49 protein-coding genes (2 of these 49 only partly in view) are annotated in these 56,226 nt (G+C 71.8%); 18 read left to right on the forward strand and 31 right to left on the reverse strand.

The window, feature by feature from the left end:
• The 7 genes from E8M80_RS12895 to E8M80_RS12925 all read right to left on the reverse strand — a co-directional run.
• Positions 1 to 1,661, reverse strand: the 5' portion of a protein-coding gene (locus E8M80_RS12895; protein WP_137126104.1) for a heavy metal translocating P-type ATPase. 691 nt of this gene lie to the left of the window's left edge; 1,661 of the gene's 2,352 nt are visible here — the first part of the coding sequence; the start codon lies at positions 1,659 to 1,661; the stop codon falls past the left edge of the window.
• Positions 1,662 to 1,978: 317 nt separating this feature from the next.
• Complete coding sequence (locus E8M80_RS12900; RefSeq protein WP_240790017.1) at positions 1,979 to 2,473, reverse strand: DUF305 domain-containing protein; 495 nt, start codon at positions 2,471 to 2,473, stop codon at positions 1,979 to 1,981.
• A gap of 296 nt (positions 2,474 to 2,769) precedes the next feature.
• Positions 2,770 to 4,068, reverse strand: a complete 1,299-nt coding sequence (locus E8M80_RS12905) for an ATP-binding protein (protein WP_137126105.1) — start codon at positions 4,066 to 4,068, stop codon at positions 2,770 to 2,772.
• Positions 4,065 to 4,817, reverse strand: coding sequence for a response regulator transcription factor (locus tag E8M80_RS12910; RefSeq protein ID WP_137126106.1), 753 nt, complete (start codon positions 4,815 to 4,817; stop codon positions 4,065 to 4,067). Before E8M80_RS12910 ends, E8M80_RS12905 begins: the two co-directional genes overlap by 4 nt.
• Positions 4,814 to 5,209, reverse strand: a complete 396-nt coding sequence (locus E8M80_RS12915; RefSeq protein WP_137126107.1) for a hypothetical protein — start codon at positions 5,207 to 5,209, stop codon at positions 4,814 to 4,816. The genes E8M80_RS12910 and E8M80_RS12915 overlap by 4 nt, the downstream gene beginning before the upstream one ends.
• Before the next feature lie 15 nt (positions 5,210 to 5,224).
• A complete protein-coding gene (locus E8M80_RS12920) occupies positions 5,225 to 8,368 on the reverse strand; it encodes an efflux RND transporter permease subunit (RefSeq protein WP_370287410.1) in 3,144 nt (1,047 codons plus the stop codon).
• Between the two features lie 17 nt (positions 8,369 to 8,385).
• Positions 8,386 to 10,083, reverse strand: coding sequence for an efflux RND transporter periplasmic adaptor subunit (locus E8M80_RS12925; protein WP_137126108.1), 1,698 nt, complete (start codon positions 10,081 to 10,083; stop codon positions 8,386 to 8,388).
• A 335-nt stretch (positions 10,084 to 10,418) separates the two neighbouring features.
• Between E8M80_RS12925 and E8M80_RS12930 the strand changes: the two genes are divergently transcribed.
• From E8M80_RS12930 to E8M80_RS12940, 3 genes are read left to right on the forward strand one after another with little or no spacing between them, the layout of a single operon-like run.
• Entirely contained in the window at positions 10,419 to 11,792 is a 1,374-nt protein-coding gene (locus tag E8M80_RS12930; protein WP_137126109.1) for an LLM class flavin-dependent oxidoreductase, read from the forward strand.
• 20 nt (positions 11,793 to 11,812) lie between these two features.
• On the forward strand, positions 11,813 to 13,399 hold the full coding sequence (locus tag E8M80_RS12935; protein WP_170979375.1) for an ABC transporter substrate-binding protein: 1,587 nt from the start codon (positions 11,813 to 11,815) through the stop codon (positions 13,397 to 13,399).
• An 11-nt stretch (positions 13,400 to 13,410) separates the two neighbouring features.
• On the forward strand, positions 13,411 to 14,778 hold the full coding sequence (locus E8M80_RS12940; protein WP_137126111.1) for an LLM class flavin-dependent oxidoreductase: 1,368 nt from the start codon (positions 13,411 to 13,413) through the stop codon (positions 14,776 to 14,778).
• 190 nt (positions 14,779 to 14,968) lie between these two features.
• On the opposite strand, the gene E8M80_RS12945 is transcribed toward E8M80_RS12940, so the two are convergent.
• A complete protein-coding gene (locus E8M80_RS12945; protein WP_137126112.1) occupies positions 14,969 to 16,672 on the reverse strand; it encodes a M28 family peptidase in 1,704 nt (567 codons plus the stop codon).
• 121 nt (positions 16,673 to 16,793) lie between these two features.
• Here E8M80_RS12945 and E8M80_RS12950 point away from each other — a divergent pair, with 121 nt between their 5' ends.
• Positions 16,794 to 18,182, forward strand: coding sequence for an MmgE/PrpD family protein (locus E8M80_RS12950; protein ID WP_170979376.1), 1,389 nt, complete (start codon positions 16,794 to 16,796; stop codon positions 18,180 to 18,182).
• 31 nt (positions 18,183 to 18,213) lie between these two features.
• On the opposite strand, the gene E8M80_RS12955 is transcribed toward E8M80_RS12950, so the two are convergent.
• The 9 genes from E8M80_RS12955 to E8M80_RS12995 form a co-directional block, all read right to left on the reverse strand.
• Positions 18,214 to 19,563, reverse strand: coding sequence for an LLM class flavin-dependent oxidoreductase (locus tag E8M80_RS12955; protein ID WP_137126113.1), 1,350 nt, complete (start codon positions 19,561 to 19,563; stop codon positions 18,214 to 18,216).
• Positions 19,560 to 21,146 carry an ABC transporter substrate-binding protein gene (locus E8M80_RS12960; protein WP_170979377.1) on the reverse strand — a complete coding sequence of 529 codons (1,587 nt, stop codon included), beginning with the start codon at positions 21,144 to 21,146 and terminating at the stop codon, positions 19,560 to 19,562. Before E8M80_RS12960 ends, E8M80_RS12955 begins: the two co-directional genes overlap by 4 nt.
• A gap of 207 nt (positions 21,147 to 21,353) precedes the next feature.
• Positions 21,354 to 22,316 carry a tripartite tricarboxylate transporter substrate binding protein gene (locus E8M80_RS12965; RefSeq protein WP_170979378.1) on the reverse strand — a complete coding sequence of 321 codons (963 nt, stop codon included), beginning with the start codon at positions 22,314 to 22,316 and terminating at the stop codon, positions 21,354 to 21,356.
• 101 nt (positions 22,317 to 22,417) lie between these two features.
• The gene (locus E8M80_RS12970; RefSeq protein WP_137126116.1) at positions 22,418 to 23,191 is read right to left on the reverse strand and encodes an MBL fold metallo-hydrolase; all 774 of its coding nucleotides are present in this window, start codon (positions 23,189 to 23,191) and stop codon (positions 22,418 to 22,420) included.
• Between the two features lie 71 nt (positions 23,192 to 23,262).
• Positions 23,263 to 24,249 (reverse strand): tripartite tricarboxylate transporter substrate binding protein, encoded by a 987-nt coding sequence (locus E8M80_RS12975; protein ID WP_137126117.1) that lies wholly within the window; start codon positions 24,247 to 24,249, stop codon positions 23,263 to 23,265.
• Positions 24,250 to 24,310: 61 nt separating this feature from the next.
• Positions 24,311 to 25,105 carry an N-acyl homoserine lactonase family protein gene (locus tag E8M80_RS12980; RefSeq protein ID WP_137126118.1) on the reverse strand — a complete coding sequence of 265 codons (795 nt, stop codon included), beginning with the start codon at positions 25,103 to 25,105 and terminating at the stop codon, positions 24,311 to 24,313.
• Complete coding sequence (locus E8M80_RS12985) at positions 25,102 to 27,084, reverse strand: NAD(P)/FAD-dependent oxidoreductase (protein WP_137126119.1); 1,983 nt, start codon at positions 27,082 to 27,084, stop codon at positions 25,102 to 25,104. The genes E8M80_RS12980 and E8M80_RS12985 overlap by 4 nt, the downstream gene beginning before the upstream one ends.
• Positions 27,085 to 27,089: 5 nt before the next feature.
• Positions 27,090 to 28,025 (reverse strand): NAD(P)-dependent oxidoreductase, encoded by a 936-nt coding sequence (locus E8M80_RS12990; RefSeq protein WP_137126120.1) that lies wholly within the window; start codon positions 28,023 to 28,025, stop codon positions 27,090 to 27,092.
• Between the two features lie 4 nt (positions 28,026 to 28,029).
• Positions 28,030 to 28,365 carry a carboxymuconolactone decarboxylase family protein gene (locus E8M80_RS12995; RefSeq protein WP_137126121.1) on the reverse strand — a complete coding sequence of 112 codons (336 nt, stop codon included), beginning with the start codon at positions 28,363 to 28,365 and terminating at the stop codon, positions 28,030 to 28,032.
• A 239-nt stretch (positions 28,366 to 28,604) separates the two neighbouring features.
• On the opposite strand from E8M80_RS12995, the gene E8M80_RS13000 reads away from it, so the two are divergent.
• Positions 28,605 to 29,498: a LysR family transcriptional regulator gene (locus E8M80_RS13000; RefSeq protein ID WP_137126122.1), complete on the forward strand. Its 894-nt coding sequence runs from the start codon at positions 28,605 to 28,607 to the stop codon at positions 29,496 to 29,498.
• A gap of 16 nt (positions 29,499 to 29,514) precedes the next feature.
• Here the strand turns inward: E8M80_RS13000 and E8M80_RS13005 are convergent, their stop codons facing one another.
• The 4 genes from E8M80_RS13005 to E8M80_RS13020 all read right to left on the reverse strand — a co-directional run bounded on the left by E8M80_RS13005 (position 29,515) and on the right by E8M80_RS13020 (position 33,282).
• Positions 29,515 to 30,720, reverse strand: a complete 1,206-nt coding sequence (locus E8M80_RS13005; protein WP_137126123.1) for an MFS transporter — start codon at positions 30,718 to 30,720, stop codon at positions 29,515 to 29,517.
• A 121-nt stretch (positions 30,721 to 30,841) separates the two neighbouring features.
• Entirely contained in the window at positions 30,842 to 31,192 is a 351-nt protein-coding gene (locus E8M80_RS13010; protein WP_137126124.1) for an ABC transporter substrate-binding protein, read from the reverse strand.
• A 94-nt stretch (positions 31,193 to 31,286) separates the two neighbouring features.
• Entirely contained in the window at positions 31,287 to 31,703 is a 417-nt protein-coding gene (locus E8M80_RS13015; protein WP_170979379.1) for a hydantoinase B/oxoprolinase family protein, read from the reverse strand.
• Between the two features lie 406 nt (positions 31,704 to 32,109).
• Positions 32,110 to 33,282, reverse strand: coding sequence for a cobalamin-independent methionine synthase II family protein (locus tag E8M80_RS13020; RefSeq protein WP_137126126.1), 1,173 nt, complete (start codon positions 33,280 to 33,282; stop codon positions 32,110 to 32,112).
• 457 nt (positions 33,283 to 33,739) lie between these two features.
• On the opposite strand from E8M80_RS13020, the gene E8M80_RS13025 reads away from it, so the two are divergent.
• The 3 genes from E8M80_RS13025 to E8M80_RS13035 are packed head-to-tail and all read left to right on the forward strand — an operon-like array spanning position 33,740 to position 36,653.
• A complete protein-coding gene (locus tag E8M80_RS13025) occupies positions 33,740 to 34,804 on the forward strand; it encodes a type III polyketide synthase (RefSeq protein WP_137126127.1) in 1,065 nt (354 codons plus the stop codon).
• Complete coding sequence (locus E8M80_RS13030; RefSeq protein ID WP_170979380.1) at positions 34,804 to 35,505, forward strand: methyltransferase domain-containing protein; 702 nt, start codon at positions 34,804 to 34,806, stop codon at positions 35,503 to 35,505. Before E8M80_RS13025 ends, E8M80_RS13030 begins: the two co-directional genes overlap by 1 nt.
• Complete coding sequence (locus E8M80_RS13035; RefSeq protein WP_137126129.1) at positions 35,502 to 36,653, forward strand: NAD(P)/FAD-dependent oxidoreductase; 1,152 nt, start codon at positions 35,502 to 35,504, stop codon at positions 36,651 to 36,653. The genes E8M80_RS13030 and E8M80_RS13035 overlap by 4 nt, the downstream gene beginning before the upstream one ends.
• 37 nt (positions 36,654 to 36,690) lie before the next feature.
• Here E8M80_RS13035 and E8M80_RS13040 read toward each other — a convergent pair whose 3' ends face one another.
• The 3 genes from E8M80_RS13040 to E8M80_RS13050 are packed head-to-tail and all read right to left on the reverse strand — an operon-like array spanning position 36,691 to position 39,082.
• Positions 36,691 to 37,809, reverse strand: a complete 1,119-nt coding sequence (locus E8M80_RS13040) for an ABC transporter permease (RefSeq protein WP_137126130.1) — start codon at positions 37,807 to 37,809, stop codon at positions 36,691 to 36,693.
• On the reverse strand, positions 37,806 to 38,507 hold the full coding sequence (locus E8M80_RS13045) for an ABC transporter ATP-binding protein (protein ID WP_137126131.1): 702 nt from the start codon (positions 38,505 to 38,507) through the stop codon (positions 37,806 to 37,808). Before E8M80_RS13045 ends, E8M80_RS13040 begins: the two co-directional genes overlap by 4 nt.
• Complete coding sequence (locus E8M80_RS13050) at positions 38,504 to 39,082, reverse strand: ABC transporter substrate-binding protein (RefSeq protein WP_170979381.1); 579 nt, start codon at positions 39,080 to 39,082, stop codon at positions 38,504 to 38,506. Before E8M80_RS13050 ends, E8M80_RS13045 begins: the two co-directional genes overlap by 4 nt.
• Before the next feature lie 640 nt (positions 39,083 to 39,722).
• Here E8M80_RS13050 and E8M80_RS25955 point away from each other — a divergent pair.
• The 8 genes from E8M80_RS25955 to E8M80_RS13080 all read left to right on the forward strand — a co-directional run bounded on the left by E8M80_RS25955 (position 39,723) and on the right by E8M80_RS13080 (position 44,878).
• Positions 39,723 to 39,887, forward strand: coding sequence for a hypothetical protein (locus E8M80_RS25955; protein ID WP_170979382.1), 165 nt, complete (start codon positions 39,723 to 39,725; stop codon positions 39,885 to 39,887).
• 562 nt (positions 39,888 to 40,449) lie between these two features.
• Positions 40,450 to 40,719, forward strand: coding sequence for a hypothetical protein (locus E8M80_RS13055; protein WP_137126133.1), 270 nt, complete (start codon positions 40,450 to 40,452; stop codon positions 40,717 to 40,719).
• A 194-nt stretch (positions 40,720 to 40,913) separates the two neighbouring features.
• Positions 40,914 to 41,294 (forward strand): Rap1a/Tai family immunity protein, encoded by a 381-nt coding sequence (locus tag E8M80_RS13060; RefSeq protein WP_137126134.1) that lies wholly within the window; start codon positions 40,914 to 40,916, stop codon positions 41,292 to 41,294.
• 16 nt (positions 41,295 to 41,310) lie between these two features.
• Positions 41,311 to 41,550, forward strand: coding sequence for a YMGG-like glycine zipper-containing protein (locus E8M80_RS13065; protein WP_240790018.1), 240 nt, complete (start codon positions 41,311 to 41,313; stop codon positions 41,548 to 41,550).
• A 123-nt stretch (positions 41,551 to 41,673) separates the two neighbouring features.
• Positions 41,674 to 41,838: a DUF3309 family protein gene (locus tag E8M80_RS13070; protein WP_137126136.1), complete on the forward strand. Its 165-nt coding sequence runs from the start codon at positions 41,674 to 41,676 to the stop codon at positions 41,836 to 41,838.
• Between the two features lie 211 nt (positions 41,839 to 42,049).
• Positions 42,050 to 42,193, forward strand: a complete 144-nt coding sequence (locus tag E8M80_RS25960; protein WP_170979383.1) for a hypothetical protein — start codon at positions 42,050 to 42,052, stop codon at positions 42,191 to 42,193.
• 51 nt (positions 42,194 to 42,244) lie between these two features.
• Positions 42,245 to 42,946, forward strand: coding sequence for a VIT family protein (locus E8M80_RS13075; RefSeq protein WP_137126137.1), 702 nt, complete (start codon positions 42,245 to 42,247; stop codon positions 42,944 to 42,946).
• A 114-nt stretch (positions 42,947 to 43,060) separates the two neighbouring features.
• Positions 43,061 to 44,878: an ABC transporter ATP-binding protein/permease gene (locus E8M80_RS13080; protein ID WP_170979384.1), complete on the forward strand. Its 1,818-nt coding sequence runs from the start codon at positions 43,061 to 43,063 to the stop codon at positions 44,876 to 44,878.
• Positions 44,879 to 45,166: 288 nt separating this feature from the next.
• On the opposite strand, the gene E8M80_RS13085 is transcribed toward E8M80_RS13080, so the two are convergent.
• From E8M80_RS13085 to E8M80_RS13115, 7 genes are all read right to left on the reverse strand, one after another.
• On the reverse strand, positions 45,167 to 47,563 hold the full coding sequence (locus tag E8M80_RS13085) for a family 16 glycosylhydrolase (RefSeq protein WP_137126139.1): 2,397 nt from the start codon (positions 47,561 to 47,563) through the stop codon (positions 45,167 to 45,169).
• Positions 47,564 to 48,134: 571 nt separating this feature from the next.
• Positions 48,135 to 48,956: a family 16 glycosylhydrolase gene (locus E8M80_RS13090; protein ID WP_170979385.1), complete on the reverse strand. Its 822-nt coding sequence runs from the start codon at positions 48,954 to 48,956 to the stop codon at positions 48,135 to 48,137.
• 13 nt (positions 48,957 to 48,969) lie between these two features.
• Positions 48,970 to 50,007: an FkbM family methyltransferase gene (locus E8M80_RS13095; RefSeq protein WP_137126141.1), complete on the reverse strand. Its 1,038-nt coding sequence runs from the start codon at positions 50,005 to 50,007 to the stop codon at positions 48,970 to 48,972.
• Positions 50,004 to 51,296 (reverse strand): polysaccharide biosynthesis/export family protein, encoded by a 1,293-nt coding sequence (locus E8M80_RS13100; protein WP_137126142.1) that lies wholly within the window; start codon positions 51,294 to 51,296, stop codon positions 50,004 to 50,006. The genes E8M80_RS13095 and E8M80_RS13100 overlap by 4 nt, the downstream gene beginning before the upstream one ends.
• 245 nt (positions 51,297 to 51,541) lie before the next feature.
• Entirely contained in the window at positions 51,542 to 51,805 is a 264-nt protein-coding gene (locus tag E8M80_RS13105; RefSeq protein WP_137126143.1) for a hypothetical protein, read from the reverse strand.
• On the reverse strand, positions 51,802 to 53,556 hold the full coding sequence (locus E8M80_RS13110) for a hypothetical protein (protein WP_137126144.1): 1,755 nt from the start codon (positions 53,554 to 53,556) through the stop codon (positions 51,802 to 51,804). The genes E8M80_RS13105 and E8M80_RS13110 overlap by 4 nt, the downstream gene beginning before the upstream one ends.
• Positions 53,557 to 54,056: 500 nt before the next feature.
• The gene (locus E8M80_RS13115) at positions 54,057 to 54,467 is read right to left on the reverse strand and encodes a hypothetical protein (protein WP_137126145.1); all 411 of its coding nucleotides are present in this window, start codon (positions 54,465 to 54,467) and stop codon (positions 54,057 to 54,059) included.
• Positions 54,468 to 54,666: 199 nt separating this feature from the next.
• Between E8M80_RS13115 and E8M80_RS13120 the strand changes: the two genes are divergently transcribed.
• Both E8M80_RS13120 and E8M80_RS13125 read left to right on the forward strand, forming a co-directional pair.
• A complete protein-coding gene (locus E8M80_RS13120; RefSeq protein ID WP_170979386.1) occupies positions 54,667 to 56,160 on the forward strand; it encodes an oligosaccharide flippase family protein in 1,494 nt (497 codons plus the stop codon).
• A protein-coding gene (locus E8M80_RS13125; protein ID WP_137126147.1) for a glycosyl transferase family 1 crosses the window boundary here: on the forward strand, positions 56,148 to 56,226 show its 5' end (the start). It continues 1,130 nt past the right edge of the window; only the first 79 of its 1,209 coding nucleotides appear in the window; it begins with the start codon at positions 56,148 to 56,150; its stop codon lies beyond the right edge, outside the window. The genes E8M80_RS13120 and E8M80_RS13125 overlap by 13 nt, the downstream gene beginning before the upstream one ends.

Genomic DNA, 56,226 nt, shown 5'->3' on the forward strand with positions numbered 1-56,226 from the left:
TTGCCGATCGCGGCGCGGCGCCCTTCCACGCGTCCGGTCACGCCGCGGCCGGCGGGGGCGTCGAAATCCTCGACCGGCGGCGGGACGAGGCCACGCTCCTGCGCCGCGCGCACCACCGCCTCGGCGAGCGGGTGCTGGCTCGGCACCTCCAGCCCGGCGGCGAGGCGCAGCAGATCCTCCTCGCCCAGACCCCCGGCGGGCACCAGCGCGACGACCTGCGGCCGCCCTTCCGTCAGCGTCCCCGTCTTGTCGACGACGAGCGTGTCCATCCGCTCCATGCGCTCCAGCGCCTCGGCGTTCTTGATCAGCACGCCGGCCTGCGCGCCGCGCCCGACACCGACCATGATGCTCATTGGCGTCGCGAGGCCGAGCGCGCAGGGACAGGCGATGATCAGAACCGTCACCGCCGCGATCATCGCATGGGCGAGCCGCGGCTCGGGACCCCAGACGGACCAGGCGACGAAGGCGAGGCCGGCGACGACGACGACCAGCGGCACGAACCAGGCGCTCACCTGGTCCGCCACGCGCTGGATCGGGGCGCGGGACCGTTGCGCGCCGGCGACCATCCGCACGATCTGCGCCAGCACCGTGTCCTCGCCCACCCGCCCGGCGCGCATCACGAAGCTGCCCTGGCCGTTCAGGGTGCCGCCGATCACCGGGTCGCCCGCGGCCTTCGCGACCGGCACGGATTCGCCGGTCACCAGGCTCTCGTCCACGTTGGAGGCGCCCTCGACCACGTCGCCGTCGAGGGGGACCTTGTCGCCCGGACGCACGCGCAGCCGGTCGCCCACCGCGACGGCGGCGAGCGGCACCTCCTCCTCGCCGCCATCCTCGCGCAGGCGCCGCGCCCGGGCGGGGGCGAGGTCGAGCAGGGCGCGTATCGCGCCGCCCGTCCTCTCGCGCGCCCGCAATTCGAGAACCTGGCCGAGCAGCACCAGCACCACGATCACCGCCGCGGCCTCGAAGTAGACGGCGACCGAGCCGTCCGCCGCGCGGAAGGCCGCGGGGAAGGCCTGCGGCGCCGCCGTCGCCACCACGCTGAACAGCCACGCGACGCCGGTGCCGAGCGCGATCAGCGTGAACATGTTGAGGCTGCGGGTCACGAGGCTCCGCCAGCCGCGCACGAAGAACGGCCAGCCGGCCCACAGCACGACCGGCGTCGCGAAGGCGAACTGCAACCAGTTGGCCACCCGCGGCCCGCCCACGAGGTGCAGCATCCCGGTCATGTGCCCGCCCATCTCCAGCAGGAAGACGGGCAGGGTGAGAACGAGGCCGATCCGGAAGCGCCGCGTGAAATCCACCAGTTCGGGGTTCGGGCCGGTCGCCGCCGTCGGCGTCTCGGGTTCCAGCGCCATGCCGCAGATCGGGCAGTTGCCGGGACGGTCCTGCCGGACCTGCGGATGCATCGGGCAGGTCCAGATCGTGCCCGGTGCCACCGCATCTGCCCGAAGGGCCGGCTTCGCGGCCGTGAACCTGCCCGGGTCGGCGATGAATGTCGCGCGGCAGCCCGCGGAGCAGAAATGGTGCGTGGCCCCGCCATGTTCGGCGCGGTGCGGGCTGCGGGACGGATCGACGGCCATGCCGCAGACGGGATCCTTGACCGTGGCCCCCTCGGTCGCGGGTGCTGCGCGTGGGCCGTGGGCGGGGTGGTGACCGGTCATTGCGGTCCTCCTCGGATGGCGCGCCGGGTGGCCGGCGGCTCCGCCGGCGCCCGGGTCAGTCCGGCCTGGCGTCGGTGAAGCGCATGCGGGCGCCGTGCGACGCGGTTGCACGCAGGTCCATCACGTCAGGAACCTAGGCCGCATGCCCAGGCATTGCCACATCCGCGGGGCTGATCAGCATTGACGGCAGGACAGGGCCCGCAGGTCCCGCCGTGCTCTGCGCGACGGCGGGGCGATCGTGCAGATCCACCCCGCCCGCCGCGGCAGCGTCGGCGACGTCCCGGCCGGCGCGCAGGCCGTCCGGGACGTCGCGCGCATCACCGTGCCGGCATCCGCGCGACGATCGCGCGCATCTGCGCGATTTCGCGTTCCTGGTCGCGGATGATGTTCTCGGCCAGGGCGCGGACCTCGGGGTCGCGCCCGTGCTCCATGATGATCCGCGCCATGTCGATCGCGCCCTGGTGGTGCGGGATCATCGCCGCGGCAAAGTCGCGGTCGGCATTGCCCGACCACGCGATCTCCATGTCGCGGTGCATCCGTGCGTTGGCTTCGACGAAGGCCCGTGTCGCCGCCGACGCGCCGGCCGGCAACTGCGTCGCGCCGTGCCCGGCGGCGCCATGGCCGGGCATCATGGGCATGCCCTGGCCCGGCGCCATCTGGCCAGGCATCATGGGCATGGCATGGCCCGGTGCCGTCTGGCCCGGCATGGCCGGCATGCCGTGGCCGTGCTGCGACTGGGCGCGGGCCAGCATGAACGCGCCGCCGCCCACCAGGGCGACAGCGGCGGTGGCGGCGATGAGCATGCGGCGCATGGGAAGGACTCCGTTGTTTCGTCCCGCCGAGAATGGCGCCCGGGGCCCGTCGGAGCGTCTCGGCCGCATGACAAAACATGTCGCTGGTGGGCCACATGCCCGGCGGACGAAATTCAGACCTGCGGCCCGAAGGGCCGAGCGCCCGAACGGGCGCCGCGGCCTGTGCCGCGAAGCCAGGCCGCGCGGATCCGCGGCACGTCGCGCCGAAGGCGTGCCTTCGGCGTGACGCGTCTGAAGGCGTGCCTTCGGCACGACGCGTCTGGGAGGGCGAGGGTGAAACCTTCGTCCGCTCGGTATCAGCCGCCCTCCCGGGGCAGCCGCAGCCGTGCCAGCAGCCCGCCCTCGGGCGCCGTCCGCAATTCGAGGCGGCCCTCGCTCGCCTCGGCGAAGCGCTGCGCGATGGCGAGGCCGAGCCCCGCCCCCGCGCCGCCCCGCGCCGCGTCCAGCTGCATGAAGGGCGCCACGGCGCGGGCCCGGTCGGCCTCGGCGATGCCGTCGCCCGCATCGGCCACCTCGACCGCGACTGCCGGCCCCTCGGCGCGGATGCGCAGCCGCACCGGGGGGCGGCCATGGCGGAGCGCGTTCTCGACCAGGTTCGACACTGCCCGCTTCGCCGCCAGGGGCCGCAGCGGCAGCACCGCGCGCCCCGGTCCCTCATAGGCGACATCGTGTCCCTGGTCGGCGGCGTCGGAGGCCAGGGTCTGCAGGATCGCCGCGAGGTCGGTCGGGCGGATCGGCTCGGCGTCGCGGCCCTCGCGGATGTAGTCGAGGGTGCGGGCGATCATCTGCTCCATCTCGGCGATGTCCGCTTCGAGCCGCGCACGCTCCTCGCCCTCCGGCAGGAAGCCGACGCGCAGCTGCAAGCGCGACAGCGGCGTGCGCAGGTCGTGGCTCATGCCCGCGAGCGCCTCAGTGCGGTCCTCCAGCAGGCGCGCGATGCGGTGCTGCATGGCGTTGAAGGCGGCGGCCGCATGGCGCACCTCCTCCGGCCCCTCGGTGGGCACCGGGCGCGGCGTGGGGTCGCGGCCGATCCTGTCGGCCGCCGCCGAGAGCCGCCGCAGCGGCCCGGTGATCCAGCGCACCACCAGGATCGACACCAGCGCGATGCCGACCGCCATGGCGACCATCGAGGCGACGGCGCCATGGTCGAGCGCCCCGCCGCCGGCGCCGAGCCAGGGCGCCGAGAAGACGATCCAGCCGCCGCCCTCGGCCGGCAGCGCGCCGATCAGCCGGTGGCCCGGCTCGGCCTTCGGGTCCCAGCCGATCCGCGCGCCGGGGCCGAGCCGCGCGGCAGCCTGCGCCAGCGCGTCGGGCGGCGGCGCGGCGGCGAGGGGGGGCACGCGGTCCCAGTGGATCTCGAGGCCGGGGCGCGACACCGCATGCGCCGCCGCGTCGCGCGAATCCTCGGGCAGCGCGGCGACGGCCACGCGGGCGGCCGCCAGCCGGTCGGCCAGCCGCTCCAGCCGCGCGCCCTGCTCGGTGTCGCGCAGCGCCCGCTCATGCACCCACATGCTGCCGACATGCAGCAGCATCAGCCCGCCCAGCAGCAGCAGCGTGATGCGGCCGGCCAGGCTCGCGGGCCAGGCGGACCTCACGCGCGCGCCACGTCCGCGACCAGCACGTAGCCGACGCCGCGCACGGTCTTGATGAGCGAAGGGCTGTCGTCCTCGGGCTCGATCTTGCGGCGCAGGCGGCTGACCTGCACGTCGACCGTGCGGTCGAAGGGATCGCCGCTGACCCGGCGCCGCGCGACCTCCAGCAGCTGCTCGCGCGACAGCACGCGCTGCGGATGCTCGAGGAAAGCCATCAGCAGGTCGTACTCAGCGCCCGACAGGTCGACCGCGACGCCCTCGGGCGAGGTGAGGTCGCGCCGCGCCGTGTCCAGGACCCATCCGGCGAAGGCGAGCCGGCGCGACCGCGGGTCGGGCTGCGCCTCGGCGGGCGCGGCGCGCCGCAGCAGCGCGCGGACGCGGGCCACCAGCTCGCGCGGGGCGAAGGGCTTCGAGACATAGTCGTCGGCGCCGAGCTCGAGGCCGAGTACGCGGTCCATCTCCTCGCCGCGCGCGGTCAGCATCAGCACCGGCACGCGGGAGCGCTCCCGCAGGCGGCGCAGCAGGTCGAGGCCCGAGGGCCCCGGCAGCATCACGTCCAGCAGGATCAGCTCCGGCGGGCCGGCGGGGCTGTCCAGCAGGTCCCACATCTCGCGCCCGTCCCGCGCCGCCGAGACGCGGAAGCCCGATTCCCGCAGCAGACGCGCGACGAGGTTGCGCATCTCGCCGTCATCCTCGACGACGAGGACATGCGCCTCGGGGTCGAGCAGCCGGCGTTCCGCGCCCTCGCTCATCTGGCCGGTTCGACCGGCGCGTAGCGCGCCTGGATGCGGGGCTGGCCGGCCGCGGGGACGAGCTGCACGACCACGCGCAGGCCCGGATCGGCCCGGAAATCCCCGCTGGCGACCAGCGCCGTGCCGTCGGGACGCGGCGCGAAGGTCACGGTCTGCTGGCGCCCCCCGGCGAGCACGATGGCCGTGGCGGTCGCGCCGGTCGCCGGGAGCGGGCGGTCGCTCGAGTCGAACAGGAAGAAGGTGAGGCGCCCGTCCTGTGCGAGCAGCTCGCCGTGGTAGCTGCCGATGTCCTGCATCTGGCCGCCATTCGGCCCGCGCGCGGGGCCATGCGCCAGCGCGAGGGACGGCAGGCCCAGCAGTGCGGCGGCGATCATGGTGCGCTTGGTCGGCATCGGGGTCTCCTGGGATCAGAATGTCTCGGGGGCGAGCGCCCCGCCAGCACGCCGTTCCGCGGCCTCGGCGCGCAGGCGTTCCAGCGCCGGGCGGCCGAAGCGGTGGAACAGGATGGGCGTGACCAGCGTATCCAGCAGCGTGGCGCTGACGAGGCCGCCCAGGATGGTGATGGCGACCGGGTGCAGGATCTCCTTGCCGGGCGCGTCGGCGCCGATCGCGAGCGGGATCAGCGCGAGGCCGGCGGACAGCGCGGTCATCAGCACCGGCGTCAGGCGTTCCGCCGAACCGCGCAGCACGAGCGCCAGGCCCCAGCGCTCGCCCTCGTGCAGCGCCAGGTTGAGGTAGTGGCTCACCTTCAGGATGCCGTTGCGCGTCGTGATGCCGGTCAGCGTCACGAAGCCCACCAGCGTCGCGACCGAGAGCGGCTGGTCCGCGATCCAGATGGCCGCGACGGCGCCGATCAGCGCGAGCGGCACGTTGCCCATGATGATGGCCGCCAGCATGGCCGAGCGGTAGCGCGAATAGAGCACCACGAAGATCAGCGACAGCGACACCAGCGCCAGCAGGGCGATGGTCCGCATCGCTTCCTCCTGCGCCTGGAAGGTGCCCTCCAGCGCCGTCGTGTAGCCCGTGGGCATCGGGACGCGGGCGAGTTCGCCGCGGATGCCCGCGATCACCTGCGCCATGTCCGACCCCGGCGCCGTGTTCGCCAGCACCACGATGCGCCGCCGCGCGCCCTCGCGCAGGATCTGGTTCGGGCCGTCGCCCTCCTCGACCCGCGCGAGCAGCCCGAGCGGGATGCGGCCATGCGGCGTCGGCACCAGCGCCTCGGCGAGCCGGGCCGTGGTGCGGTCCTCGTCGGCCAGGCGCAGCACCACGTCGAAGCGCCGCGCACCGTCCAGGATCTGGCTGACGACGATGCCGCCCGTCAGCGATTCCAGCGTCTCGGTCAGCGCCGCGGCCGAGACGCCGTAGAGACCGGCGCGCTCGTGGTCCACCGCGATGCGCAGCTGCGGGATGCGGACCTGGCGTTCCAGCTGCAGGTCGGCGAGGCCAGGCACGTTCGCCGCCAGCCGCCCGCGCAGCGTCTCGGCCAGCGTGCGCAGCGTGTCGAGGTCGTCGCCGTAGATCTTCAGCGCGATCTGCGCCCGCACGCCCGAGAGCATGTGGTCCAGCCGGTGGCTGATCGGCTGGCCGATGTTCACCGCCGCCGGCAGGGCGGCAAGTCGCGCGCGGATGTCGGCCAGCACCGCGGCGCGCGGCCGCCCGCCCTCGCGCAGGTCGAGGTCGAGCTCGGAGGAATGGACGCCCTCGGCATGCTCGTCGAGCTCAGCGCGGCCGGTGCGGCGGCCGACGCCCTTCACCTCCGGCACCTCCATCAGCAGCCGTTCCGCCACGCGGCCCAGCGCGTCCGATTCCGCGAGCGAGATGCCCGGCTGGTAGGTGACGTTGATGACCAGCGTGCCCTCGTTGAAGGGCGGCAGGAAGGCGCGCGGCAGGAACGCCACGCTGGCCGCGGCGATCGCCACGCCGCCGGCGGCGACGCCCAGCACCAGCGCCCGGTGCGCGAAGGCCCAGCGCAGCAGCCGGTCCTGCCCGGCCTTCAGAAACCGCACCAGCGCGCCGTCGCCCGCATGCATCCGCCGCATCCCCGGCAGCAGCCAATAGGACAGCACCGGCGTGACGGTCACGGCCACCAGCAGCGAGCACAGGATCGAGACGATGTAGGCGATGCCGAGCGGTGCGAACAATCGGCCCTCGATCCCGGTCAGCGCGAACAGCGGCAGGAAGACCAGCACGATGATCAGCGTGGCGTAGACGATGCCCGAGCGGACCTCGGCGCTGGCGGCGACCACCACCTGCATCACCGGCTCCGGCACGGCGCGCGCGGCGTTCTCCTTGAGGCGGCGGAGGATGTTCTCCACGTCCACCACCGCGTCGTCCACCAGTTCACCCACCGCGATGGCGAGCCCGCCCAGCGTCATGGTGTTGATGGACAGGCCGAAGGCCGCGAACACGATCGCCGTCAGCAGGATCGACAGCGGGATCGCCGTCAGCGAGATGAAGGTGGTGCGCGTGTTGAGCAGGAAGGCGAACAGCACGATCGCCACGACGACGAAGGCCTCGGCCAGCACCTGCTGCAGGTTCGCGATGGATTGCGCGATGAAGTCCGCCTGGCGGAACTTGATGCGGTCCGCCACCACGCCGCGCGGCATGCCGGCCTGCAATTCGGCGAGCGCCGCCTCCACCGCGCGGGTCAGGCGGATGGTGTCGGCGCCGGGCTGCTTTGCGATGGCGAGGATCACCGCGGGCTGCCCGTCCACACCCGCCTCGCCGCGCTTGAAGCGCGCGCCGTACTCGACCTGTGCCACCTGGCGGAGCGCGATGGGCTGGCCTTCCCGGAAGCCGACGGTGGCGTTGCGCAGGTCCTCGAGCGAGGTGGTGCGGCCGATGTTGCGGATCAGGAACTCGCGCCCCGCCTGGTCCACGTAGCCGCCGCCGGCATTGGCGCCGAACTGGCGGAGTGCCGCGATCAGCGCGTCGCTGGTCAGGTCGAGCGCGTGCAGCCGGTCGAGGTCCGGCATGACGCGGAACTGGCGCACCTCGCCGCCGATCGGGATGACCTGGGAAATGCCCGGGATGGTCAGCAGCCGCGGGCGCATCACCCAGTCCGCGAGGTCGCGCAGGTCCATCGGGCCGATCGCGCCACCGGGCGCCGCGGTCATGGCGACCAGCATGATCTCCCCCATGATCGAGGAGACCGGCGCCAGCGTGGGCAGCACCCTGGGCGGCAGCTGTGCCTGGATCTGGCCGAGCCGTTCGCTGACCTGCTGGCGCGCGCGCCAGATGTCGGCCCCCCAGTCGAACTCGACAAACACGATGGACAGCCCGACCGAGGAGACCGAGCGCACGCGCGTGACACCCGGCAGCCCGTTCACCGCCGTCTCGATCGGGAAGGTGACGAGCTGCTCGACCTCCTCGGGCGCGAAGCCCTCGGCCTCGGTCATCAGGGTCACGGTCGGCTTGTTGAGGTCCGGGAAGACATCGACCGGCATGCGCGACAGGGTGAAGGCGCCATAGAGGCTGACCAGCACGGCCGCCACCAGTACGAAGATCCGGTTGCGCAGCGAGAAGCCGACGATGGCGTTGAACAGCATGGCTCAGGGCATCCCGGTCAGCGAACCTGGGCGATCAGCGCCGCGCCCTGCACCACCACGCGCTTTCCCGGCTCGATCCCGGCGGTCACCACCACCCGCGTGCCATCCAGCGGCTGCACGCGCACCTGGCGGGGGATGAAGCGCTCGGCCGTCGCGTGCTCGAAGACCACGGGCGGGCCCTCGGCGCTGCGCACCACCGCATCGGCGGGCAGCACGATGCCCTGAACGGCGCGCGCCGTGCGCAGCGTGACCAGCACCGAGCTGCCGATCGGCGCGTCCGGTGGCGGCGCCTCGACCCGGAAGTTCACCGGCACCGCCTGCTGGCGCACGGTCAGGCCACGGCCCATGAACACGAGGTCCAGCACGCGGCCATCCGGCAAGGTGGCGTTGGCGCCGGTGATGCGTTCCAGCGCCGCCCGGTCGAAGGCCAGCGCCTCGACCCAGAGCCGTGTCGGATCCACGATCTCGACCACCGTGGTCGCGCTGTCCACCAACTGCCCGACCGCGCCGCGCACCGTGGAGACGATGCCCGTGACGGGCGCGACCAGCGCCTCGCGCCCCGAGAGCGCGGGCTGGATCGCCGTGCGCCGCTGCCGCGCGCCGGCCAGCTCGGCCTGGGCATCGACGATCTCGCGCTCCGCCACCGTGCCGCGCAGCGTCGTCAGGCGGCGCACCCGCGCCTCGAGGATCGTGATCTGCGCATCCAGCTCGGCGGCGTTCTGGATCAGGCTGCCGCGCTCGGCCGCGCTGTAGGTCGGCGTGACATAGGCCAGCACCTGGCCGCGCTCGACCTGCTGGCCGAGCGCTGGAAAGCCGGCATCGCCGGGCTCCAGGCGGCCGTTCTGGCTGGCCTGCACCCGGCCGGAGGCGTTCGGGTCGGGCACCAGCGTGCCGACCATGCGGAGCGCGGCCGAGGCCTCGCCGGTCTCGGTGAGCTGCGTGCGAAGGCTGAGCAGGCGCTGCGACGGCTTGGGGACGAAGATGGCGCCGTCCGGCAGGCGTCGGGGCGCCTCCCCCGTGACCAGCGCCTGCTGGGCGTGCGCGGGGTCGGCGGCCAGCGCCGCGCCGAGCAGCAGCGCCGCGGCGCGGCGGGGGATGACCGTGGCGGGGTCGGCCGGGCGTGGGACCGCCGTCTCCTCCACCATGGGCGGCGGGGGCCGCCGCACGGAGGCACGGCCGAGCAGCAGGCCCAGCACCAGCAGGCCGAGGCCGATTCCGGCCTGGACCGGCGACTGGCGCAGCAGGTCCGGCAGGCCCGCCGCGGTGCCGGCCGCCTCCGCCGGCACGGGCACCTCGAGCGTCGCAGTGAGCAGGTCCATCTCCTCGCCCGCCGTGACGGTGAAGACCAGATCGAGCTGCCCGGGGCGCAGCAATGCCGGGTGCCGCGCCACGAACAGCCCGATGCCCTGGCGTTCCGCGGGAACCTCCTGGCCGTCCAGCGTCAGCGTGACGGCGCCGTCGAGAGGGCTGTTGTCGGCGTAGCGGTCGAGCGTGACCGCCAGCGCGCCGCCAGGCTGGAGGATCGCCACGATCTCGAACAGGTCGCTGTGCGCCTCCGCCCGCGGCAGGGCGGCGGCGACCGCCTCGGGCGCGGCGCCGTGGTCGTGCCCTTCGTGCGCCGCCGCGGCCCAAGGGAGAACGAGCAGCGCCGCCACCGCGGCGGCAACGACCCGCAGCCGGGCCGGCAGATGGCGCGAGACGGGAGGATGAGGCATCCGGGGCTCCTGCAAGGCCCCTGCATGGCGGGATGTGTGCGACGGCGCAGCGCCGGATCATGACAAAGTATGTCCATGCCGCATGGCGCCGCGCGCGGTCTGCGCGGCGCCGGCCATGCGTGCGTCGGCATCGTCGCCGTCCTGGCGCTTTCCGCGTCCGTTGCCGCGTATGCGCGGATCGGATGTCCGGCCCGGGGCGTCGCGCGGCACTTCCGCGCCGGAACGCGGCTTGCCACGCCTGCGGGGGAGTGTTTCCCTGTTCGTGCGGCAAGATTCCTGCGCCAGGCGAGCGGTGCGGACCCCTCTCCGCGGACGACAGCATCGGAGTTTCGGAGATGGCCGCACCGCGCCGCATCCGACTTGGCGTCTCGATGATCGGGATGGGCTACCATCTCGCGGCCTGGCGCCATCCGGACGCCTCGGCCGGCGGCAACATGGAACTTGCGCATGCCGTGCGCGTCGCCCAGGCGGCGGAGCGCGGGCTGCTCGACATGGCCTTCCTCGCGGACGGCGTCGGCATCCGGTTCAACGACGTCCCGGCGGGCTCGCTCTCCCGCGTCTGCAAGAACGTTCAGTTCGAGCCGCTGACGCTGCTCTCGGCGCTGGCCATGGTGACGAGCCGCGTGGGGCTCGTGGCCACCGCCTCGACCACCTACAACGAGCCCTATCACGTCGCGCGGAAATTCGCCTCGCTCGACCATATCAGCGGCGGCCGCGCCGGCTGGAACGTGGTGACCAGCGCGACCGACATGGAGGCGCAGAATTTCGGCCTCGACGGCGCGCCGCCCAAGGGCGGCCGCTACGATCGCGCCATCGAGTTCGTCGAGGTGGTCAAGGGCCTCTGGGAGTCCTGGGAGGACGACGCCTTCGTCCGCGACAAGGCGAGCGGCCTCAACTACGACCCGGCCAAGGTCCATGTGCTGAACCACGAGGGCGCGCATTTCCGCGTGAAGGGGCCGCTCAATGTCCAGCGCACGCCGCAGGGCCGGCCCATCATCGTGCAGGCGGGCGCCTCCGACCAGGGCCGCGAACTCGCGGCCGCGACCGCCGACGTGATCTACGCCGCCGCCCAGACGCTCGAGGACGCGCGCGCCTACTACCAGGACGTCAAGGGCCGCATGGCGAAGTACGGGCGCGACCCCGGGCAGTTGAAGATCATGCCCGGCATCATGGCCGTGCCCGGCCGCACCCGGCAGGAGGCCGAGGACAGCTACGCGGTGCTGCAGGAGCTGGTGCAGCCCGTCGTCGGGCTCGGCGCGCTGGCGAACTACCTCGGCGACCTGTCGGGCCACGACCTCGACGGTCCCGTGCCGGAGCCCGCGAACCGCCGCGACCACAGCCGCGGTCAGATCTTCCTCGACATGGCGCGGCGCGGGAACCTTTCGATCCGCCAGCTCTATCTCTCCATTGCCGGGGGCAACGGGCACCGGATGGTGATCGGCACGCCCGCCGACATCGCCGACGCGATGGAGGAATGGTTCCACGGCGGCGGCGCTGACGGCTTCAACCTGCTGCCGACCTGGCTGCCCGGCGGCCTCGACGATGTCGTGGACCTCGTCATCCCCGAACTGCAGCGCCGCGGCCTCTACCGCACCGCCTACGAGGGGCGGACGCTGCGCGAGAACCTCGGCCTTGCCTGGCCCGAGCATCCGGCGGCCGCGGCGCGTCGCGCCCATGTCGCGACGGCGCTCGGCGACGCCGCCCAATGACACCGACCGGGAGATCCACCATGCAGAAGACGTTCCGGGGACTGGCGCTGGTCCTGGCCGGCGCGCTCGCGGCGATGCCCGCGGCGGCGCAGACGCTGCGCATCGGGATGAAGGCGGCGGTGGACGGGTCCGACCCGCACCAGTCCTACAGCCCGAACCGCAACGTGCAGATGCACGTCTACGAATCCCTGGTGTTCCAGGACGAGAACCTGCGCCCGATCCCGGGCCTCGCGGAATCCTGGCGCGTGGTGGATGCCTCGACCTGGGAATTCCGCCTGCGCGAGGGCGTCACCTTCCACGACGGCACGCCGCTGCGGCCGGCCGATGTCGCCTTCTCGCTCCGCCGCGCGGGGGAGGCGCGGGGCCTGCGCACCTACAGCGCGCAGATGCGCAGCGTGGTGGGCGTCGAGGAGGTGGACGCGCGGACCGTGCGCATCCGCACCGACGGGCCCTCGCCGCTGCTGCCGAACAACCTGGCCTCGATCATGATCGTCTCGGCCGCCGCGGTCGGCGACAGCGCGACGGAGGACGACTTCAACGGCGGCCGCGCCGCCGTCGGCACCGGGCCCTATCGCTGGGTCCGCTTCAACCGCGGCGCGGACGTCACGATCGAGCGCGCGGCGCGCCACTGGGCGCCACCCGAGCCCTGGCAGCGCGTCGTCTACCGCTTCATCCCGAACGACAGCGCGCGCGTCTCGGCGCTGCTTGCCGGCGACATAGAGGTGGTGGACGCGGTGCCGCCCGCGCTCTACGGCCGCGTGCGCAGCGACCCGCGCTTCAACCTCGTCACCTCCACCTCGGGGTTCAACTTCTACCTCTACGTCGACAGCGGGCGGGAGGTCTCCCCCTTCGTCACCGGCGCCGACGGCCAGCCGCTGTCGCCCAACCCGCTGCGCGACGTGCGCGTGCGCCGCGCGCTCTCGCATGCGCTGAACCGCGTCGGCCTCGCGGAGCGCGCCATGGAGGGCGGCGCGGAAGCCGCGGGCCAGATCGCGCCGGCCGGCTATATCGGGCACGTGCCCGACCTCGGCATCCCTGCCTACGACCCGGCCCGCGCGCGCGCGCTGCTCGCCGAGGCCGGCTACCCGCAAGGCTTCGGCCTGACACTGCAATGCACGGCCGACCGCTTCGCCGGCGACGCGCGCAGCTGCCAGGCGATCGGCCAGATGTTCACCGCCATCGGCATCCGCACCGAGGTCGAGGCGCTGCCGGCCTCTATCTTCTTCCGCCGCGCCAACCGGGCGCCAGCCGCCGGCGGGCCTGAATTCTCGCTGTCCGGCTCGATGTTCTTCACCACGACCGGCGCGGCGCCCGAGGGCATGAACACCATCCTGCGCACCTACAACCCGGCCGAGCGCCAGGGCGCCTCGAACCGCGGGCGCTATTCCGACGCGACGCTCGACGCGCTGCTCGAACGCATCGAGGGCACGCTCGACGACACGGAGCGCGAGGCGCTCACGCAGCAGGCGGTGCGGCGCGTGATGGAGGATGTCGGCATCATCCCGGTCTTCTTCGTCCGCGCCGGCTGGGGCACGACGCGGAACCTCACGCTCGCGCCGCGCGGCGACCAGTACACCATGGCCACCGGCATCCGCCCCGCACGCTGAAGGACCAGGACATGGCCAGGAAACAGCTCAAGCTCGGCGCCTTCCTCAGCGTGCCGGGCAACCACCTCGCCGGCTGGCGGCACCCCGACGCCGACACCGACTGCGACATGGATTTCGGCTGGTACATGCGCCTCGCGCAGACCGCCGAGCGCGCCCTCTATGACACCATCTTCTTCCAGGACACGGTGGCGGTCGGCGGGTCGGACGCGCTCAAGGCCGGCGACATGACGCGCACGCGCCTGTCGCGCATCGTGAAGCTGGAGCCCACCGCCTGCCTCGCGGCGCTGGCCATGGGCACGACGCATATCGGCCTGGTCGCGACCGCGACGACGACCTTCAACGAGCCCTACAACATCGCCCGCCGCTTCGCGACGATCGACCACATCTCGGGCGGGCGCTGCGGGTGGAACCTCGTGACCAGCCAGATCGAGGACGAGGCCGGCAACTTCAACCTCGACACCCATGTGGACCACGCCGCGCGCTACGAGCGCGCCATCGAGTTCTACGAGGTCGTGGCCGGCCTCTGGGATTCCTGGGAGGCCGAGGCCTTCCTCAAGGACAAGGACAGCGGCGTCTGGTTCGACCGCGACCGGATGCATTTCCTCGACCATCACGGCAAGCACTTCAACGTGCGCGGGCCGCTCAACGTCTCCCGCACGCCGCAGGGGCGGCCCGTGGTGGCGCAGGCGGGATCGTCCGAGCCGGGGCGGGAGCTCGCGGCCCGCACGGCCGACGTGGTCTTCACGGCGCAGACGGAACTCGCCGCCGCGCGGGAATTCTTCGCGGACGTGAAGGGCCGCACCGCGAAGTACGGCCGCACGTCGGACGACATCAAGATCATGCCCGGCATCACGCCCGTGATCGGCCGCACCATGGAGGAGGCGCAGGAGAAGTACGACCGGCTGCAGGCCCTGCTGCCGGACGACGTGGCCCTGGCCGCCCTGGCGCGCTTCACGCGCGGCGTCGACATCTTCTCCTATCCGTTGGACGGGCCGATGCCCGACCTGCCGGAGACGAACGCCGCCAAGTCGCGCCAGGCACTCATCATGAACATGGCGAAGAAGCACAACATGACGCTGCGCCAGGTGGCGCGCTCGGTCTCCGCCGCGCAGGGCCACCGCGTGCTGGTGGGCACGCCGGAGTACATCGCCGACGAGATGCAGGAATGGCTCGACAAGGACGCGGCGGACGGGTTCAACGTGATCTGCAACTACTACCCCGGGCCGTTCGAGGAATTCTCCAACCTCGTCATCCCCGAACTGCAGCGCCGCGGCATCTTCCGCACTGCCTATGAAGGGCGGACGCTGCGGGAGAACCTTGGGCTCAAGGTGCCGGAGAATCGGCACACCGCGGCGCGCCGGGCCCGCGCGGCGGATTGACGCGGATCGGATAGGTCGGGGGAGGAGAACCTCCCCCGATCCCCCTCCCTTCTTTGTCACCTGGCGCCCATCCTGGGAGGCGGGGTTCCAGGTGCCAGATAAGGTTGAGGGGGGTGCGGGGGGAGAAGTTCCCTTCTCCGCCCGCCCTTCCTTCCCAACAACTTCAGGGTCGTGACGACATGCGTGGCGCTCAGCCGAGCGCGGCGACAGCGTCGCCCAGCGCCGCCTCCGCCTCCCGCAGCGCGAAGGCGAGGCGGTTGCGCGCGCGCAGCGCGTCCACCGCGGCGAATTTCTCGGCGTCGCTGCCGGGTTTCGTGGCGGCGAGATCGCGGATCGGCTGCAGCGTCGCCCAGTCGGGCATGGGCAGCGCATGCGGGTGGAGGAAGCGATCGCCCGCGGTATAGTCCGCCGGCACCAGCGCGCGCGAGGCGCGCATCAGCGCGGCGCTGGCCGCGGCGGCGGCTTCCGGGCCCGCGGACGGGGCGCGCGCGGCGACGGCCTGCGCGGCCGCCTGCACGCGGCGCGCGGCCTCGCCCAGCGGCGCGATCGGGAAGCGCCCCGCGAGAGGGCCGGCCAGCGGCGCGAGCTCGGCGAGCAGCGAGGCTGCCGTCGCGGCGTGATCGAGCGGCACGACCGGCGTCGCGAGCAGCCGCCACACCACGTCGGTCATGATCCGCGCATCGCGCACGAGGTTCGCCTCGTCCACCTTGTCGATCAGGTCGTGCGGCGTGTGCCACCACCAGCCGAGCGCGTTGCGCGCGGCCTCGTGCTTCGCGGGCTGCTCGCTCAGCGTGCCGAACATGGACGGCACGCCGATGCCCACGAAGCTGTCGTCGCTGCTGCGGTTCTTGCGCTTGCCGCGATAGTCCTGGTTGGTGGTCCGCGTGATGGCCTCGGCCGCCAGGTGGTGCAGCTCCGCCATGGCGGCGGCGTTGGCGAGCACCGTCGCGCCCGTGCCGCCCAGGCTGTCCACGTTGACATGCGCGACGCAGCGCCGGTCGAGCTCGTCCCAATGCGCATCCGCATACCAGGCCGAGCCGGAATAGCGGCCATGCGAATGGCCGGACCAGAAGCAGACGCGCAAGCCCCGCTTCCATTCGCCGCGCCGCGCGGCGCAGACCCGCGCGACCTCCATCATGCCGGCATTGGCAGAGCCGTTGTCCATCACGCCGTGGTACCAGGTGTCGTGGTGGCCGGAGAAAAGCACGAAGGGATCCTCGGCCCCGCCCGGCCCGTCGAGGTCCGCGACCAGGATCGGCGTCTTGCGCCAGCCCGTGTCCACCTCGGCATGCAGCGTGACGACCGGCTGCTTTCCGGCCAGCAGCGCGTCGCGGATCGCCGCGCCGTCGGCCTGCGCGATGGAACACGCGACGGTGCGCGGCATCTCCGCGATCGTGCCCGCGCCGGGGCTGCCCCAGACGGGCGAGATGCACATCTCGTGGATGTGCTCGTGGTGGCTGATGTGCAGCTGTCCCGCCGCGCCGGCGCGCGTCGCGCGCTGCGCCGTCGCGGGCGTCGCCATGCCCTCGATCAGCAGGATGCGGCCCGCGAGGTCGCGGCCCGCGAAATCCGCTGCGGTCCCGTGGCCGACATACAGCGGAATGCCCGACAGCCCGCCCGCCGGGGAGGGCTGCGAGAAGGACTGCGTGATCGCCGTGACCGGCGTGCCGTCCACCAGAACGGCCGCCTTCCCCGGCAGGCTGATGAAGGCGTCGTGCAGCAGCGTCTGGGTCCGGTAGCCGTAGTCGCGCATGCGGCGTTCGATGAAGGAGAGCGCCTCGCGCTCCTCCGCCGTGCCCGACAGCTTCACCCAGCGTGCGATCTCGCCGAGGTTGCCCATCATCTCGGGACCGCTCACGCCCGGTGCCGGGCTCTCGGGAAGGGCGTCGGGCATCGGGGGATCCTCCGTGTTCGGGAAGCCGATCCTGGCACCGCGCGGGGGCAGCGGGAAGCCGGGGGCTTGCATCCGTCCCGCCCAGGCGCCCAGGCTCGGGGGCGGCAGGGGAGGCGAGGCCATGACGGAGCAGGACACGACGGAGGCACTCGCGCAGTGGATCGCGACGGTCCCGCGCGACAGGACCGCGCGGGCCTCGGGCCTGGCCGTCGCCGCCATGCGGGACGCGATCGGCTGCATGCTGGCCGGCGCGGCCGAGGAAGCGCCGCACCGCGTGCTCGCCGCCGTCGCGCGCTGGGGTACGGGACCGGCGCGCGCGATCGGCAGCGGCACGCCGCTGCCAGCGCCCTGGGCGGCGCTGGTCAACGGCACGGCGGCGCATGTTCTCGACTACGACGACACCTTCGCGCCGCTCAGCGGCCACGCGACGGCGGTGCTGGTACCGGCGCTGCTCGCCCTCGGCGAGGAGGTCGAGGCGGACGGGCCCGCGCTGCTCGATGCGCTCGTCGTCGGTCTCGAGGTGCTGGCCGCCGTCGGCCGCGGCACCAACCCGCGGCACTACGCGCTCGGCTGGCACGCGACCTCGACAATCGGCGCGATCGGCGCGGCGGGCGCCGCGGCACGGCTGCTCGGCCTCGATGCGACGGGCGCGCGCGACGCGCTGAGCCTCGCGGTCAGCATGGCGGCGGGCACGCGGATGCAGCTCGGCGCCATGGCGAAGTCGGTGCATGCGGGGCTAGCGGCCAAGGCGGGCCTCCTTGCCGCGGCGCTGGCGGCGGAGGGCGTGGGCGGCGCGGCGGAGGCGCTGGACGGCCCCTGGCGCTTCGCCGAGATGTTCGCCGGCCGCCCCGCCCCCACCGGCGCCATGCACCCGCCGGCCGCGGAAGACCCGCTCGCGATCGAGTCAGTCGGCCTCGCCTTCAAGGCCTATCCGACCTGCGCGGCGACGCATCTCTCGCTCGATGCGCTGCTTGCGCTGCGCGGGCGTTTCGCGCCGGAGGACGTCGTCGCGATCGAGACGGAGGTGCCGCTCGTGCACAGCCGCAACCTCATGCATCCGGACCCGCGGACGGGAACGGAGGCGCGCTTCAGCATGCAGTACTGCCTGGCCGTCGCCGCGGCGCAGGGGGAGGTCGGCCCGGCCGATTTCGACGAGGCTGCGCTACGCCGCGCGCCGGTGCGCTGGCTGATGCCGCGCATCGCGATGCAGGGCCTGCCCGAGCCCGAGGGCGCGCCGCCGCCGCCGACCCGGCTCAGGGTGCGGCTCGCCGATGGCCGGGTGCTGGAGGAGACCCGCGCGGTCCGCCGCGGCGACCCCGGCAACCCCATGAGCGAGACCGATCTCGCGGCGAAGTTCCACGCCTGCGCCGCGCGCGCCCTTGCGCCCCAGGGCATCGTCGCCGCCGAGGACGCGATCGCGCGCCTGGCACAGGGCGGCGGTGCGCGCGACCTCGTGGCGCTGCTCGTCGCCGGCCAGGCGGGCGTGCCGCCCGCGCGCCGTCCGGCATAGCGGCGGCGCGCGCCCGGCCGCCGCCCCGGGGTCAGGCGACGGCAGCGGCGGCGAAGCGGTTCGGCGGGGCCGGGATGCCGAGCGTGTCGCGCAGCGTGGTCCCGGGATAGGTCGTGCGGAACAGGCCGCGCCGCTGCAGCTCGGGCACCACCAGGCGCACGAAGTCGTCGAGCGGCTTCGTGTAGAACGGGAACAGGAGCGTGAAGCCGTCGCAGGCGCCGGCCTCGAACCATTCCTGCATGGTGTCCGCCACCATGGCCGGCGTGCCGACGACGAGCTGGTGGCCGAGAGAGGTGCCGAGGTAGCGCGCGACCTGCCGGATGGTCATGTTCCCGGCGCGCGCCTTGGCGACCAGGTGTTCCTGCCGCGCGCGTGCGGCGTTGGACGGCGGCAGGTCCGGCAGCGGCCCGTCGATCGGCCAGGCATAGATGTCGAGGTCGCCGCAGAGCCGCGCGAGCAGGCGCATCGCGTTCGCCTCGTCCATCATGTCGCCGAGCTCGCCCGCGATCTGCTCGGCCTCGTCCTTCGTCTCGCCGAGGATGGTCATGAAGCCGGGCATGATCTTCACGTGGTCCGGGTTCCGGCCATGCGCGGCGGCGCGCGACTTGAGGTCGCGGTAGAAGGCGAGGCCCTCGCTCAGCACCGATTGCGCGGTGAAGATCATGTCGGCGCAGCGCGAGGCGAGCTTGCGCCCGTCGTCGGAGGACCCGGCCTGCGCGACCACCGGCCGCCCCTGCGGCGAGCGCGGCAGGTTCAGGGGACCGCGGACGCGGAAGAAGCGGCCCTCGTGGTTCAGGACATGGCCCTTGGACGGGTCGATGTAGCGGCCGGACGCCTTGTCGCGGATGAAGGCGCCGTCCTCGAAGGAATCCCAGAGGCCGGCGCAGACGTCGAAGAATTCCTCGGCGCGCTCGTACCGGTGCGCGTGGTCCGGGTGGCGGTCGAAGCCGAAATTGCCGGCCTCGTCCTCGATCTGGGAGGTGACGAGGTTCCACCCCGCGCGCCCGCCGCTGATGTGGTCCACCGAGCCGAAGCGGCGGGCGATGGTATAGGGGTCGTTGTAGGTCGTGGTGGCGGTGGCGACGAGGCCGATGTGCTTCGTCACGGGCGCCAGGGCCGCGATCAGCGTCGCGGGCTCGGGGTAGACCTGCCGCCCCATGCCGGGCCGCCAGGGGCCCGCGCCGTCGAGGTTCGCGCTGCCGTTCACCGCCACCGTGTCCTGGAAGAACACGCAGTCGAGGCAGCCGCGCTCGGCGGTCTGCGCCATCGCCGTGTAGTGCGCGAAGGACATGTCGGTCTCCGCCACCGCGAGGGGGTGGCGCCAGCCCGCGGAATGGCTGCCCGGGGTGAAGAAGAAGGCGCCGAGATGAAGCTGGCTCATGGTGCCGGACGCACCCCCGTGGCGAGGGTGTACTGGTCGCCGCGCGGCGCCATGTCGAGCCCGCGGCGCATGCCCCAGGACGCGCCGACATGGAAGACCGGCACGAGCGGCAGGTTGTCGCTGATCCAGCGGATCGCATCCTGCATCAGGCGCTCGCGCGCATCGGGGTCGAATTCCCGGTCCACGCGGTCCATGAGGGCGTCGAATTCGGCATTCGAGAAGCGCGTGCGGTTCCAGATCCCCTGCGAGCGCGCCGCGTTCTGCGTGCGCAGCAGCGCGTTCAGGGATTCGCTCGCGATCCCGCTGGAGGATCCGAACATCGCAAGGTGCGCCGAGAGATCCGGCTGGCCGCCCGGCAGCAGCGTCGCGCTGCGGCGGAGGTAGATCGGCATGGGCAGGGGCTCGACGGCGGTGCGGATGCCGATCGCCGTCAGCATCTGTCCGATGGCCTGGCAGGTGCGCGCATCGCCGGCGAAGCGGTCCTGCGTGCAGTGGATGGTCATGCCGAAGCCCCGCGGGAAGCCCGCCTCCGCGAGCAGCGCGCGCGCCCGCGCGGGATCGTGGTCGGGGATGGGCAGGCCGGGCACATGGCCGACGAAGCCGGGCGCGGCGACCTGGCTGGTCGCCTCCGCGCCGCCTTCCATCACGCGCTCGGCCAGCGCGCGCCGGTTGATCGCCAGTGAGATGGCGCGCCGCACGCGCAGGTCGCGGAGCGGATTCTGCGCCAGTGGCTGCCCGTCGGGGCCGGTCACGTTGGTGGCCTGCTCGCTCATCATGTCGAGGTAGAAGTAGAGCGTGAAGATCGAGTTCCCCCGCACGAGGCGCGTGGCCGGGTTCTCCCGGATGCGCTCGTGCAGGCCGGTCGGCACGGTGTCGATCACGTCGAGGTCCCCGGCCAGCAGGGCCGCGACGCGGCTGCTGTCGTTCGGCACGAAGCGGATCTGCACCCGGGCCCAGGGCTCGCGCGTGCCGCGCCAGGCGTCGTTGCGCTCGAACACGATGTCCTGCGACGGCGTCCAGCGGCCCCAGCGATAGGGTCCGGTGCCGACCGCGGCGCGGCCGCCGTTGAAGTCGGCCTCGGTCGCGCCCTCCGCGGCGCGCGCGCTGACCATGGCGATGGCCACCAGGAAGTCCGGCTGCAGGGGCGTGGGCGCGCTGGTCCGCAGGATCAGCGTGTGCGCGTCGGGCGTCTCGACCGCCGTCACGTTGCGCACGGCCGAGGCATAGGTGCGCGGGCCGGTCGCGGCCTTGGCGCGCAGGATCGAGAAGGCGGCGTCGGCCGAGGTGAAGGGCGTGCCGTCATGGAATACCGCGTCGCGGCGCAGCCGGAACTCCCAGGTCAGCGGGTCGATCGCGCGCCAGGATTCCGCCAGCAGCGGGCGCGGCCGCAGCGTCGCGTCCTGCGCCAGGAGTGTCTCCCAGACATGCAGCTGCGCGTTGCGGTTCGGCGTGAAGCTGATGTGCGGGTCGGCATTCTCCATGGATGCCTTGAAGCCGATGCGCAGCGTCTGGGCCGTGGCGGGCATCGCACCGGCGCCGAGCAGGACGGCGAGTGCGGCGATGTGCAGGCGATGGCGGATCATGAGGTGGGCCTCCGGCGGGAGCGCGGCCCCGGCGGCCGCGGATCGATACCGTGTCGGATATGCAATCGACGTGCTAGCCCCGTCGGCGGGCCGCGTCGCCGTCGAGCCGCAGGTCGGAGCCCTTTGCCTCCGCCCCGGCCCCATGGGCCGAAGCCCGGAGTCCCGGGCACTTGGCGTGACCAGGCCGGGCGGTGCCGGGAGGGCGCCTCAATTGGCCGTCGCCCCCGACGCTCGGATGATCGGGATCCAGATGCGGAACTGCTCGTCCCAGAAGCGTTCGAGCTCATCCGCCCCGCTGCCGCGCGGCTCGACGCCGAGCTCGACCAGGCGGTTGCGCGTGGCCGGCGCCGCCACCGCATTGCGCAGCGCGCGTTCGAGCCGCGCGACGATCGGCGCCGGCGTTCCCGTGGCGACGAAGACGGCGTGCCAGTTGTAGGTCTCGTAGCCCGGCAGGCCGGCTTCCGCGGCAGTCGGCACGTCGGGCAGCGCCGCGCTGCGGTTGCGCGACGCCATGGCGAGCGCGCGGACCCGACCCTCGCGCACGAGCGCGACATAGGGCGGCAGCGTGTCGACCATCAGGTCCACCGTGCCGGCCATGAGATCGGTGAGCGCAGGGCCGGAGCCGCGATAGGGCACATGCACCATCTCCGCGCCGATCATGTTGGCGAGCAGGTGGCCCGACAGGTGGACGATGGTGCCGGGGCCGGAGCTCGCATAGGTGATGCGGCCCGGATTGGCGCGCACCAGGGCGATGAAGTCCTGCAGCGTCCGCGCCTGCACGTTCGGGTTGACGACGATGATGTTGGGCACCGTGCCGACCAGGCCGACCGGGGCGAAGGCGCGCCGCAGGTCGAAGGGCATGTTGCTGTAGAGCCCGGCATTCATCACGCCGGAGGAGAGGGTGTGCAGGACGATGGTGTAGCCGTCAGCCGGCGCCTGCAGCGCGGCCTGGGAGCCGATGATGCCGCCGCTGCCGCCGCGGTTCTCGACCACCACGGTCTGGCCGAGATCCGCACCCATGCCCTGCGCGAGGATCCGCCCGACGACATCCGCCGCGCCGCCGGGCGCGAAGGGGATGACCATGCGGACGGGCCTGTCGGGATAGGCGGGCTGCGCGCGGACCGGCAGCGCAGCCGCGAGCATGGCAAGGCAGACAATCAGGCGACGCATTTTTCTTTTCCTCCCGGATCGACATTCGAGCATGGCGCGCGGCGCGGCAGCGCGCCAGACGGGCTGGCGCCCGCTTCAGAAACGCAGGCCGCGGCCGACGGTCAGGGCGTCTGCTCCGGCGCCAGGTCGAAGCGGGTCATGTCGTCCAGGCTTTCGCCGAACCACGCCCGTATGCCGGCGGTGTGGCGACCGATCGCGCGCGCGACGCCGTTCTCCACCACCATCGGCAGGTCGTGCCCGGGGATGAGGAGGCAGCCCGGCCGCCTGCGGCAGATCTCCCACACCATGTCGATGGTCGCGCGGCTGACGGCGGCGTCGTAGGTCATGTCGGTGCGGCGCGTGGTCAGCTCGACGCGGTTCTTCACCGCATCCTGCAGCAGCACGCAATCCTGCCCATCGCCGGCGATGACGAAGATCAGGTGTCCGGGCGTGTGCCCGGGCGCGAGATGCGCGGTGATCCCGGGCAGCACCTCCTCGCCGTCGTCCATCAGGCGCAGCGTCGGCCAGCGCGACAGGGCCTCGATCGCGTGTTCGGGCACGGAGGTCTCGCCCCAGGGGACGCCGAGCGCCCAGGCGAGTTCCTTGCGGCCGATGCCGATGCGCGCCTGGCGGAACAGCGGCCAGTTCACGGCATGGTCGTGATGCGCGTGGCTGAGCAGCAGGTCCGTCACGTCCCCCGGCGCCACGCCGCGCGCGGCGAGCGCGGCCACGAGCGGCTTGCGCAGCCCGTAGCCGCCGCCGTCCAGCACGACGATGCGGCCATGCCCGCGCAGCAGCACCACGGTGCTCCAGCCGAGGCCGCCATGCTCGACCGCCTTGCCGGGATAGCCCGTGACCAGGATTTCGAGGTCCCAGCCGCCGCCCTGCCACGCCATGCCGAAATCCCCTTCGCCTTCGCGGTCGAGCCTAGTCGGCTCGCGCGCCTGCGGCCAGACGGCCGCGCCCGTCAGTCGAGCCGCGCGCCGGAGACCTCGACCAGTTCCCGCCACACCGCGTCCTGCGCCCGGATGAAGGCGGTCAGCGCCTCCGGGCTTTCGTCCCAGACCGGCGTGAAGCCGAGCGGCGTCAGCCGTTCCCGGAAGCTGTCCTGCCGCACGGCGGCGACCGTGGCGCGATGCAGCGCGGCGGCGATCGGCGCCGGCGTGCCTGCCGCGCCCGAGATGCAGTACCAGAACTCCATGTCCATCCCGGACCCGGGCAGGAGCTCCGCCATGCCCGGCGTCCGCTCAAGGCCGGGCACGTAGCCGACGCGCTGCTGGCTGCCCACGGCCAGCGCCCTGAGCCGTCCTTCGCGCACATGCGGGATGATGGCGGGGATGCCGTCGAAGATGACGTCGACATTGCCGGCGATCAGGTCGTTGAGGCTCGGCGCCAGGCCGCGATAGGGCACGTGGGTGATGTCGATGCCGGCCGAACGCATCATCTTGGACAGGCTGAGATGGCTGATCGTGCCGAGCCCCGAGGACCCCGCGCTGATCTGCCCGGGCCGCCGCTTCGCGTCCGCGACAAGGTCCTGGAAGCTCTGCCAGGGCTTGTCGGCGCGGACCACGAGCAGCGTGGTGCCGACCGACACGCGCGAGATGTGCGTGAAGTCGGCCAGCCCGTCGAAGGGCATGCCGTTGCGGTAGAGGTACTTGTTGGCGCAGAGGATCGTGGCGCCGCCGAGGAACAGGGTATGGCCATCCGGCGCGCTGCGCGCGACCACCTCCCCGGCGATGTTGCCGCCGGCGCCGGGGCGGTTGTCGATCACGACCGACTGGCCGAGCAGCGCGCCCATACGTTCCGCCACGAGCCGTGCCGTGATGTCGGCCGCACCGCCGGGCGGGAAGGGCACCACCAGGCGAAGCGGGCGGGCCGGGAAGCCTTGCGCCCGCGCGATGCCGGGCAGCGTCAGCGCGGCACCGAGCAGGATCCGGCGGCTCAGTCGTGTCATTGTTTCTTCCTCCCGTATGGGCGGCGCGGTGGACCCGCGCCGCCGGTCTGTGCAGCGAAGGTCAGGCGGATGGCTCGCGGTGCAGTTCGGCCACGATGCCCTCCAGCCCCGGCGCCGCGGGGTAGCGGCGCATCACCTCGGGGTCGTGGCCGGGCACGATGTGCCGCGGGCCGGGCGCCAGGGCGCGCAGACGGTCGAAGCCGTCCAGCATCAGCCCGACATGGAAGCAAGTGGTGAAGGGCCGGCCGCTCTCCATGTTCTCGTAGAAATGCGTGACGTCGGAGGCGAGCACCACCTGGCCGCGCTCGGTGTTCACCCTCACGCATTGCAGCCCGGCCGAATGGCCGCCGACGGCATGCAGGGTGATGCCCGGCGCGATCTCGGCATCGCCCATGTGGAAGACGGTGCGGTCGGCATAGGTCATGCGCACGATGCCGACCACGTCCTCGACCTCGAAGGAATGGCGCAGCTTCCTGTGCTTCATGAAGTGGCCGCAGGCGTAGTGCATCTCGGCTTCCTGCAGGTGGAAGCGGGCGCGCGCGAACTTATGGAAGCTGCCGACATGGTCGTAGTGCAGGTGCGTGATGACCACGTCCTCCACCTTGTCGGGATCGACGCCGATCAGGGGCAGGCTCTCGATCGGGCAGCGCAGGTAGCTGCGCTTGCGCCGCGCCGCGACCTCGGCGGTGAAGCCGGTGTCGATGACGATGGCGCGGTCGTCGTTCGCGGCCACCCAGACGAAGTAGTCCATGGGCATCGGCGCGTCATGCGGGTCGCCGCCGATGAAGTGCTCGTGGCGGCGCGCCTCGCGCATCGCGTAGCGCAGCGCGTAGACGCGCCAGGTCGGCTCGGTCATGCGGCGTTCTCCCGGGAAGTCGTGGCGGCGGCGCGCAGGCCGAGGGCGAGCCCGACCATTGAGGCATCGCGCAGCACGGTGAGGTAGTCGCCCGGCTGGTTGGCATCGCCCACCAGCGTATGGGGCAGGCCGGTGGCTTCGACTTCCGCCAGCGCATCGCGGTTCGGCAGGGCGCCGACCGCGGCGACGACATGCGTGACGCCGTCCAGCCGCTGCGGCGCGCCGCCTTCGTCGAAGTGCAGCACGCCGTTTTCCAGCCTGTCCACGCGCGCGCCGGTGTGGAACGCGACACCCGCGGCGCGCAGCCGGATCATGATGTCGGTGCGGTTGTTGCGCGCCATGGCCGGCGCGATGGCCGACAGCGCCTCCAGCACCGTGATGCGGCAGCCGCGGAGCGCAAGGATCTCCGCCGCCTCCAGCCCGACGATGCCGCCGCCGATGACCGCGACCGTCGCGCCTTCGGGCACGAGCGACGGGTCGAGGATGACGTCCCACGCCTGCAGCGGCGCCGCGCCCGGCAGCGCCAGCGGCCGCGGCCGCGCGCCGGTGGCGATCACGACATGATCGGGCGCGAGGCCGCGGATCATCGCCTCCGTCGCCGCCACGCCGCAGCGCACGCGCACGCCGGCAGCCATCGCCTGGTCCCAGCGCCAGGTCCAGAGCGGGCGCACCTCCTCCTTGTCCGGCGCCGCCACGGCCAGGTGGATCTGCCCGCCCGGCTGGGACGCCTTCTCCCACACCTCGACCTCGTGCCCGCGCGCGGCGGCGAGGCGTGCCACCTCCATCCCGCCGACGCCGGCGCCGAGCACAAGGATGCGCAGGCGCTGCGCCGCCGGGGCGAGCGGCGGTTCCGAGAATTCCGGAGCCTCCAACTCGGTGCCGAGCATCGGGTTGGTCACGCAGGCGACGTCGCGTTCCAGCGTCAGCCGCTCGAAGCAGACGTTGCAGGAGATGCAGAGCCGGATCGGCACGCTCGACTCGCCGAAGGCCTTGCGCGGCCAATGCGCATCCGCCGTCAGCGCGCGGCCGAGCGAGACATAGTCCGCGGCCCCGCCCGCCAGCGCGGCCTCGGCGTCCTCGGGCGTCAGGATGCGGCCGGCGATGATCGTCGGGATGTTCACGGCATCGGTGATTGGCTTCGCGTGCGGCTCCAGTGTCCGGCGCGGCATGGATGGCGGCTGGATGCAGAAGCGCGACAGCGTCGGGCTTTCGTTGGTGCCGCCGGACAGGTCGAGCGCGCTGATCCCCGCCGCTTCCAGCATGCGCGCGAGTTCCACCATCTCCTCGATCGGGTAGCCGTCGTCGCAGTATTCGGTGCAGGAGATGCGGACCCAGAGCGGGAAGTCCGGCAGCGCGTCGCGCAGGCGATGCACGGTCTCCAGCAGCAGGCGCGCGCGGTTCGGCAGGCTGCCGCCATATTCGTCCGTGCGCTTGTTGATCCGCGCGGTCAGGAACTGCTGGAACAGGTAGCCGTTGGCGGCATGCAACTCGACCGCGTCATACCCCGCCTGCCACAGCCGCCGCGCGGCGGTGACGAAATCCTTCTGGATCTCAATGATCTCCGGCCTGTCGAGCGGACGCACCGCATCGCCCGTATTGGGGTTCTGCCAGGGCGAAGGCCCGACCGGCTCCATGTTCAGCACCATCCGCCGCAGCAGCCCGCCACGGTGGTTGAGCTGCCCGATGGCGTGGCAGTCGTGCCGCCGGATCGCCTCGACCAGACGCGCCAGCCCGGGGACGAAGCGGTCGTGGTAGATCCAGAGCGAGTTGTTGTGCGCGCGACCGCCCGCGCTGACCGCCATCGCCTCGGTGACGATGGCGGCGACGCCGCCCCTGGCGCGTTCCTCGTAATAGGCGCGGTCGCGCTCGGTCGACAGGCCGTCGCTGGTGCTGAAGTTCGTCCCCATCGGCGCCATGACGAGGCGGTTCTTCATCCGCAGGGGGCCGATCATCCCCGGGCGCTGCAGCAGCGACGGCATGGCCCCTACTTCGCCTTGTCGGCGTCGAGCACCGCCTGCACCGCCGCCGGGTCGCACGCGATGGCCACGCCCGCGCGCTCGAGCTGCAGCTTCATCGGCACGCGGCTGTCGAGGTTCTCCCAGCCGCGGTTCAGCGCCTCGTTCATCTCCTCGAGCGTCAGGTTGCAGAAGCGCATGGGGACGCCGAGGTCGCGGCCCATCTGCACGGCGAGCGAGACGTCCTTGTGCGCGAGCTTCAGGGAGAAGGCCGGCGGGTCGTACTTGTCCACCAGGAACTGCTCCGCCACGCGGTCGAAGGTGCGGCGCCGGCCGAGCGAGCCCTGCCGGATCGCCTTCCAGAGGTCGAGCGGGTCCATCCCCGCCTTGACGCCCATGGAGAAGACCTCGGCCATCGCGGTCTGGATCGCGTAGCCCGCCATGTTGTGCACGAGCTTCGCGACGGTCGCGCTGCCCACGGGCCCGATATAGGCGGCCTGGTCGCCGAAGGCGTCGAGCACGGGCTTGCAGGTGTCGAACACCGCGCGGTCGCCGCCCACCCAGATCGCGAGCTTGCCGGTCTCGGCCCCCTTCGGCCCGCCGCTGACGGGTGCGTCGAAGCCGAAGGCGCCCTTTTCGGCCAACGCCGCGGCGAAGCGGCGCACCAGCGCCTGGGAATTCGTCGAGAGGTCGAAATAGGCCGCGCCTTTCCGCACCCCGGCGAGGATGCCGTCGGGGCCGAACACGACCGGCTCCACCTCCTTCGGCCCGGGGAGCGAGGTGAAGATCACCTCGCACTGCTCGGCCACGGCCTTCGGGGTCTCCGCCCAGGTGGCGCCGGCCGCGAGCCGGTTCGCGCCGGCCTCGCGCCTGATGTCGTGGATGACGAGGTCGTGGCCCGCCTTCTGGAGATTGGCGGCCATGAAGGCCCCCATCGTGCCGAGGCCGATGAATCCCACCTTCATGGCGTCAGCCCTTCGCCTTGTCCTGGGCGTCGAACACGTCGACCGCGACATGGGCGGCCGTCATGGCCGAGGGCCAGCCCGAATACATCGCGAGGTGGGTGATGATCTCGCTCACCTCCTCGCGCGTCAGGCCGTTCGTCAGGCCGCGGCCGATGTGGCTGTTGAGCTGGTCCTGCCAGCCGAGCGCGACCAGGGCCGCGATCGTGACCATGCTGCGGTCGCGCTTGGACAGCTGCGGGCGCGCCCAGACGTCGCCGTAGACGTACTCGCTGGTCATCTCCACCAGCTTCGGGAAGGCCGGGTTGATCCGGTCGCGTCGGGCGGAAGGCGGGGCGGCCATGGCACTCTCCTGCATGGGTTCAGCGGCGCGATACGGACCCGCGGCGACGCGCCCCCCCGCAGGCTTTCCGACCTGCCGGACCGACCTCGGCCCCTGGTGCCGAAGCCATGCGTTTCCATCCCGGGCGGAGGCGCCGTTGCGCCTCCGGCGAGAGCATTCCAGCGGCCACCCCGGCCGTCCAATGGAATGCCTGCCGCGGCCCATAGATGTCGTTTATGGTTCGACGCCGGAGGACGCCCATGAACCTGCGCCAGCTCGAGGTCTTCCACGCCGTGATGCGGGCCGGCACGGTGACGGGCGCGGCGCGACTGCTCGGCGTGACGCAACCCTCGGTCAGCACCGTGCTCAAGCATTGTGAGGCGCAGCTTCGCATGCCGCTGTTCCGCCGCCTGGGCGGCCGGCTGCAGCCGACGCCCGAGGCCGAGGCGATCCTGCCGGACATCGAGGCGATCTTCGCCCGGCTGGACTCCGTCGAGCGGCAGCTGCGCGACCTCAAGGGCGGCCGGATCGGGACGCTCTCGCTGGCCGGGGCCTTCCCGATCGCCAACGGCTACCTGGCCGCGGCCGTCGCGTCCTTCATCGCCGAGCGGCCGGGCGTGCGCGTCGTGCTGCAGGCGCTCGCCTCCTCCGAACTGCTCGACCGCGTGGTCAGCCGCGAGGTGGAACTCGGCGTCGGCCTGGAGCCAATCGTGCACCCGGAGCTGGAGACCGAGGTGCTCGTCGCTTCCGGCGTCGCCTGCGTGATGCGGGACGACCACCCCCTGGCCGCGCAGGAGGAGGTCGCGATCCGCCAGCTCGACGGTCTGCCCATCATCACCTTCCTGTCGCGCGCCCCGCTGCGCGGCTACGTGGACCGGGCGCTCTCCGAGGCCGGGATCGTGCCGCGCATCAGCGTGCAGGTGAGCATGTCCATGACCGGCATGGCGCTGGCGCATCACGGCGCCGGCGTCGCGCTGGTCGAGCCCTTCCTGCTGAGCACCTTCCCGATCCCGGGCCTGGTCGTGCGCCCGCTGCGGCCGCGCATCGAGATGAAGACGTTGCTGATCCGCGCCCGCTCCGCGCCCCGCTCGGCCATCATGGAGACCTTCGTCGCGCATCTGCACCGCGAGGTGCCCCGGCTGCTGGCCCCATAGCGCCGGACCGGGCGCGTCAGCCGCGCGCCTGCTCCTCGGGCGGCCTGAGATGCCGGAACGCCCAGAGCAGGGCGAGGTCGTAGGCGATCTTGAGGCCGCCGCAGATCAGGAAGGGCGCGGCCTGCCAGCCGGCGGCGAAGAGGGCACCGGCGATCGCGGGGCCGGCCGCCGCCGCCAGGCTGCGCGGGACGGCCGTGAAGCTCGACGCCGCCGTGCGCTCGGGCGGCGTGACCACGGCCATGACGTAGGAGGTGCGCGTCGGCACGTCCATCTGCGACAGCGCGGACCGCAGCAGCAGCAGGCCGAGCGCCCAGGCGGCATCGGGCGCGAACATCGCCGCGATCAGGCAGAGGCTCGAGGGGATGTGCGTGAAGACCATCGTGTTGATCAGCCCGATCCGCCCCGCAAGCCACGCCGCGACCGGGAAGGAGAAGGCCGAGAGCACGCCCGACCAGAAGAAGAACAGCCCGGCCTGCGCCAGCGACAGGTCGAAGCGCTCGAACAGCCAGAGCGCCAGCAGCGCCTGCACGGCGAAGCCGCCGGCGAAGCTGTCGACGCTGAACAGGGCGGCCAGCTTCAGCACGATGCCGCGCGACGGGCCGAGCGGCGCATGGTTCGCGCGCCGCGCTTCGGGTGCGGCCGGGATGAGCGCGCGATAGGCGAGCAGGCAGCCGAGCCCGAGGGCGGCATAGAGGACGAAGGCCGAGCGCAGCGCCGCGACCTCGCCGAGCCCGAGCGTGGCGAGCGCCTGCGGCGCGCCCGCCGCGAGGGCGCCGGCCGCCGCGGCCAGCGCCCCCACCAGGCTGTAGCGGGCGAAGACCTTGGTGCGGGCCGCATCTAGCGCCGCCTGGCTCAGCAGCGCCTGTTCCAGCGGGGCAAAGACACTGACGCTGCCGGCCGAAGGGTTGATCGTGCCGATGAGGGCGATGGCGAGCAGCAGCGCGAAGCCGGTCGCCGCGGCGAAGCCGAGGCCTGTCGCGACCATCAGCAGCGCCGCGGCCAGCAGCATCCGGCGCGGATCCGCGCGTCCGCCCAGCAGGCCGACGCCGAGCGTCATCATCGCCGAACCGAGCAGCGCGATCGTCGCCACCGCGCCGACCTCGCGCGCGCCGTAGCCTAGGGCGACGAGGTAGGCCGGCAGGACCACGGCGACCAGGCCGTCGCCGAAGTCCCGGATGCCGCGGGCGAGGATGACGTGCCGGATGGCGGCGCGGCCGGTCATGCGGCGCGCCGTGGGCGGCGGGTCATCGGCCGCGCATCGCGGGAATGCGGGATGGCGCGCATCGGCGCCCCTTCTCCGGCGCGGCGCGCCGGGACATGGACGCGAGTCGTGGGCCGCGGCCTCACGGGGCGATCGCGTGCGGTGCCTCGGGCGGCACGATGGCGAGGCGCGCGCCGTGGTCGCGCGCCTGGGCGAGCCGCCGGACCTGGATCCGGCCGGCCTCGGCCTGTCCGGCATCGACGGGCTGCAGCGTGTTGCCGCTGCCCCACCCGTCCTGAACGTCGACGGCAAGGCCCGGCTCGCGGAACCGGCCGCGCGGCCCCGCGAGATGCATGGCGGCGTGGACGCTCCAGGGCGGGGCATCGAACCGAACGGCCAGGCGTTCGGCCTTCGCGTACGCGATGCCGGGCGCGGCGATGGCCTCCGCGGCAGCGACCAGCGCCGCCGGGCGCCCGAAGATCAATCCGCGCATGCCCGTTCTCCCTGCTGGTTCCGTGCCTCGCGCAGTCTCGCGGTCCGCGCCGCGTCGACCGCGACGGCGGAGCGCGTGCGGGCCGCCCTCGGGGTCACCTCGCCATTCCACACGTCGCGCGCAACCGCCGCGAACTCCCGTCCCCGGACACCTTGGGCGTGCCGTCGCCGACCGCGGTGATGGCGACCGCCAGCGGCACCGCGTCGTCCGAAAGCCTGTCGCTGTCGCTGTGGTCGGTCAAGCGGCAGGTGCCCCCGGGCCGGGTGGCGATCTCGTCCCGGGCCACGCGCTCCGCGTCATTGGGCAGCGCGGCGCGGTAGCCATGCATGCGGTCGGCATCGCCGCGCTGCGCCAGGCGCCCGGTCTCCCGCGTGCCCACGTGGCAGGCCGCGTGTTGCGCGCGCAGGCCGCGCAGCACGCGAACATCGAGGCCGATCGCCATCCCCGGTGTCTCGTCCATGATGCCGGCGCTGAACAGTCCCGGCGGCGTCGCCGAGAACCGGGCGACCATCCCATTTCGCCCGCGCGGCGGCCACCGCCTCGGCGATGGCGCCGAGGTGCTGCGCGATCGGCCTGGCCTGCGTGACCAATGCGCGCTGCGCGAATCGCGGACCGCGCCGGAGCAGTCCATCGCGTCCCTGACGGTCCAGGAGCGGGTCGCCGTGCCGCCGCGGAACGACGACTACGACCGGCTGATCGGCGCGATGGTCATTGCCGGCCTGCGTGCCGGCCGGGCGATGTCGGGCGGTGGGCGGGCGCTGCATCGCGTGTCTGCGGGATGTCGTCTCCGGGCTGCGGCGCTTCCGCGGCTGTCGGCCTGCGGGCAGCATCCCATGCTTGCGCCGTTCCGCGCGCTGCGGCCGGCGCAGGTGAACCCGCCGACGGCAGGCGGCGAACCTGGCAGAGCCAGCACACGGTCAGCGCGCCGCGAACAGCCGGCCGGAGGCGATGCGCGCCCCCTCTGCCATCGCGCGCAGCTTCGCCCAGGCGACGTCGCCGGCGACGCGGCCGCGCCCCGCGGACGTGTCGAAGCCGCAATCGGTGCCGGCCATGACGCGGGTGGGATCGCCGACGACGCGTGCGGCGCGCTCGAGCCGCTCCGCGACGAGTTCCGGATGCTCGACGAAATTCGTCGTCGTATCCAGGACGCCGGCCACCAGCAGCTGGTCGTCCGCCAGGGGCATCCTGGCGAGGACGCCGATCTCGTGGGCATGGCGCGGATTGGCGAAGGGCAGGACGAAGCCACCGACCCTCGCCTTCATGATCACCGGCAGTATCTCCGCGAGCGGCACGTCCGCGTCGTGGGGACCCTCGTAATTGCCCCAGCACACATGCAGGCGGACGCGGTCGCGCGGAATGCCCTCGAGCGCGGCGTTGATCGTCGCGACCACACGCTCGCAGAAGCCGAGGAAGTCCGACAGCGGGCGATCCTGGTAGAGGCCATGCCGCTCGAGCGCCAGGTCCGGGCAGTCGAGCTGCAGCAGGAAGCCGTGCGCCACGATGGCGCGGTATTCGACCGCGAGCGCCTTCCCGAGCGCGGCGAGGTAGGCGTCCTCGGTGTCGTAGAAGCGGTTCTCGACGATCGACCCGATGATGCCGGGCGACGGCGCGGTCATGAAGGCTTCGGCATAGCGGCCCTTCTGCGCGTCCAGCGTAGCGGCGAAGTCGTCGCATTCGGCCTCGATCGCCGTGGTGTCGCCATAGGTCACCTCGCCGATCGCGGCCGGGAGGTGGCTGGTATGGGAGACCGCTTCCGCCGGCGCGGCCTCGCGCAGCGCCTCCTGGTAGTCGGGGTAGGATTTCAGGTCCTGCCAGACCGGTCGCTGGCTCTCGTCCCCGAGGCCCGTCAGGCGGTGGCGCAGGTAGAGGACGAAGGATTCGCGCTGCTGCTCGCCGTTGTTGATGATGTCGAGACCGCAGGCGATCTGCTGCGGCACGACGGCACGCAGCGCTGCGCGGCCGGCCGCCTCGATCTCGCGCTCATCCACCGGCTCGCCGCGGACGCGGCGCGCATAGAGGCGCGTGAGCGCCCGGGGCCGCGGCAGGCTGCCGGTGTGGGTGGTGTAGATGCGGGTTTCGCTGCGCTTCATGCTTCCGTCCGCCCTTGTCCGATGCATTGGCCGAGTTCGGCGCCGAGCGCCTGCTTGCATGACCCTGCCCCCCGGCTGCGGTCTTGAAAACTCCCTGTTCGTCGCGTCAGGAAATCCCCGGGAGGATCAGGATCGTCCCCGGCATGCTGCCATATGCGCTGAAGTCTCCCTGTTCTGCCGCTTGCGTGCCGGCCGACCGCCGCGCCGTCGAGGCCGGCGGGGCAGGGAACCCACGCGCGCCGGTGGGTCTCGATGGTCTGCCGATCGCCTGTGTGCGAGAATGACGCGCGTCCCGGTCGTGGCCCCTGGACCGCTGCGGGCAACGGCGTGCGGGGCGCCCCGGGGCGCGCTGGACAACGCCGGAATTTCCATCACGTTTGACCCCGCCTGCCCGTTGGCGCGAGCGGAAGGTGGTCGGTCCCTGCCCGCAATCGCCCAGACATGACGGGACGAGCGTATGCAATCAGTCTACATCAACCGGATCGCGTGTGCCGTTCCGCCCAACCAGGTGCACGAGGCGTTCTCCATCTTCGCTGGGCGGCAGGTCCTGCAGGGCCGCGATTCGACGACATTCGCGCGCATGGCGGCCCGCAGCCAGATCCAGAGCCGGTGGTCCGTGCTCACACCCTCGGAGCCGCTCGGCAGCGGAACCGCCTGCGGCTTCTACCAATGGGGCGGCGCATTCCCGTCCACGAAAACCCGCATGCAGCGCTACGAAGCGGCGGCGCCGGCCCTGGCCGAAGCCGCGCTGGACGCGCTCGGCCTCGGGGAGGAAGCGCCTCGCGTCACGCACATCGTGTTCGCGAGTTGCACGGGCTTCGCCGCCCCCGGGCTCGATCACTGGATCATCAACCGGTACGGCATCCGCGGCAGCGTGGAGCGCAGCATCATCGGCTTCATGGGATGCCAGGCTGCGATCAACGCGCTCAAGTTCGCGTGGCACATCGTGCGCAGCGATCCCGGTGCCCGCGTGCTGGTCGTCTGCCTCGAACTCTGCACCCTGCACCTCCAGCAGACGTCGGCGATCGAGCAACTGCTCTCCTTCCTGATCTTCGCCGATGGCTGCGCGACCGCGCTCGTCAGCGCCGAGCCGGGCGGGCTCAGGGTGGACGGCTTCCATGCCGGCCTGGTGCCGCAGGCGGCGGACCAGATCACCTGGCGGATCGGCGACGCCGGCTTCGACATGACGCTCTCGGGCCTCGTGCCGTTCACCCTGGCCCACGCGCTGCCGGAGTGGCGCCACGAGATCCTGGGCGGCGCGGATACGTCGGAGATCGACCTGTGGGCGGTCCATCCCGGCGGGCGCAGCATCCTCGACGCCGTGGCGCACGGGCTCGACCTGCCCGCCGACGCCCTGGATGAGAGCCGCGCGGTGCTGCAGGAGAACGGCAACATGTCCTCGGCCACGGTCATGTTCGTGCTGCGCGACATGATGGCGCGCGCGCAGCCGGGCCAGCGCGGATGCGCCATGGCCTTCGGACCGGGACTCTCGGCGGAGACGATGCGGTTCGTGTGCGCCTGATGGCGGGCTTCCGGCTCTCCGCGCGCAGCACCGAGCCGGAGTGGATGGACGACGCCGCGCAGGGCGATGCCGCGTTCCGGAGCGCGCTTCGGGACCTCGAATTCCTCAACCGCATCAGCCTCGGCTACCGGCCCACCCTCGCATGGCTCGACGGGCTGGTTGCGCGAAGGGGTGCGACCACGCTCTCGGTCCTCGATGTCGGTGCGGGCGGCGGCGACATGCTGCGCCGGATCGCCCGCTGGGGCGTCGCGCGCGGCGTCACGCTCGAACTCACCGGCCTCGACCGCAGCCCGGCCGCCGCGGCGGCGGCGCGCGACGCCGGCACGCCGGGGTCCTGGATCACCGCGGACCTTTTCGACCTGCCGCGCGACGCGCGCTTCGACGTGGTGATCTCGGCGCTCTTCACGCACCATCTTCCCGATGCCGAACTGGCGCGCTTCCTGCTCTGGATGGAGGCGCACGCCCGGCTCGGCTGGATGATCAACGACATCCACCGCCACGCGGTGCCGTGGTACGGGCTTTGGGCCGGTACGCGGCTGCTCCGCCTCGATCCGATGGTGGTGCATGATTCCACGGTCTCGGTCGCGCGCGCCTTCACACGGGCCGACTGGACCAGGCTGACGGCCGAGGCGGGCCTCGACGCCCGGGTGACGTGGCGATTCCCCTTCCGCTGGTCCGTGTCCCGGGACGTCGCCCCGTGAGCGGCGTCGCGCGGGATGCCGATGTGCTCGTCGCGGGCGGCGGTCCCGCAGGCGCCGCCTGCGCGATCCGGCTCGCGCGCGCGGGGCGCCATGTCCTGCTCGTGGAGCGGGAGGCGGGACCGCGCGAGAAGGTCTGCGGGGAGTTCCTCGGCGCCGATGCGCAGGCCTGCCTCGCGGCACTCGGGATCGATCTTCCCGCGCTCGGTGCCGTGCGGATCACGGAGGCGAGGATCGCGCGCCGCGCCGCCCATGCCGCCTTCGCACTCCCCTTCGCGGCCTGGGGCTTGCCGCGCAGCGTGCTGGACGAGGCGCTGCTCCGGGCCGCCGCGGCGGCGGGGGCCACCGTCCTGCGGGGCCGCTCCGTGACCGATGCAACGCGCGAGGGCGACGCCTGGTGCCTGCGGCTGGCGGACGGGGCAAGGCTGCGCGCGCCGCACCTCGTGCTCGCCACCGGCAAGCGTCCGCTCCGGGGCTTCGCGCGGGCGGGGGCGACGGAGGGATGGATCGGGGCGAAGCTGCACCTCCGCCTGCGCGCGCCGCTCGATGCCGTCGTGCTGCTGCCCTTCGCCGGGAGCTATGCCGGCCTGCAGCCGAGCGGCGATGGCATGGCCAACCTCTGTGCGGCGCTGGCGCCCGGGGCGGCCGGCGAAGCGCGCGACGCGGAGCGCTTCGTCGGCTCGGTGCGCGCCGGATCGCCGCTCGCCGCGGCGCTGCTGGGCGGCGCGCAGCCGTGCATGCCGCGCCCGCTGACCGTGGCCGGCGTGCCCTACGGCTTCCTGCACCGGGACGCGCCGGCTGCCGACCCGGCGCTCTGGCGCCTCGGCGACCAGTTCGCGGTCATCCCGTCCTTCCTCGGCGACGGCATGGCCATGGCGCTTGCGGGCGGCATCGCGGCGGGCGCGGCGATCGTGTCCGGCGGATCGGCGCCGGATTTTCACGCAGGCTGGCGGCGGCAGCTCGCGGGGCCGATGCGGATCGCCGGCCTTACCGGCTTCGTCCTGCGGCGGGCGCCCGGTCTCTTCGCGGATGCCGTCGCGACGGTGCCGGGCCTGGCGCGCCTCGTGGCCCGGCGCACCCGCGTGATCGGTGCCGAACGACCGGTCCCGGCTGCCGCCGTGCCGGGCAGGCCCATGGCGGGGCTCCGCTGAGCGACGTCTGCCGGGCCGGGGAATCCCGGGCGGGACGCTACCCGCGCCGCAGCGCGGCCGCCGGGGACAGGCGGACGGCGCGCCAGGCGGGATAGAGCGCGCCGACGGCACAGAGCACCAGGGCGCCCGCCAGCGGCACCAGCAGCCCGCCCACGCTCGGCTTGAAGGAGATGTAGCTCCCGATCGCGGGGATCGCCTCGAACAGCCCGGTGAAGGCGATGCCGATGCCGACGCCGAGCATGCAGCCGATGACGCCGAGCATCGTCCCTTCGAGCAGGATGAGCCCGAGCAGGCGTCCGTCGGACCAGCCGATGGCGGAGATCATGCCGATCTCCCGCGTGCGTTCCTGCACCGACATCAGCTGAGTGCTGAGGACATTGAGGCCGCCCAGCGCGAGCGCCATGAGCGACACCGCGAGGGAGACCGCGTCGAGCACGGCGATGTTGCGGTCATGGTCCATCGCCTCGGCGGCCTCGGAGACGATGACCGGGCCCACGGCCGCCAGCGCCGCGCCCACTTCCGCCCGGCGGCCGGCGGATTGCGGGCCGGCCAGCCTGATGTGGAACCCGGTGACCTGTCCCGGGCGGTAGGTGATGGCCTGGAGCGTCTCGAGCGGCATCAGGACGACGCTCCGGTTCATCCGCGAGGCCCACCTGGCGATCCCGACCACCTCGAAGCTTTCCTCGGCGAGGTCGACGCGCATGCCGGGCGCGAGGCCGAGGCTCTCGGCAATGACGTCGCCCAGCACGACGTGCCGTTCGTCGCCGGCCCGCAGGTTGCGTCCGGCCACGATGGGCGCGTTGCGCACCGCCGCCGCCGTCGCGGGCACCCCTGCGGCCAGGAGCGGCCGTGCCCGCGCATCGGACACGAAGGCGATCAGTTCGCGATTCACCTCGGCCACGCCGGGAACCGCGGCCAGCCGTTCGCCGAGGGCTTCCGGCAGCCGGCCGCCGAACGCATCCGTCGCGGCGCGCTGCGTCACCACGAGGTCGGCGCCGCGCTCGCCGAGGCTGTCGCCGACGCCGGCCTTGATGCCCTGGCCGAGGGAGAGCAGTGCGATCGCGCCGCCGACCGCGACGCCGATGCCGAGGATCGAAAGCAGGGTCCGCGCCGGGCGCCGGCGCAGATTGCTGAGCGCGAGGCCGAACAGGTTCATGCCGCCTCCCGGTCCTGGCGCTCATCCGACACCACGTTCCCGTCATGCATGCGGATGCGCCGCGGACAGCGGGCCGCGAGCGCGGGATCGTGCGTCACCATCAGCAGGGTCATGCCGCTGTCCTGCGGCAGGCCGAGCAGCAGCGCGGCGACGGTCTCGGCATTCGCGCTGTCGAGGCTGCCGGTCGGCTCGTCCGCGAGAAGCAGGGCCGGGCGGCGCACCAGCGCGCGCGCGATGGCGACGCGCTGGCGCTCGCCGCCCGAGAGCTCAGCCGGCAGGTGCCCCGTACGGGCCGCGAGCCCCACGCGCGCCAGCGCCGTGGCGGCCTGGTCGCGCTGCGCGCGGCCGCTCAGGCCGCCACCCATCAGCGCGAGCTCGACGTTCTGCAGGGCGGTCAGCGTCGGCAGCAGGTTGAACTCCTGGAACACGATCGCGATGTCATTCCGCCGCAGCGCAGTCCACTCGCGCCGCGCGACGACCGGCCGGCCCTGCCACAGGACGCGGCCCGCGCTGGGCACGTCGATCCCGCCGGCCAGGTTCAGCAGGCAGGTCTTGCCGGAGCCGCTGCGGCCGGTGAGCGCGACGCACTCGCCGGCGCCGATCGCGAGGCTGACATCGCGGAGCGCCGTCACATGGCCGCCGTCGAAGCTGCGCGACACCCGGTCGAAGGCGAGCAGCGCACGCGCGTCCGCGTTCACGGGCGCGTCGCCCCGCGGGCCAGCGCGCCGATCGCCGCGTCGACATCGCCGCCGGCGGCGTCGAGCGCGGCCAGCACCTCGTCGTGCAGGCGGGTGCCGAGCGTCATGCCATCCGCGGCAACGTCCGTCGCCTGCCAGCCCCACGGCCCGCCGGCGCGCAGGCGCCACACCAGGATGCGCTCGGAGCCGTCGGCGCGGAGCAGCCGGGACGTCACCGACACGTCGCCCCGACGCTGCCGCGTGGCGAGAAGGGCCAGCGTGCCGGGGCGGTCGTCGCGCGCGCAGTCGGCCGCAAGCCGTGCGTGCAGCGCGGCGCGGAAGCGCGCACGCTTCCCCTCGGCCAGCCCGTCCCAGAGGGTCCCGCCCGCGACCGTGCGCGAGAGGGAGGCGAGATCGAAGGCCGCTTCGGCGAACCGGTCACACGCCGCGATCCTCGGCGCGCCGGGCGCCGCGGCGCCGATGGCCCGGAAAGCGGCATCGCTGCGCATGATGAACGCCTCGGCAGGCGAGGATTCGGCCGCGTAGGCGGCGGTCGACCAGCCGAGCAAGGCAGCGAGAAGGAAGGCGCGGCGCATTCGATGCTCCATCGCTCGACGAGGCGGGCCCGTCGGTCATTCGCCGTGCCACCGGGGAAGGCGCGGCACCCCCGCCGCCGCCGCGACATGCGGGCGGCAAGGTCGCCGTGTGACCCGGGCCGCGCCATGGCGCGCGGGATGCCATCCAGATGCACGTCGGAATGCCCCTTCGTTCCCGCCGGAACCGTATCCCACATGGCTGAAGGCGCCGCCAGACGAGGTCGGGTCGCGGCGCCTCCCGGCCCGGCGCCATCCGTCGACCTGCGACACGACCCGGGCATGGCCAGCGGCGGGCCACGGCGGGATTGCGCTTTGCCCCGAAGCGCAGCGCGTCGACATCGGCGACGAGGCGGGCACCGGCCAGTGGCTCGGCCGCGGCAGCGCGCGCCATCGGTCCCGCCAGGCGATACAGCGATCCGCCCGTGGCGATCAGCACATCGCCGCTGTCGTCCCAGTCACAGCCGCGAAGCCGGCGCAGCTCCACGGCCGCCCCGGTCACCACGACGTCGTGCCCCCGCCTCGGGCCGTGGATGGCGCCGATGGCCAGGAGCTTCCGTCGGAGCGTCACGACGGGCTGTCGCGAGTGCCACGGCGCGGGCTGCGGCCTCTCGAAGACCTGTGGCTCGGTGAAGGTCCAGCCATGCGGACCGCGGCCCTTGTCGACCGCCCACTTTCCCTGATCGACCATCCGCCAGACATCGCGCTCCATGCGCGCACGCTCGATCGGAAGGTCCTCGCCGCGGCCGGCCTAGTCCGCGACCGGCTCCACCACGAAATCGCCGGGCAGGGCGAAGTCGCGGTGTGACCCTACCCAGGTTCACCGCGGTGGCCGCCTCATACACCACGCTGTGGGACACGACCGCTGTCGGTGCCGCCACCGCCACCGCGAGGAATCCGTCGAAACCGATCAGTGGTTTCATGCGTTACCTGGTAATGTTCGACCGTCACCACGCCGACGACACAGACCCAACGCAACCCGACGGAGCGGTGCAGACCCGATGCGCTGTGCTCCACCCCGGCCTGGACGGCGCTGATGACGTGCAGCCGAGGGGGTGGTCGGCGAGTGCGCGAGGATTGGCTCGCCTTGATCCACCTCAATACGAGCCCATTCGAAATAAAATACGTTCTAACATTACAGATCGGCGTTGCTCTCCGATCGCAGCCATCGAGTCTCCCTCGCTGTCGCGGTCACGCGCCAGCCTCAATGAGGAGGAGCAGTCGTGGCGTGCTTCCGACTTCTCGCGATTGGGCTGCTGGCTCGCGGCGCCCGCGATCAGCGACAGGCCAGGCGCGCCACCACAGCCGCTGGGCGCGCGATCGAATGGGCGGTCGGACGACCGGAGACCGCTGAGACACAGGAGACGATCATGCGCACAACGCGTCTAGCAATCCTGCTCCTGGCCGGCGTCGGGCTGTCCGCCTGCGTCGGGGTGCGCGACGTCTCGTACCGGCAGCCATACGGCACCTTCACCGGCAGCACGCACCTCGCCACGCCCTACGCGTACCCCAGAGGCACAACGCCCTACCTGTACGACCAGTCACAGCGCTCGTGGCCGCGCACCTACAACCGCCAGAACCAGGGCAACTACCGCAATCGGCACAATCGTCCTGGCCACGACAACAGACGGAATTTCTGACCGGGACGGCGCGCGACATGTGGATGGCTGGCCGCAACAGGCGCCGTAGGCCGAGGCGCGCAACCCCAGCCGCAACGCGGAGCGGAGGCTCATCCAGCCCGCCAGCCCCCGCAACTTTGGAGGAGATCGTCATGCGAACAGCGACTGCAGTTGCCTTGGCGTTGGCCGGCTCCGTGGCCCTGGCCTCGGGAGCCATGGCTCAGAGCCGATCGGAGTCGACCAGACCGGCCATCGTCACCCATGTCCAGACGGCCAGCGAACTCGCTGCCATCTGTGATCCCGCCTGGGGCGGCGTGCCGCGGCTGGAGGCCATCGCCTATTGCCAAGGCTTCCTCACCAGTTTCGGCCAGTACCACGCGCTGCTGTATCCGCAGGGCGGACCCGCGAGGCCGCTCTTCTGCGTGCCGGTGCCGGGGCCGACGGTGGCCGAGTCCGGCGTCGCCTTCGCCGCCTGGACGCGGGATAACCCGCGCTACGGCAACGAGCCAGCGCTCGATGGCCTCCTGCGCTGGGCCCAGGCGAATTTCCCCTGCCCGACGAGGTCGCCGGCGCGCAGTTCGCGAAGCACACGCTGAGACGCGGGAGATGATCATGCGCACAACACGCCTTGCCATCATGCTCCTGGCCGGTCTCGGCCTGTCCGCCTGCGAGGGGATGACCCCGACGCAGCAGAATGTCGGGATCGGCGCCCTGGGTGGTGCAGCCGTCGGCGGCATCGCCGGGTCCTTCAGCGGCAATGCCGGGATGGGCGCCCTGATCGGCGCCGGTGTCGGCGGTGTCGGCGGGTACCTCTACGACCAATCGCAGCGGTCGCGCCGACCCTACTACTAGCGGCCCCGCACGCGCCGCGACGGCGGTGCGACGAATCGACCAGCATCCCGGGGCAGCCGCAACGCAGGTTGCCCCGGCCACGAATTGAACGCCGGTACGCAAACGCAGCAAGGAGAACATCTCATGTCGCTTGGAACCATTCTGCTCATCATTCTTGTCATCGCCCTGCTCGGTGGCTTCACCGGGGTCGTCGGTGGCTACGGGTATGGCTTCGGCCATGGCGGGGTCGGCGTGCTGGGCGCGGTGCTGATCATTGTCCTCATCCTTGTGCTGCTCGGCCGGATCTGAACCGCGGCAGCCAGGTAACGGAGAAGGCGTCCTTGCCGGCACACCTGGAGAGGCCGCGCCGGCGCCTCGCGCCCGTTTCCCCGGGGCCGGTGACGTCGGGTCGCGCTCACGGCCTCGGTCCGCGGGCGCCCTGTCCGGGCCGGTCGCCCCCACCCAATCATCGGGGCGCCTAGCGTGCCTCGATCCAGGAAACGAAAGGCAACTGACGATAATGAACCGCAACCTCATCTTCATCGTGATCGGCGTGCTGGGCATCGGCGCCGGTGCTCTCGGCTACTGGTATTACCAGGAGCAGCAACGGTCCGGCGTCGACATCAGCATCGGCCCGCGCGGCGTGACGGTCCAGGAGAGATAGCGCCGTGCGCCGGCGCTCTTGGCCGAGCGGCAGCGCCTCGCGAGATGCCGGATGACCCGCCTTCGCCTGCACCGGGAGAACCATCTCGTTGATCGGATCGGATGGCTGCGAGCGGCAGTTCTTGGCGCCAATGACGGCATCGTCTCGACGGCGAGCCTGATCGTCGGCGTTGCCGCAGCGGCTGCGACACGAGGCGATGTGATGCTCGCAGGGGTCGCGGGGCTGGTCGCCGGCGCCATGTCCATGGCGGCCGGCGAGTATGTCTCGGTCAGCTCGCAGTCCGACACCGAAGACGCCGACCTGTCGCGTGAACGCGGCGAGTTGCGGGACAATGCGGAGGCTGAACGTGATGAGCTCGCGGCGATCTATGTCAAACGTGGAGTCGAACCTGCCGTTGCGCAGATCGTCGCAGCGCAACTGATGGCGAGAGATGCGCTTGGCGCGCATGCGCGCGATGAGCTCGGACTCTCCGAGAGCACGACGGCGCGTCCTGTCCAGGCGGCGCTGACATCCGCGGCGACGTTCTCCGTCGGCGCCGCGATGCCCTTGCTCATGGTGGTCGCGGCGCCGGCCAACGCGCTGGTTGCGAGCGTGTCGGCGGCGTCGCTCGCCTTCCTCGCCCTTCTGGGAGCGATCGGGGCATGGGCCGGCGGCGCTCGTGTCCTGCGTGCGACGGTCCGGGTCACATTTTGGGGGGCGCTGGCGATGGCCATCACGGCTGGCATCGGGAAGCTTTTCGGCACCGTCATCTGACGGCGCCGACCCCGGCGGATGATGCGGGACCGCGCCCGCCGGTCTCGTCTTCGGCATACCGTCCCGCCCGGGTCCTGGCCCGCGCCGGATCGGCCAGACCAGCAAGGGGGTCCGATGAGCAGCGCCGCGGCACCTGGTCATCCGCAGCGATTCTTCCGGGACTTCATCAGGGTCGCCGGCCCCTTCTGGACAGGGCGGGGGCGCTGGAGGACGCGCCTGCTCGCGGTGATGCTTGCCCTGCTCGTGGTCGGCCAGGTCGCGCTCGCGGTCCGGCTCAACATATGGACCGCCGACCTGTTCGATGCGCTGGAGCGGCGCTCGACCGACCGGGCCATGGCCCAGATGGGCATCTTCGTCCTCATTCTGCTCGGCACCATGGCCACGAACACAACACACCTCGTGGTGCGCCGATACTTGCAACTCGACTGGCGGCGCTGGCTGACGGCACGCGTCATCGGCGACTGGATGGAGGATGCGCGCCACTACCAGGCCGACCTCATCCCCGGCGACCACGCCAACCCGGACGGGCGCATCGCCGAGGACATCCGCATCGCCACGGAAGTCGCCATCGACCTGGCCAGCAGCCTTTTCTACTGCGTCCTGCTGCTGATCACCTTCGTCGGCATCCTGTGGTCACTGTCGGGCTGGATCCGCGTGGCCGGACTGGACGTGCCCGGCCATCTCGTCGTGCTCGCCTTCGGCTATGCCGGCATGGGCGCCGTCGTCGCGTTCCTGCTCGGCCGCCCGCTCGTGCGCGCCACCGATACACGGCAGACGCGGGAGGCCGAGTTCCGCTTCAGCCTGGTGCGCGCGCATGAAACCGGGGAGCCGATCGCCGTCGCGCGCGGCGAACGGCTGGAACGAGAGCGCCTCAGGACCGTCTTCGAGACGATCGCGCAATCCTGGCGCGACCAGTCCATGGGCCTGGCGAGGCTCATGGCCTTCTCGTCGGGCTACGTGGCCCTCGCCGGCGTGCTTCCGATCCTGGTCGGCACGCCGCGCTTCCTCGAGGGCACCCTCTCCCTCGGTCGCCTGGTCCAGTCCGGCCAGGCCTTTCAGCAGGTCACGGCGGCGTTGTCCTGGCCAGTCGACAACCTGGCCCTGATCGCCGGATGGCGCGCATCGGTCGAGCGTGTGCTGATGCTCGACGAGGCAGTCCGCGTCGTCGCCCTGGAAGCGGCGCGGACGGGGGAGACCGCGATCAACCTGGACCGCGTGCCGACATCGCAGCTCGGTGTCCGGGACCTGTGGGTCGCAGCACCCGACGGCACCGCCATGCTGTCCGACCTCACCCTGACGGTGGAGCCGGGCGAGCACGTCCTGGTGGATGGCGATCCCGAGGCGGCGAGCGCGCTGTTCCGCGTACTGGCCGGCATCTGGCCCTGGGGGCGCGGACGGGTCGACCTGCCGGCCGATGCGGGGATGATCGCCGTCGGCCCTTGGCCGTTCCTACCGCAGGGAACCTTGCGCCAGACGCTTGCCTTCCCCGGGGCGGCGGACCCGCGCGACGACGCGGCGATGCAAGCTGCGCTCGCCAGCGTGGGGCTCGCGCATCTCGAACGGCGCCTGAACGACGTGGCGGACTGGACGCGTACGCTGACCGGCGCGGAAGTGCAGCGGCTGTCCTTCGCGCGGCTCATCCTGTTGCGTCCGGACTGGGTCGTGCTGGGCGATGCGACGGACGCGCTCGACCCGGCCTCGGCCGACAACATGCTGAGCCTGATCATCGACCGCCTTCCGCAGGCCGCCATCATCCTGATCGGGCGACACCCTGGATCGGCGGATATCTTCGACCGGCGACTCACTCTTGAGCGCGTGGCCGACGGAGAGATCCTGCTCAATGAAGTCTATGCGCGGCGCCAAGCGGCCAAGATGCCGCGCGCGAGGCCGCTGAGCGTGATCGATCGACTGCGCGAGGGATACGGGCGCTGACCGACGCGCCACGGCCCGAGGGCGGAATGCACCCGATGCCGCACGCCGGGTCGTCAGGTTTCACCTGCCTTTGCGGCCGCACGGAGCAAGGGAACGCGATATCGACATCAGCGCCGGCAAGGTGCGCATCGCCAACAGGGATGCTGATCGACGTTGCCTCGCCACGGCGAAGCCATGGTCGCGCAGCCGGGCCGGAGGCGGCGGGATCCCGGGGTTCCCTCTCGCCAAACGGCCCGGCCGCGGCGGCGGCGCGGGGACAACAAGGCCCTGCGCACGCAGCCCTTGACGCTACAGGACGAAGTCCGCGGCCGTCAGCGCGAGGCCGCCGCTGAGCCGCACGGAGAGTTCCACCGTGGCCATATCCTCGTCCGTGTTGCCGAACACGAAGGTGTTGCCCGCGATGACCTCGCTCCGTAGCTGGCCGGCCGCAGTGAATTCGCCGATGCCAAGGAAGGCGAAGGGCTGGTCGCCCGGCAGCGCCGCGTCCGCGTCGATCATCGAGAGGTCGATGCGGTCAAGTTCCTCGGATGAGAAGTCCACGATACGGTCGCGGCGGGCACCCGACGCGCCGCTGTCCAGGGCGTCGGTGAATCGGAAGATGTCGGCATCGGCGCCGCCGTTCAGGATGTCGCTGCCGGCCCCGCCCAGCAAACGGTCGTCGCCCTTTCCGCCGGACAACACATCATCGCCTGCCCCGCCATCGAGCGTGTCATTGGCGGCAGTGCCAACCAGGGCATCGGGGCCGGCTCCGCCCACTGTGCGCAAGGTCGGCGCGACGGTCGCGATGATGGGGCTGACGCCTTGGGAACCGCTCGGGTCGTTCGCCGAGACCCAGAGCCATTCGGTGCCAGGGCTGCTCCCGGCCTGGTAGGTCAGTGTTGCCAGTTCCGCGTTGATCGCCGCGACGCTGCCGCTCAAGGTCAGGGTGGCGGTCCCTTGACCGGTCTCCTCCGCGGTGGTGGTGGCGCTGGTGCGGAAGGCGCCGGCCGCGCCGCTGACCACGGCGGTGAAGATTCCGGAGGGCTCGGAATCCGTGAACTGGATGCCGGCGATGGCCTGCGTCGCGCCGGCCGCGATGCTGAGCGTGGCGGGCGTGACGACCAACGGCGCAGTGTTTTCCATCGTCCCGCCCGAGTTCGCGCCCGCCGCGACGGTCGCGATGATCGAGCTGACGCCCTGGGCGCCGCTCGCGTCGTTCGCCGAGACCCAGAGCCATTCGGTGCCGGGGCTGGTCCCGGCCTGGTACGTCAGCGTCGCGAGTTCTTCGTTGATCGCCGCGATGCTGCCCGTCAGGGTCAGGGCGGCGGTGCCTTGGCCGGTTTCCCCCGCGGTGGTGGTGGCGCTGGTGCGGAAGGCGCCGGCCGCGCCGCTGACCATGGCGGTGAAGATTCCGGAGGGCTCGGAATCCGTGAACTGGATGCCGGCGATGGCCTGCGTCGCGCCGGCCGCGATGCTGAGCATGGCGGGCGTGACGACCACCGGCGCAGTGTTTACATCCGGGCCCACCGGGGCGGGACCCGGCAGCACCGGCGGTGCGGACCCGCCGGCGGGCGCATCGACGGAAGTGGAAGCAACGATCGGCTTCAAGCCTTGGAGCCCCTGCGGGTCGTTGGCGGCGACCCAGATCCAGTCCTCCGCGGCGCCGTTCGCCTCGTAGGTCAGGGTCGCGAGGGCGGCGTTGATGGCAGCGAGGTTTCCGGTCAGGGTCAGGGACTGCGTTCCCTGGCCGGTCCCGAAGACGCCGGCGACGGCATCGGTCCGCAACATGCCCTGCCCGTCGCTGACGGTGACGGTGAAGTTGCCGCCCGGCCAGGTGTCGCCGACGGAAATCCCGGCCAGCTTCGCTGCGCCCGTAGGCGCGACCTGCACCGTGCCTGGCCCCTCGATCACCGGCGCCAGATTGACGGCGCCGACATTCTGGGACGGGTCCGTGACCGTCACGCTGCCGCCCGACGTGCCGGGATAGGCATAGGCATGCACGTAGTCGACCAGCATGTGCGCCGGAAAGGGCGTCGTTGCGTCCGGCAGGCCGGGCCAGTAGCCGCCGACCGCCAGGTTCACCAGCATGTACATCTCATCGTGCATGTCGGCGGGGGTCGCCATCGAGGCGACCTCGATCCCATCGATGTACATGGTGACTTGGTCCGGGCCCCACATCGCGCCGTAGGTGTGGAAGCCCTCGGACACGTCCGCGACCTTCAGCGTGGTCCCCTCGGTGGCCTGCACGGTCGAATGGGTCGAGAAATACAGAGTGGTGGGGTCGTGGCCGAGCACCTCGACGATGTCGAGTTCCGGCGGCCAGCCGAGATCCGCCGGCAGGAGCCAGAAGGCGGGCCAGAGGCCCTGGCCTGCCGGCATCTCGGCGCGGATCTCGAAGTATCCGTACAACTGGCTGAACGACGTCTCGGTCGTGATGGCGCCGGAGACGTAGGGAAGGCCGAGCGGGTTTGCGCCGGGTGCGGCGGTGATGTCGAGCACGCCGTTGCTGACGGTAAAGGGATCGATGCCGACGGAACTGTCCGAATAGTATTGCTGCTCGCCATTGCTGCCGAGCGTGCGGTTACCCCAGGCGTAGGTGGTTTTCCAAACCCCGGTGGAGCCATCCGGTGAACTGCTGAGGGTATCGAATTCATCGGCAAAGGTGAGCGTGAGGGCGGAGGTATCGATTGTCGCGCCAACCGGCATATACAAATTTTCCTACATCTGGATCAGGTGTGCGAGGCACACCCGCGCGTCAGAAAATGCGGCCAGTCACCTATCCAGACCGCAATGACCTCGGATAATCCGCTTCCTCCGAAACCAATGATTAAATTCGGTAGCAGGCGAATCGACTGACCGCGCCTCAAGTATTGGTGATCAAATTACGTAACTGTTAGTTTCTTCATCAATACAAGAGTCGAATTTAAATTGCCCTTCCGCATATTTTTTTCATTAAGATTTACTGAGAATCGCCTTAAATTTTGGAATTACATTCTGCTTGCGCAAGCTTGGGGGAGATTCGTCGGCATGCCGTAGCGGACCCGGGGGCTCGCGCGCCACCCGGTCGCGATCCGGCAAGATGCTCCTCGCGTCGCGAAATCACGACGCCGTCTCGCTTGACGGCCGCATCCCGCGAAGCGGCGCGGCGTTTGTGGTGCCTCGTCAACGTCACGCCAGCAAAGATTTGGGGAATGAGCGCCCTATCGCAGCCTGCGGCGCCATCCCGGCTCGACAGGCCATGGGCGAACTGCGGCCGGAACGCGGGACCTCCGCCGGGTCAGCGCGTGGCCCGGAGGTCGTCGAACTGCCAGACGCGGATCCAGTCGATCCGATAGACGCCCGACAGATCCCTCGCCGCGGCGCCTGGCCAGGATCCCTCGCCGCCCACGGCCAGGTTCGCCAGCAGATACATCGGCCGGTGCATGTCGGCCGGCGTCGCGGTCTCGTGCACCAGGACGTCGTCCAGATAGAAGCGGATGCGGTCCGGTCGCCAGGCGACCCCGAAGACATGGAACCCGGCCGAGAGGTCCGGAGCGACGATGCCCGTCACCTCGTCGACTTGGCGGCCGCCCGGGCGGGCGTGGATGGCAACGTAGTATCTGCCCCGTTCGTGCCCGAGCATCTCCATCACGTCGATCTCCGGCGGCCAGGCCCCATCGCTCGGTAGGAGCCAGAAAGCCGGCCACAAGCCGCGGCCACGCGGCAACTGCGCACGGATCTCGAAATAGCCATACTGCTGGTTGAGGAGCCGCTGCCCCATGATCAAGCCAGAGCGATGCGTCATGCCCCGCGGCAGCCCGGGCGTGGGCGCCGCGGCAATCTCCAGTACCCCGTCGCGAAGCCGAAAGGGGCCGTCAGGCCCGTTGTCGACATACCACTGCGCCTCGCGATTGCCGGGCAGCGTGCGGTCGCCACCGATATAGGTGGTGCGCCAGACCGCGCGACCCTCTGCCATGCCGCTGGCCGAGGCGGCAAAATGGTCGAACTCCTCCGCGAAGGTCGCCTGCAACCCGTCGCGCGAAAGCCGCACGCCTTGTGCCGCCACGCCGGCAGACACGAGGCCGCCAAGCAGGCCGATGAGAATGCGCCGCGCATGCATGGTGCGCGGCCTGTCAGGCCGCACCGGCGCGGGGCCGGCGGGAGAACAGCACGTCTGTCTGCGTGGCGATCGGCAGTTGCAGCGCCTGCGCCGGCTCCGGTCCGCGGAACCCAAGGTAGGCTCGGAGGTCGTAGTCATTCGCGATCGCGCTGCTGCGGAAGCCGGCCGCATGGAAGCGCGCGACCAGTTCACTGGCGTCCGCGACGTCGGGCGAGGCCGTGTCGACCGAGATCTCGGCCAGGAAGTCCGTGCCTGCGGAGAATTCTGCCAGATCCTGGAGGATGCTTCCGAGAACCGGGCCCTCGCCGCCTTCGATGTCGATCTTCACCAGCCGAAGCCGCGCCCGTTCATCCTGCGTCAGGATCTGCGCCAGCGGCAGCGCCTCGACATCCAACTCAGATGTCCGTCCCTCCCGCGACACCGTGCTGACCGTCCCGGCATTGCCGAAGCTGGGGCCGTAGAGCGCGACCCGGCCGCACGAGGCGGCAACCGCGGCAGGGACAACGCGCACATTGTTCAGCCCATTCAGCGCGATGTTTTCTCGCAGTATGCGCAGCGCGGCGGGCGATGGTTCGACCGCGATGACGTGGCCTCCGGGACCCACAAGGCGCGAAGCCAGAACCGTGTAGTAGCCGATATTGGCCCCCACATCGCAGAACACGTCCCCGGCCCGCAGCGAGTCGAGGACCAGGGCCGTGACGTGCGGCTCCCAGACGCCGAAATGGAACAGCCGCGATCCGATGAAGTCGCGCAAGTCCACCTGGAGCCTGTCGCCCGTGCAGAGTCTCGCAAGGCGGCGGCGTGCCAGCAGGTCGAGCCCGCCATTCAGCCAGCGCCACGCTGCCTCCGTCGTCGCAGGCGAGAGCCGCATCATCGCGACCGCGAGGCGACGCGTGAGCGGGTGTCGGGACGGTGGGATGCGCAGCGATGCCCCAGGCCCCCGGGCCAGAGGCAGCGCCGCACGCGCCGCCCCATCCCGTAGCAGGAGGAACGCATCCGCCGCAACACGGCTCCGTTCGCGCTCGGCCTGGTCATCGTGAAAGGCGTTCACCCGCCGATGGCCCGTGCCTGGGCACCCGCCTGGGTGAAGGGCAAGATGATCGCGATGAACTTCTGGTAGTCGGTGAAGGGAGAATTCGAGACGAAGATCAGGTCGTTGTTCCGCATCGGGAAGCGCTGTGTCAGGAACAATGTCGTGGGATTGGTGAAGTCCGCCCGATAGACGGTGGGCACTTCGACTGGCGCGTCGGCGGGCGGCTCCAGGCCCATCCGACGCAGGGTCTCGGCGCGTTCGTAGCGGAACAAGAAGACTGCTTCGGGATTGGCGCGGTCGTCCTGCAGGCCGCCCGCGCGGGCGACGGCATCGGCGAGGGAGAGCTGCCGGTCCTCGAAGGGAAAGCGACGGTTCAGCTGGGTGATGCTGGCGCTCTGCCCGACGGCGCCGAGGGCGAGGAAATGGCGCGGTTCCCGCGTGATGATGACGGAATCACCCTGCCGCAACTGAACGTTCTGGCGCGGATCGAACAACACGTCCGCCAGCAACGTCCGCTCACTGACCGGGCCGCGCTGCAGTGTCACCATGGTCTCATGCGCCGGGAAGCGCGGCCCACCCGCGCGCGCGATGGCGCTGAGGAGTCTCTCGCCGCCCGGGTCGATGCCGAAGCGGACCGAGTTGGTGACATCGCCCGTCACGCTCACCGCGTTCGAACGCCGTTCCTGGATGGTCACGATCACCTGCGGTTCCAGCGCCCGATCGCTGATGCGTTCGGCGATCGCGCGCTCGAGCTGCGAAGGGGTCAGCCCGATGGCGCGGACGGTACCGCCGAAGGGCACCGTGATCGTGCCTTCGCGATTAACCTGCTGGGCCGGCAGCTGCACGAAGTTGCCGGGCCGTGCGCCCGGCTCCGTGGGGATGAACAATCCGCCGCGCTGTGCTTCGAAGATCGTCGTGCCGATGATGTCGCCGATGCCGATGCGGACGTCGGTCGCACCTGCGTTCGAGGACAGGTCGCTGAATCGCCTGCGTGAGGGCTCGGCTGCAAGGCTTGCAACATTCCCAGGGTCAAGCGTGATGAGCGTGTAGCCCAGCGTCGGGCGCTCGATCGGGCCGGGATTGCCGCTCTGTGTTCGTGCGCCAGCCTGCACATCGACGAGGCGGGGCCCACCGGCGGGGATGAAGCTGCTGCATGCCCCCAGTGCCAGCAGGGCCATAGCGGGGACGAGCCTGGCGGCATCGCGCGGACGCCGCATCGGCGCGTGCGGCGGCGTGCGTGCCGCAAGCGCGTCCGTATGACCGGGCATGCGGTGTGGCGGCGGGATGGTAAGGGAATGGCCTGACATCGGTCGTATGTTCCTCTCCGGGCGGATACTCCGGCCCGGCCTTCGACGCCGCGCCCCGAGGCCGGGACCATCGGCGCCACGGATAATCGTGCCGCACCGCACGGCAGGACTCCCATGACGCAGGCCGCCTGATCCCGGGCCTGCCTGTGGAACGCCGGATGAACGCTGCGGTTTCCTTGTCGTGTATCAATCAGCCGGGCGCGGGCGGCGTTCGTCGCAGCAAGCGCGGAATGACGCGCCTTTGCTCACGCGCCGGTATCCGAAGACGGCTGCCGCGGTTCGCTTGCGCCATCCGCTACTCGCCCATCGTGTCGGCACCGGCGCTGCGCCGGCTGGCTTCGCATCGCTCTGCGCGCCGCGAACCGCAGGCTGCCGAGGGTCGGCCAGCGACGGCCCGCGAGGTCCCGCAGTCGCTCATCGACCGCGACGAAACCGAAGCCCGCCCCGGCATCGTCGATGGCCACACCGATGAAGCTGCCGGCGATTTCGACGACGATCGATTGCTTCATGCCACGACATTCCTGTGCCGCATGCTGCGCTCCCCGCGCGGCGATACCGACCACACCTTGAAACGCTCCCAGCCGGCCAGAAGTGCCGACAGCTCGACGGCCTGCGAGCACCTGGCGACGCGCTGTTTCTGCAGCACATTCCGCAACGCGAGGATGGGATGGCCGGGCCGCAGATCTGCGCCGGTCTCGAACATCCGCAGGAACCGGTGCGCAAGCGCGTCGTCGTCACGCTCCATCGCATAGGCCGCGTACCCGATCACCGATGGCCGGCCGAAATCTGTCATCCTGCGGGCGAAACTCCGCAGCAGCAGGAGCCGTGGGTGCGATGCGATGATGCTGCGAACATCCGTGGCGGACGCCTTTCTGGCGCGGGTGGATGGCCCGCGCAGTTCGTGCCGCCACAGCAGGTTCGCCATGGCCGCGGCCAGGGCACGGTCGCCGAAGGCCTCGAAGGCATCGCCCGCCACCACGCCGCGTCGGGCATGGATGTCGTAGGTGGCGCTCGCTTCCTCCTCAAGTCCACGCAGCACCGGTACCTCGATCTCGCCGCCCGACAGGATGACCGCGCGAAGCCGGCGCTGACCGTCGAGCAGCCGGCCGCTGGCTGCGAAGCAGATCGGCTGGACGTTTCCGGCCCATCGCCCCTCCACGATGTCCTCGGCGAGGGCGCAGACGTGCGCACGGCTGACACGGCGCCTGTCGACACGCTGCGCGAGGTACTGCGCCGCGCGGTGCGGTCCGATCCCCTCGATCGTGACGCGAGCCCCATCCTGGCGTCCGGCCGTGCAAGCGGCTGCATCCGCACCACGCATTGCTGCAGGCGCCGCCTCCGCATGGCCCGGCGGGGCGGACAGCTGCGGGAAGCGCCGCATCGGCTCGGACCCGGTCCAGGGCTGCCCGTCGAGCGGCGTACCGCGCAGCGTCGCCTCGAGCGCCTGGATCGCCAGCGCCAGAAGACGCGTCTCGGAGGGCCAGGGCGACGGCGCGCCTGGCCCGGCGTCGATCCACCCCCGAAGCACGACGCCCGGTTCGGCTTCGGCAAAGCGTTCCGGTCGGGTGACCGCGTCAAGGAGCCGGTCGGTGCTGGCGGGGTCGAGCGCATAGCCCATGCAGGTCAGGGGGCTGCGTACAGCCTCGGGCAGTGGGCAGGCCGATCGGGCGAGGCTCGCGGCTACCGCCTGTCCAATCATCGGATTTGCGCCGAGCATCCGATCCAGGGCGGCGCGACCGGCGGCGGGAGGGTGCGTGGCATGCATCGCACCCGCTGCGCAGCGCACCAGCGTGCGCAGCGCCGCGTCCACTGCCTGGATATGCCGGGCGCCGCGCGCTGAACACACCCGGGCGCGGTTTACGGAATGCCGGCGGCACTGGAGGCCGCTGGCCTCGTCGTCGATCCCATCGGCGAAAAGGGTCTCGAAGGCGCAGCGCGCTTCGACACAGGCGAGCAATCGCTGCATCCCGTCGAGAAGGACACCATGGCGAGACACCACTACCGGAACTCCGTTGAGGAGCCATCGCCGCTCCCGCATGGCGTTCGCGTAGGTCCTGACCGCGCCGGCGTGGCGCCTGCCGTTTGGCCGGCAACGCGCGAGCAGTCGAGCGGCCACGCCCGGAGTGATCTCGACGATGGCGAACCGCATCGCGGAGGCCGCCGACGCCGGCACGACGCCACGGACGGCCGCATCGACGGCGGGATGCACCGCCAGTCGGACCGGAGCGCCCGACGCCACTGCGTCCGGAACGGCGGTCATTCCGCCGTCCTCCTGCTCGGACGATTTGCCTTGCGCACCGAGAACAACGCCTGCTGCCGAGGCGGGGAGCCGGGATGTGGAGTGCACGGCACGGCAGGGTCTCCCAACTTCGACCATCGGCATTGTCGAACATGCAGCGGGCGTACGATGACGCTTCGGCGACACAACGCGCGACGCCCCGGTTGTTTGCATCACCGACTGCCGTGGCGCGGGCGCGGCGCTCGCAGCGATGCGCCTGCAACCCTTGGCGGCGCGGAGCGCTACAGCGGTGTCGGGCCGTCCGAAGCGGCACGGTCGCCGGCGCTTCGGCCATTGAGCGTGTCGGTTCGGCTGCCGACGGCCAGTGGCACGGCCTGCGCAGATCTACACAGGAAGGGGAGCCTTGCGGCATGTCGCGCGAAACCTGCCGCAGGCCCCTCGGATCCGCGCGGCGCATCACGATCGAATCTGGTGCTGCGATCGCTCCGGGCGAGCAGGTGGCGGGCGCGGTAGCGGCGCAGTCACCCCTCGTGTGGGTCTGCGCCGTAGTGGCCGCGCCAAGCCGCGATGTCCGCGATCCAGTCGCTGCCACGGGCGATGCGCGCGGTGTCCGACGCCGCGACGGCTCCCGCTGCGAGAGCGAGGATCGTCGTCGCCTCGCGGACCACCCGCCCGCTCTTCGTCGCGTCGTCCGGCAGAACGACGTGGCGTTCATAGGCGCGCCAGACGGAACCATCCGGACGCCGCAGCTCGACGACCTGCCGCAAGGTGCTGGCGCAAATGTCCTGGGACCTGGACACCCGGCCCCCGACGACCGGTTCGATGACCGGCTCCCAGGGATCCGGGGCGGTCGGCGGCACATGGGCAGCGTCGCCCGACCGCGACGCGTGCGGCGTCCAGGACGGTGCGGGGCGCTGCGTATCGTCGGTCATGGCTCGGTCAAGGCTCCGATCACCCTTCTTCCGATCCTCGGCTGCCCGCCCCCCCCTGGTTGTTCTCGGTTGCGCCGCAGCCATCGGTCGGAGGGGAATTCATGCGCAGCCATCGTGGCGCGACGAAGGCAACCGCGCCCTGGGTACTCGGTCGCCATGACGAGGAACGCGCCTGGCGAGCCGGGCACGCGGCGATCCATTGCGCGCTGACGCAATCGTCAGGGCCGGCTATGCGCGCGGCGCCGCCTGGGCGGTGCTCAGCGGAGGTGCATCGATCGTGCTGCCGCTCGCGGTCTTCGTCGTCTTTGCGCGAGCGCTCGGGCCGGAGGTCATAGCGCGATTCGCGCTGGCGGTGTCGCTGGCGGAGATTCTGAAGGCATGCGGCCTGCCCGGCCTCTACGAGGCGCTGCTGCACCGGCAATCGAGACCCGCACGCGGTCAAGCCGCTGCGCTGGCGGTCTTCCTCCTGATCGGCCTGCTGCTGCTGCCGCTGCATGGCGCCGCGCTCGTAGCGCTGTTTGCGGCGGCCGGCACCGATCCATCCGGCAGCGAGCTGCTGCTCCTTCTTCTGGTCGGCCTGCGGATTCCGATCGACCTCGCCTTACTCCAACCGCAAGCGGAACTCGCGCGTCGCGCGGCCTATGCGCGGCTCGCGGCGCGTGGCCTGGTCGGCAATCTCGGCGCCACCACGCTCGGCTTCGCCATCCTCGCGGCCGGGCAGCCGATGCTCGGCTTCGCAGCCTATACGCTCGGGATCTCGGTCGGCAATGCGCTGGCGACCGTTGTGGGGACTGGCACGCTCCGCCGGCCGCGATGGAACGGCGCCTGCTTGAAGGCGCTGTGGCCCGAGGGCCTAGCCGCTTCCGCCGTGCGCTTCTGCGCGACGGCGAACAACCAGCTGGATCAGCTCCTGGTGGGCGCCATCGCCGGGCCGCTGCCCTTCGCCCAGTTCAACTTCGCGAAAAGGATCGAGGCGGCCTTCGGAAGCCTCTCCGCCATCCTCGCCACCTCGCTGTTCCAGCCCGACTTCGCAGCGCGGGCGAAGGTCGCAACGCTTGCCGCCGGGCTGCGCCAAGCGCTCACCATCGTCGCAATGACCTGCGGCGCGGTGGCGGCCGGTTTCGCGGTGAGCGCCGACCTGTTCATCGGCATCCTGCTCGGGCCTGCCTGGATTGCCGCCGCGCCGGCCGCCGCGGTGCTGGCGGTCAGCGGCTATGGACGGGCGATCGGCAGCGTACATGCGGCATTGCTATCTGTCAGCGGTCGCAATGCGAGCCTGTTTCGACGCTTCGCGCTGACGATCGTCGTTGGCGCCGCGCTGATCGCCGTGGTTGCACGCTACGGGGCGCTGGCCAGCGCCCTGGCTGTCGCTGTGCAGATCCTCCTCGGCGTGGTGCTGCTGGCGGTGACGACGCGGCACGATGCCGGCGGGCAGGCGCTGCGGATCCATCTGGTACATGCGGTGCTGCCGTTCCTTGCGATGCTCGCCTTCGCGGCATCCGCCCGATGGACGGTGCTGGGTTTTGCCTGGACCGCCGATGTCCCAACCATGGGGTCGTCCATCGCCGCGATTATGGCTGCGAGCGCCGCGGCGGCGATGGTGGGATTGGCCTGCGGGGCCGCGCAGATGCGGCACGCCTGGCGTCCCGCGCCTGACGTGGTGCTCCCCGCGGAACCGGCATGGCGGACGTGATGCGGCCGTCGCCGATGCACCTTGTGTACCTGGTTCACGACCTCGGTGATCCCGCCGTCCTGCGTC

Source organism: Roseomonas sp. HF4, assembly GCF_005222755.1.
GTDB lineage: Bacteria > Pseudomonadota > Alphaproteobacteria > Acetobacterales > Acetobacteraceae > Neoroseomonas.

Excerpts from the sequence above, each read along its gene's own strand:
- E8M80_RS12980 (WP_137126118.1), bottom strand. The coding sequence starts at position 25,105 with ATGACCGAGCCGACCTGGCGCGTCTACGCGCTGCGCTACGCGATGCGC.
- E8M80_RS13040 (WP_137126130.1), bottom strand. The coding sequence starts at position 37,809 with ATGAACCTGTTCGGCCTCGCGCTCAGCAATCTGCGCCGGCGCCCGGCG.
- E8M80_RS13000 (WP_137126122.1), top strand. The coding sequence starts at position 28,605 with ATGAACCTGCGCCAGCTCGAGGTCTTCCACGCCGTGATGCGGGCCGGC.
- E8M80_RS12920 (WP_370287410.1), bottom strand. The coding sequence starts at position 8,368 with ATGCTGTTCAACGCCATCGTCGGCTTCTCGCTGCGCAACCGGATCTTC.
- E8M80_RS13020 (WP_137126126.1), bottom strand. The coding sequence starts at position 33,282 with ATGAAGCGCAGCGAAACCCGCATCTACACCACCCACACCGGCAGCCTG.
- E8M80_RS12940 (WP_137126111.1), top strand. The coding sequence starts at position 13,411 with ATGGCCAGGAAACAGCTCAAGCTCGGCGCCTTCCTCAGCGTGCCGGGC.
- E8M80_RS13025 (WP_137126127.1), top strand. The coding sequence starts at position 33,740 with ATGCAATCAGTCTACATCAACCGGATCGCGTGTGCCGTTCCGCCCAAC.
- E8M80_RS12955 (WP_137126113.1), bottom strand. The coding sequence starts at position 19,563 with ATGAGCCAGCTTCATCTCGGCGCCTTCTTCTTCACCCCGGGCAGCCAT.
- E8M80_RS13090 (WP_170979385.1), bottom strand. The coding sequence starts at position 48,956 with ATGCATGCGCGGCGCATTCTCATCGGCCTGCTTGGCGGCCTCGTGTCT.
- E8M80_RS13060 (WP_137126134.1), top strand. The coding sequence starts at position 40,914 with ATGGCTCAGAGCCGATCGGAGTCGACCAGACCGGCCATCGTCACCCAT.
- E8M80_RS13110 (WP_137126144.1), bottom strand. The coding sequence starts at position 53,556 with ATGACCGCCGTTCCGGACGCAGTGGCGTCGGGCGCTCCGGTCCGACTG.
- E8M80_RS12925 (WP_137126108.1), bottom strand. The coding sequence starts at position 10,083 with ATGCCTCATCCTCCCGTCTCGCGCCATCTGCCGGCCCGGCTGCGGGTC.
- E8M80_RS12960 (WP_170979377.1), bottom strand. The coding sequence starts at position 21,146 with ATGATCCGCCATCGCCTGCACATCGCCGCACTCGCCGTCCTGCTCGGC.
- E8M80_RS12910 (WP_137126106.1), bottom strand. The coding sequence starts at position 4,817 with ATGAGCGAGGGCGCGGAACGCCGGCTGCTCGACCCCGAGGCGCATGTC.
- E8M80_RS13100 (WP_137126142.1), bottom strand. The coding sequence starts at position 51,296 with ATGTCAGGCCATTCCCTTACCATCCCGCCGCCACACCGCATGCCCGGT.
- E8M80_RS13080 (WP_170979384.1), top strand. The coding sequence starts at position 43,061 with ATGAGCAGCGCCGCGGCACCTGGTCATCCGCAGCGATTCTTCCGGGAC.
- E8M80_RS12930 (WP_137126109.1), top strand. The coding sequence starts at position 10,419 with ATGGCCGCACCGCGCCGCATCCGACTTGGCGTCTCGATGATCGGGATG.
- E8M80_RS12970 (WP_137126116.1), bottom strand. The coding sequence starts at position 23,191 with ATGGCGTGGCAGGGCGGCGGCTGGGACCTCGAAATCCTGGTCACGGGC.
- E8M80_RS12965 (WP_170979378.1), bottom strand. The coding sequence starts at position 22,316 with ATGCGTCGCCTGATTGTCTGCCTTGCCATGCTCGCGGCTGCGCTGCCG.
- E8M80_RS13105 (WP_137126143.1), bottom strand. The coding sequence starts at position 51,805 with ATGAAGCAATCGATCGTCGTCGAAATCGCCGGCAGCTTCATCGGTGTG.
- E8M80_RS13085 (WP_137126139.1), bottom strand. The coding sequence starts at position 47,563 with ATGCCGGTTGGCGCGACAATCGATACCTCCGCCCTCACGCTCACCTTT.
- E8M80_RS13075 (WP_137126137.1), top strand. The coding sequence starts at position 42,245 with ATGACCCGCCTTCGCCTGCACCGGGAGAACCATCTCGTTGATCGGATC.
- E8M80_RS13015 (WP_170979379.1), bottom strand. The coding sequence starts at position 31,703 with ATGGTCGCCCGGTTCTCGGCGACGCCGCCGGGACTGTTCAGCGCCGGC.
- E8M80_RS13065 (WP_240790018.1), top strand. The coding sequence starts at position 41,311 with ATGCGCACAACACGCCTTGCCATCATGCTCCTGGCCGGTCTCGGCCTG.
- E8M80_RS12950 (WP_170979376.1), top strand. The coding sequence starts at position 16,794 with ATGACGGAGCAGGACACGACGGAGGCACTCGCGCAGTGGATCGCGACG.
- E8M80_RS25955 (WP_170979382.1), top strand. The coding sequence starts at position 39,723 with ATGCGGACCGCGGCCCTTGTCGACCGCCCACTTTCCCTGATCGACCAT.
- E8M80_RS13005 (WP_137126123.1), bottom strand. The coding sequence starts at position 30,720 with ATGACCGGCCGCGCCGCCATCCGGCACGTCATCCTCGCCCGCGGCATC.
- E8M80_RS25960 (WP_170979383.1), top strand. The coding sequence starts at position 42,050 with ATGAACCGCAACCTCATCTTCATCGTGATCGGCGTGCTGGGCATCGGC.
- E8M80_RS13050 (WP_170979381.1), bottom strand. The coding sequence starts at position 39,082 with ATGCGCCGCGCCTTCCTTCTCGCTGCCTTGCTCGGCTGGTCGACCGCC.
- E8M80_RS12975 (WP_137126117.1), bottom strand. The coding sequence starts at position 24,249 with ATGACACGACTGAGCCGCCGGATCCTGCTCGGTGCCGCGCTGACGCTG.
- E8M80_RS12945 (WP_137126112.1), bottom strand. The coding sequence starts at position 16,672 with ATGCCCGACGCCCTTCCCGAGAGCCCGGCACCGGGCGTGAGCGGTCCC.
- E8M80_RS12935 (WP_170979375.1), top strand. The coding sequence starts at position 11,813 with ATGCAGAAGACGTTCCGGGGACTGGCGCTGGTCCTGGCCGGCGCGCTC.
- E8M80_RS12915 (WP_137126107.1), bottom strand. The coding sequence starts at position 5,209 with ATGCCGACCAAGCGCACCATGATCGCCGCCGCACTGCTGGGCCTGCCG.
- E8M80_RS13055 (WP_137126133.1), top strand. The coding sequence starts at position 40,450 with ATGCGCACAACGCGTCTAGCAATCCTGCTCCTGGCCGGCGTCGGGCTG.
- E8M80_RS13010 (WP_137126124.1), bottom strand. The coding sequence starts at position 31,192 with ATGCGCGGATTGATCTTCGGGCGCCCGGCGGCGCTGGTCGCTGCCGCG.
- E8M80_RS13115 (WP_137126145.1), bottom strand. The coding sequence starts at position 54,467 with ATGACCGACGATACGCAGCGCCCCGCACCGTCCTGGACGCCGCACGCG.
- E8M80_RS13070 (WP_137126136.1), top strand. The coding sequence starts at position 41,674 with ATGTCGCTTGGAACCATTCTGCTCATCATTCTTGTCATCGCCCTGCTC.
- E8M80_RS12985 (WP_137126119.1), bottom strand. The coding sequence starts at position 27,084 with ATGCCGTCGCTGCTGCAGCGCCCGGGGATGATCGGCCCCCTGCGGATG.
- E8M80_RS13030 (WP_170979380.1), top strand. The coding sequence starts at position 34,804 with ATGGCGGGCTTCCGGCTCTCCGCGCGCAGCACCGAGCCGGAGTGGATG.
- E8M80_RS12990 (WP_137126120.1), bottom strand. The coding sequence starts at position 28,025 with ATGAAGGTGGGATTCATCGGCCTCGGCACGATGGGGGCCTTCATGGCC.
- E8M80_RS12995 (WP_137126121.1), bottom strand. The coding sequence starts at position 28,365 with ATGGCCGCCCCGCCTTCCGCCCGACGCGACCGGATCAACCCGGCCTTC.
- E8M80_RS12900 (WP_240790017.1), bottom strand. The coding sequence starts at position 2,473 with ATGCGCCGCATGCTCATCGCCGCCACCGCCGCTGTCGCCCTGGTGGGC.